The sequence below is a fragment of the Neisseria weixii genome (assembly GCF_002327085.1).
GTDB classification, from domain to species: Bacteria; Pseudomonadota; Gammaproteobacteria; order Burkholderiales; family Neisseriaceae; genus Neisseria; species Neisseria weixii.
This window is the reverse complement of record NZ_CP023429.1, coordinates 865,070-922,740: the sequence shown is the minus strand read 5'-3', so window position 1 is coordinate 922,740 and position 57,671 is coordinate 865,070. Positions and strand designations below refer to the sequence as shown.

The window sequence follows — 57,671 nt, the reverse complement described above, 5'->3', positions numbered from 1 at the left end:
TTCGTCTTCATTTTCATTCACGGCTTCAACGTGCGACAAGAATAAATCGCCTTTGTCTTCCACGGTCAGGGCACGGGTACGGCGCACGCCCTCTACCAATACTTTGACCGTGCCATCCGGCAGTTTCAATACCTGCAACACTTGGGCAACCGTACCCATGCGGTGCAAATCTTTGGCAGAGGGCTCTTCGATATTCGGATCCAATTGCGCCAGCAAAAACACCGGATCATCGTTGCTCATCGCCATTTCCAGCGCAGCAATCGATTTGGGGCGGCCGACAAACAGCGGCAGCACCATATGCGGATAAACCACGACATCACGCAGCGGCAAAGTGGCCAGCGTGCTGTATTCCTCAAAATATTTGTTGTCTTCTGACATATGTGTATCTCTTGCGGTTTTGAATCAAGTTGTCTCATAAGTTGGGCTGAAAGATTGGATTTCAAGACTTGAAAATCGGCTTAATGCGCATATTTGCCCGATAACTATTTTAAATGCAAGGACAAGTCAGGTTAACAAGGCTTGGCGTTTGCATTAAAATATGCCTGAACACAAAATCAGGCCGTCTGAACAGCATTGATCGGCTTTCAGACGGCCTTAACTAAGGAATACCTCATGTCTGATCAAACCCATACCCCCGAGCAAGCCGAAACCCTGCTTGAGTTTCCGTGTATCTTCCCGTTAAAAGTGATGGGCATTACCCATCCTGAATTTGTCAGCTCTATTTGACTGCGATTCAGGAACATGCTCCAAATACCACCGAAGCGCATGTAACCACCCGCCCAAGCAGCAAAGGCAACTACACCGGCGCCACTATAAAAATTGAAGCCACCAGCAAAGCGCAGCTTGACAATATCTACCGCATCCTGACTTCGCACGAAATGGTGAAAGTGGTTTACTAAGATGAAAATCGTGCAGAAAGGCTTGGTAGAATATCAGCCGACATTCGAAGCGATGAAAGCCTTCAATGCCAATCGCGACGAACATACTGAAGACGAATTATGGGTGGTGGAGCATCCTCCGGTGTTTACCCAAGGTTTGGCCGGCAAGCCCGAGCATTTGCTGATTCGCGACAATATTCCCGTAGTTCAAATCGACCGCGGCGGCCAAATCACTTATCACGGCCCCGGCCAATTGGTGATTTACACCATGATTGACTTCAAGCGCCGCAAAACCAGCGTGCGCCGCATCATTTCTGCACTCGAAAACAGCATCATCGCCACATTGGCCGAATACAGCATTGAAGCCGCTGCCGACCCGAAACGCCCCGGCGTATATGTTGGCACACGTAAAATCGCCTCGCTCGGCCTGCGCATCAAAAACGGATCGGTGTATCACGGCTTGGCTTTGAATGTAAATATGGACTTAAGCCCGTTTAGCCACATCAATCCTTGCGGCTATGCCGGTATGGAAATGACCCAAATCGCGGATTTCATCAATCCGTGTCCAACGCTTGCGCAAGTGGCCGATAAGCTGACCGGCCATCTGAATACGCAACTGAACTCGAAAGAATCATGATGAGCGAAATTAAAATTGACCACCCCAAACGCGGCGTAAAATTGCGCGGTGCCGACAAAACCGCCCGCATTCCGATTAAAGTGGTACCGCTACAGGAAAAATTGAAAAAGCCGGAATGGATTCGTGCCAAATTACCTTCTAAAAAATTCTTTGAAATCAAAGATATTTTGCGTGAACAAAAAATGCACACGGTGTGTGAGGAAGCATCTTGCCCGAACATCGGCGAATGCTTCAGCAAAGGCACGGCCACCTTCATGATTATGGGGGATATTTGTACCCGCCGCTGCCCGTTTTGCGACGTGGGTCACGGCCGTCCCAACATGTTAGATCCAGATGAACCGCAAAATCTCGCCGAATCTGTTGCCGCGATGAACTTACGTTATGTGGTGATTACTTCCGTTGACCGCGATGATCTGCGTGACGGCGGTGCGCAACACTTTGCCGATTGTATTAAAGCCATCCGCGAGCGCAGCCCGAACACCAAAATCGAAATCCTTGTGCCTGACTTCCGCGGCCGCTTGGACATTGCCCTAAAAATTTTGGCTGAAACCCCTCCGGATGTGATGAACCACAATTTGGAAACCCATCCGAGCCTGTATAAAAAAGCCCGCCCGGGCGCCAACTACCAACACTCATTGGATTTATTGCGCCGTTATAAAGAAATGATGCCGCACATTCCGACCAAATCCGGCATCATGGTCGGCTTAGGCGAAACCGATGAAGACGTGCGCGAAATCATGCGCGATATGCGTGCCCACAACATCGAGATGATTACCATCGGCCAATATCTGCAACCTTCAGACGGCCATTTGCCGGTATTACGCTATGTCACGCCTGAACAATTCAAAATCTTTGAAAAAGAAGCGTATGAATTGGGCTTTAGCAACGCTGCTATCGGCGCGATGGTTCGCTCCAGCTACCATGCCGACGAACAAGCTGCCGAAGCGCTACGCGAAAGCCACGGAAGTGGTTGCAGCCACTAAGTCAAACACTTTTGTCATGCCGTCTGAACTTTTCAGACGGCATGATTTTTCATTTTCTATTATTGGTCGATAAAGCTTTAAAAAGCTTTTATGCTATACTTCAAGCAAAATATGCATAAAAGTGCCATATACTTTATTTTCCTAACAACCTGTTTTAATAGGAAGTAATGGCACATTTCAAACATCATTCAGACCTTTTGAAAATTAAAACAAAATAAAACTATACTTTTTCTTAATTTATGCGATAATAGCTAAATAAATTCTTAGAAAATCCGTGACAACACTTACAGAAAGCACCATTATGTCAGATGAAAAAAGCAAAGCCCTTGCCGCTGCCTTAGCCCAAATCGAAAAAAACTTCGGTAAGGGCTCCATCATGAAGATGGACGGCAGTCATCAGGAAGAAAACTTAGAAGTAATCTCAACCGGCTCGCTCGGCTTGGACTTGGCTTTGGGGGTAGGCGGTTTGCCGCGCGGGCGCGTGGTCGAAATCTTCGGCCCGGAATCATCAGGTAAAACCACTTTATGTTTGGAAGCAATTGCGCAATGCCAAAAATCAGGTGGTGTGTGCGCGTTCATCGATGCCGAGCATGCATTCGACCCGATTTATGCGCGCAAATTGGGAGTGAAAGTAGAAGAGTTGTACCTTTCCCAACCGGATACCGGCGAACAGGCCTTGGAAATCTGTGACACCTTGGTACGCTCCGGCGGTGTGGACATGGTAGTGGTTGACTCGGTAGCCGCATTGGTGCCGAAAGCCGAAATCGAAGGCGAAATGGGCGACAGCCATGTTGGTTTACAAGCGCGCTTAATGAGCCAAGCTTTGCGTAAACTGACCGGCCACATCAAACGCACCAACACTTTAGTGGTATTCATTAACCAAATCCGCATGAAAATCGGCGTGATGTTCGGCAGCCCGGAAACCACCACCGGCGGTAACGCACTGAAATTCTATGCTTCCGTCCGCTTGGATATCCGCCGTACCGGCCAAATCAAAAAAGGCGACGATGTGATTGGTAACGAAACCAAAGTCAAAGTGATTAAAAACAAAGTGGCCCCCCATTCCGTCAAGCCGAATTTGATATTCTGTATGGCGAAGGCGTGAGCTGGGAAGGTGAATTGATCGATATCGGCGTGAAATACGACATCGTTGAAAAATCCGGCGCATGGTACAGCTACAACGGTGCGAAAATCGGCCAAGGCAAAGACAACGTACGCCTGTGGCTGAAAGAAAATCTGGAGGTCGCCAACGAAATCGATGCCAAAATCCGCGCAGCAGTCGGCATCAACATCGACATCACCGAAGGTAAAATCGACGATACCGATGGCGAACGCCCTGAAGAGTAAAACCGTAACAACAACGTAGGCTTAATGCCTCATTAAAAAAAGAGCAGGTTTGACACCTGCTCTTTTTATTTTGGTTGGCTTTTGGATACCAATGCCATCTCAAAATAAATATCCTCCAGCTTAAAGCTTGGGCATTTTCTCCTCACGAATTGGTAAATTCAACAGAGCAGCCACAGCGGCAAACGCCACATCAGCGTACCACATCCAGCTGTAATCACCCAAAGCCGTAAACGCAACCCCACCCAAATACACGCCCAGAAAACCACCAATTTGATGGGACAACAAAGTTAAACCGAATAAAGTAGCCAAATAACGCAAACCGAACAATTTACCGGTAATCGCGGCAGTCGGCGGCACAGTGGCTAACCGCGTCAAACCCAGTCCGAAGGCGAATAGGTAAAACGTCCAGTCGGTGCGCGGCAGCATCAAGTAAACCAAAATCAGCAATGCACGCGAACCATACATCCAAAATAAAATATATTTACTGCGGAATTTGCCCACACACCAGCCTGCTGCCAAGCAAATTGGCGAGGCCGATAATCGCCAGCGACCACGAAGCCACCGTCGGCGGCAAACCACAAAGCCACTTCAGTCGGCAAATGCATCACAAAAAAAGCAATGTGAAAGCCGCAGGTAAAAAAGCCCAGATGCAACAAAATATAGCTGCGGTCTTTAAATGCCTGGGAAACGGCTTGTTTTAAAGTCTGTTCAGATGGCACATTCGAGGCCGTCTGAACAGCCACCACTCCCGATTCCCTGCGTGTCAGCCAACGTGCAATCGGAATAATTAGCAAACTCACCAGCGCCGAAACATACATGGCACCGCGCCAACCGATGGCAGGTAAAAAAATCAGTCCTTGCAACACCGGCGAAAACAAAAATTAGCCGAACGAACCGCCTGCATTGACCACGCCCGAAGCCGTACCGCGCATTGATGGCGGCAGCTTATTGGAAACTTGGCTCATCAAAATCGAATGGCTGCCCGCACCGGCACCCATCGCCAACATTATGCCCATGTTTAAAGGTCAAACCCCAAGTGGTGGTAAGCGACGGTATTAGCACACAGCCAATAGCCAGAATAACCGTCCCCCGCAACAACACCGGCCACGCACCGAAACGATCCGCCAATACGCCCGACAGCGGCTGCATCACGCCCCACATCAATTGGCACATCGCCATCGCAAAACTGATACCGGCAATACTCAACGTCGTGGAATTTACCATCGGCTGCACAAACAAACCGAGCGACATCCTGATGCCCATGGTAATCATCAGCACCGCCGCCGCTGCAAACGCAATCAGCCACAATAATTTCGTTTGATGAGTCTCTGTCTGCATATTTTCTTTTAATGGGTAGTAATACATAAACAAAGCCGTCTGAAACCAATATTCAGACGGTATTCATGACTTCATTAAACCTTAATCCGTCTGCCTGTCTGAGCGCTTTCATAAGCTTTTTCAATCAAGCCCAACACCTGCGCCACTTGCCGTACATTGACTGCCAAAGGCCCGCCTTCAGTGAAGGCAGCATAAAGATTCCGATAAAACGCACCATAATCGCCGCGTTCGCCCGGTATGGTTTGGCGCATGACTTGGCCGTCAATTTCCGTGTGCAACACGCCCCATTCTTGCGGTGTTTCCACATTCCAATCACCCTCAGGCAACATACCGCTGACCAGCAAGGCTTCCTGATTGTCCGCATCCTGTTTGATGTACGAACCTTTTTTACCGTGCAGCGTCATAAACGGCAACGGCTCGCGGGCATATTTGGTGCCGATAAGCGAAACTTTCAGGCCGTCTGAATAATACAGCGCGATGTCGAAATTATCGTCGCTCAACGCGCCCTCGTGCTGATGGCGGATATCTGCATAAATTTCAGACGGCATACCCAATAAATCCACCGCCATATCCAATAAATGCGAGCCCAAATCATACACCAAGCCCACGCCTGCGCCGCCCGTTTCCTTCCAGCGTTTTTTATTTAAACCTACCGCATAACGTTCAAAACGAAATTCCGCATCGACAATCTCGCCCAACAGGCCGTCTGAAAGCAGCTTTTTCGCCGTAAGCGGCGCACTGTCCCAACGCCGGTTTTGATAAACCGTCAACAACACGCCCTGCTTATCAGCCAAATCGGCCAAGATTAACGCTTCTTCCGCCGTGGCACACAGCGGCTTTTCCACCACCACATGCTTACCCGCCGATAAGGCTGCTTTGCCCAACTCAAAATGCGTTTGGTTTGGCGTGGTAATCACGATTAAATCCACGTCGTCAGTAAGCAAACTATCAAAACTGCGCACAATTTCCGCTTCCGGCAACACACTTTTCGCCTTGTCGCTGCTGCGTTCAAATACCTTCACCACCTCAAAACGACCGTCCGCACGCCAAAACGGCAGATGAAACACTTGTGCCGACATACCGAATCCGGCCAAGCCGATGTTGATTTTTTTCATTCGATTTCCTTTTCAGACGGCCTAATCACAGAATATCCGCTATAATAGCGCATTAATGAAACAGGCTATATGCTTGATTGACAAGATCCATGCCCAAGCCAGCTCAGACGGCCATCAGAAAGGACACATTATGCGAAAACCACAACGCGGCTATGCCCGCCAAGACCGGGTTCGTGAACAAATCATGCGCGAACTGGCCGAACTCGTCCGCACCGATTTGAAAGACCCGCGCGCCGGTTTCATCACCATCAACGAAGTCGAAGTCACCCGCGATTACAGCCACGCTACCGTGTTTTACACCGTATTGGACGACAGCACCCGCGAAATCACCGAAGAAGCGCTCGAGCATGCCAAAGGCCATTTGCGCAGCGAATTGGCCAAGCGCATCAAGCTCTTCAAAATTCCCGAGCTGCATTTCAAATACGACGAATCTTTAGAACGCGGCATGAGCATTTCCAGCCTGATTGACCAAGTGGCGGCGGAAAAGCCGGTAGAAGATTAAACCATCCATAATAAAGGCCGTCTGAAAAGCATTTAACCGGCTTTCAGACGGTCTTTTACAGTTAAAATCCCATGAATACCAAACCCAGCAAACGCCCTGTTAACGGCGTTTTATTACTCGACAAACCCGAAGGCTTGAGCAGCAACACCGCCCTGCAAAAAGCGCGCCGTCTATACCGCGCCGAAAAAGCCGGCCACACCGGTGTGCTCGACCCCTTAGCCACCGGCCTTTTGCCCGTGTGCTTCGGCGAAGCGGCCAAGTTCGCGCAATATCTGCTTGATGCCGATAAAGCCTACACCGCCACCCTGAAACTGGGCGAAGCCAGCACCACCGGCGATGCCGAAGGCGAAATCATCGACACCGCCCGCGCTGATATTTCCCTACAAGAATTTCAGACGGCCTGTACCGCGCTGACCGGCCCTATCCGCCAAGTACCGCCGATGTTTTCCGCTTTGAAACACGAAGGCAAACCGCTTTACGAATACGCGCGCAAAGGCATTGTGATTGAGCGCAAACCGCGCGACATCACCATTTACTCGATTGACATTCAAGAATTTGCCGCACCCAAAGCCGTGATTGACGTACGTTGCAGCAAAGGCACTTACATCCGTACCCTCAGCGAAGACATCGCCAAACACATCGGCACTTTCGCCCACCTGACCGCCCTGCGCCGCACCGAAACCGCCGGTTTCACCATCGCACAAAGCCACACGCTGGAACAATTGGCAGACTTAAGCGAAGCCGAACGCGACGCGCTCTTACTGCCTTGCGATGTGCTGGTGCAGCATTTGCCGAAGATCACACTCAATGACCACGCCGTAGAAATGTTGAAATTCGGCCAACGCCCGCAGTTCACCGAAAACATTGCGCATGAACAACCGATTCGTGTGTACAGCCAACAAGGCGAATTTATCGGTTTGGTTGAGTATCAACAAGACATAGGCCGTCTGAAAGCCTTGCGTTTGATGAATACGGCGAATACAAGCGAATAAAAACACAAAAGGCCGTCTGAAAAAATTTTTTCAGACGGCCTTTTTTCTATTCAATCAAATTTTCTATTCAATCAAAATCAACGCAATAATTGTTGCGATTCCCCACGCTCGGCGGCGTGAACCTTGTCTTGCGCGGCTTTGACATTGTTTTCCAAGCCCTGCACGCGCTCTAAATATTTGGCGTAATTGCGTTCATTGCCCAAGCGCACTTTCTTGCCTTCTTCCAAAGCGTGCTGCGCCTGCTGCAATTCGCGTTGCGCCGCTTCCAAATCGGCAGATGTGTTTGCTTGCGGCGTGCTTTCGCTGATGGCGACCGGCGCCGCAGTTTGATAAACGGGTGCCGAAGTATACACCGATGGGCGGCCGATATTGCTGGCTTTGCAGTTTTTGCCGCCGTCTTGGCTATAGACCTTGCGGCCTGAGCGGTCGGAGCATTCGTAAATGGTTGCGGCTTGGGCGGTCGAAACGAGCAAGGCCAAGGCGAGTAAAACGGTTTTTTTCATGTGATTCATCCGGTTTCAATCAATTCAAGCTATTGTAATGGATTCGCGTCAGGGTAAAACGCCGGTTTGCGTAAAAATAACTTGGCTAAAACCACTTCCACCAAATAAACACCAGCGCGGCAATCATGATCAGATTGGCGATGATAATCGGCGTCCAGCGTTGCGGCTGCTGGCGCACTTCGGTGGCATTGCGCGTGCGGCGGATATAGAAAAACGGGCTGAGCAGCATCGATGCCGCGCAAATCAGAATAATCACGGCGTAATAGATTTTTTCGGTTTCCAACGCGCTTCCTTTTCAGACGGCCTCTATAAAATATGCTACAATTTCGCCCGATTATAACACTCTATTTATAAAGGTTTTACAAAGAATGATTTCTACCAACGGCATTACCATGCAGTTTGGCGCAAAGCCGCTGTTTGAAAACGTGTCTGTCAAATTCGGCGAAGGCAACCGCTACGGTTTGATCGGCGCCAACGGCTCGGGCAAATCCACGTTTATGAAAATTCTGGGCGGCGATTTGGAGCAGACTGCCGGTGAAGTGGCGATTGAAAACGGCGTGCGCTTGGGTAAGCTGAAACAAGACCAGTTTGCTTACGAAGATATGCGCGTGTTGGATGTGGTGTTGATGGGACACACCGAAATGTGGGCGGCCATGACCGAACGCGACTTGATTTACGCCAACATGGATGCCACCGAAGACGATTACATGCGCGCGGCCGATTTGGAAGCCAAGTTTGCCGAATACGACGGCTACACCGCCGAAGCACGCGCCGCCGAATTGTTGAGCGGCGTGGGCATTTCTGAAGATTTGCACAATGCGCAAATGAGCGAAGTTGCTCCGGGCTTCAAATTGCGCGTGTTGCTGGCGCAGGCATTGTTTTCCAAGCCCGACGTGTTGCTGCTTGACGAGCCGACCAACAACTTGGACATCAACACCATCCGCTGGTTGGAAGGCGTATTGAACGAATACGATTCGACCATGATCATCATCTCGCATGACCGTCACTTTTTGAACGAAGTGTGCACCCACATGGCCGACTTGGACTACAACACCATCACCATCTATCCGGGCAACTACGACGATTACATGCTCGCTTCGGCACAATCCGCGAGCGCGCGCTGAAAGACAACGCCAAAGCCAAAGAAAAACTGCAGGAACTGCAAGAATTCGTGGCGCGTTTCTCGGCCAACAAATCCAAAGCCCGCCAAGCCACCAGCCGCTTGAAACAGGCCGACAAAATCAAATCGGAAATGGTCGAAGTCAAACCTTCTACCCGCCAAAACCCGTATATCCGTTTTGAAGCCGACGAAAAAGCCAAGCTGCACCGTCAGGCCGTGGAAGTGGAAAAACTGGCCAAGCGCTTTGAAACCCAGTTGTTCAAAAACCTCAACTTCATCTTGGAGGCCGGCCAGCGCCTGGCGATTATCGGCCCGAACGGTGCCGGTAAATCCACTTTGCTGAAATTATTGGCCGGTGCCTACAATGCTGAATATTCAGACGGCCTCACACCGGATGAAGGCACCATCAAATGGGCGGAAAAAGCCCACGTCGGCTACTATCCGCAAGACCATGAAAACGACTTCGGCGTCGATATGGACTTGAGCGAATGGATGCGGCAATGGGGTCAGGAAGGCGACGACGAGCAAGTCATCCGCGGCACCCTCGGCCGCCTGCTCTTCGGCAGCAACGATGTGGTGAAAAAAGTCAAAGTATTGTCCGGCGGAGAGAAAGGCCGCATGTTCTACGGCAAATTATTGCTGTTGAAACCGAACGTGCTGGTGATGGACGAACCGACCAACCACATGGACATGGAAAGCATTGAATCGCTCAACATGGCGCTGGAAAAATACAACGGCACGCTGATTTTCGTTTCGCACGACCGTCAGTTTGTTTCGTCGCTCGCCACCCAAATCATCGAGCTCGACGGCAAAGGCGGCTACGAACATTACTTGGGCGACTACGAAAGCTATTTGGAGAAAAAAGGCTTGGTTTGATTTTCCATTAAATGAAGCTGAAACTGAAACAGGCCGTCTGAAAAGTGAATCTGCTTTTCAGACGGCCTTACCCTTTGCCGAATGTTATAATCCTGTTCCAACACATTTCCCCTATCGCCTTATGAAACTCAATCCCCAACAACAAGCCGCTGTAAATTATTTGGGCGGGCCGCTTTTGGTTCTGGCCGGTGCAGGCAGCGGCAAAACCGGTGTGATTACGCAAAAAATCAAGCACTTGCTGGTTAACATCGGTTATGCCGGCCACCAGGTGGCAGCGATTACCTTTACCAACAAGGCGGCGAAGGAAATGCAGGAACGCGTGGCGAAAATGCTGCCCAAATCGAAAACGCGCGGGCTGACGATTTGTACCTTTCACTCTTTAGGCATGCGGATTTTGCGTGAAGAAGCGGCGCAAATCGGTTACAAGAAAACTTTTCCATCTTGGACGGTACCGACAGTGCCAAAATCATCGGGAGCTTTTGGGCGGAACGGGCAAAGAAGCCGTATTCAAAGCGCAACACCAAATCTCGCTGTGGAAAAACAACCTGCAAACGCCTGAAATCGCTTTTCAGACGGCCTCAAACGAATGGGAAAAGCAGACCGCGCAAATTTATGCCGGTTATCAAGCCACTTTTGAAAGCTATCAGGCCGTGGATTTTGACGACCTGATCCGCCTGCCCGCGCTTTTATTGCAGCAAAACAGCGAAGTGCGCCAAAAATGGCAGCTGCGTTTGCGTTATTTGTTGGTCGATGAATGCCAAGACACCAACACCTGCCAATTCACGCTGATGAAGCTGCTCACCGGCGCGGAAGGCATGTTCACCGCCGTGGGCGACGACGACCAGTCGATTTACGCCTGGCGCGGCGCCAACATGGAAAACCTGCGCCAAATGCAGCAGGATTATCCGCAAATGAAGGTGATCAAGCTTGAGCAAAATTACCGCTCCACCGCACGGATTTTGAAAATCGCCAACAAAGTGATTGAAAACAATCCGAAATTGTTCCAAAAAACCTTATGGTCGCAATTCGGCATGGGCGAAGTGGTGAAAGTGGTGGCGTGTCAAAACGAGCAGCATGAAGCCGAATGGGTGGTCAGCCAAATCGTGAAGCAAAAAGTGGTGGCGGGCGACAAAGCCAAATATGCCGATTTTGCCGTGCTTTATCGCGGCAACCATCAGGCACGTGTGTTTGAAGAAGCCCTACGCAGCGCGCGCGTGCCCTACCAGCTTTCCGGCGGACAAAGCTTTTTCGACAAAGCCGAGATTAAAGACGTATTGGCCTACATCCGCCTGATTGCCAATCCGGCCGACGACCCTGCATTTTTACGCGCCGTAACCACGCCCAAACGCGGCATCGGTGACGTGACGCTGGGCAAACTCAATACCTACGCTCACGAACACGAGTGCAGCCTATACGAAGCCGCCCAAACCGAAGCAGCCTTAGCCCTGCTCAACACCGCCAACCGCGAGCATTTGCAAGCATTTATGCACATGATGGAAGCCTACCGCAACCGTGCCGAAGTAGCCGAAGCCGGCGAACTCATCACCAGCCTGCTGGAAGAAATCGGCTATGAAAACCATCTGCTGCTTAGCGAAGAAGGCAAAGCCGGTGAAATCAAATGGCGCAACGTTAACGATTTGACTTCATGGCTGCAGCGCAAAGGCGATGAAGACGGCAAAAACATCATCGAAATCGCGCAAACCATCACGCTGATGACGCTTTTGGAAGGTAAAGGCGAAGAAGAAAACGACACAGTCAAACTCTCTACCCTGCACGCTTCCAAAGGCTTGGAATATCCTTATGTATTTTTGGTCGGATGCGAAGAGGGTATTTTGCCACACGCCGACAGCATCGAAGAAAGCAATGTCGAAGAAGAACGCCGCCTGATGTATGTCGGCATCACCCGCGCCAAACGCCAACTGACCCTAACCCACTGCATCAAGCGTAAACGGCAAGGCACATGGCAATTTCCCGAGCCGAGCCGGTTTATCGGCGAAATGCCGCAGGAAGATTTGAAAATTTTAGGCCGTCAAGGCGGCGAACCGATTGTCAGTAAAGAAGAAGGCAAAAGCCATTTGGCCAATTTGCGTGCGATGATTGCCGCAAAAAATAAGGGCGAACTTTGAGGCCGTCTGAAAATCTATTTTCAGAAGGCCTGAGACCTTTGCAAAACTCCCTGAAAAGCCACTGTACAAAGAACCGACGTCATTCCTGCGCAGGCGGGAATCCATCTTAAAATTTTAGAAACTTATTTTATTCAATAGCTTACCATGATCGAAAATGGACTCCCGCTTATGCGGAAATGACGGTTGTTTTGGTTTTTATGGGTGATTTATGAGGTTTTGCAAAGGTCTCGGCCTTTAAATATAAGGGTGTGTGGCGATAGCCGCGCACGCGGTAGCAAAAATTCAAATAACGCGTGCGTGCCCAAGGGCACACACATCTTTAAAATCCTTCTGAATATTATTAACCAATTGGATATATTGCCACCTATTGATTTTTAGTCGAATTAGGTCTTTTCTCTCTTCAACTTCTCCTATAGATAAAATTTTTACATTTAAGAAAGAAGTTTCATGCCAAAGAGAAGGGCGAGAAATAAGCCTATGTCTATAATCTCCCCAACCAATACTCAAATAAGAGTCTAAACTATAGTTTTGGCAATAGCTTTTATATTCTAAAAATCCATTCCAATCATATACATAATTTTTTATTGGAACCAATATATCTGAATGCCAACCATCACTTGAAATAATAATTTCATTATTTTGATTATTATGCTGTTCAGCTTCAATTTTTTATTATCAAATATAGTAATAAGATTTTCATAACTACCGGAAAATGGCCTGAACATAAACCAAGACAAAATTACCAACATTATCAATACTATTTTTTGTTTACGTTTTCTTAAACTCACTCCGCCCCAAACAACAACCCTTCCTTAATCCCCGAATCTTATCCCTTAACACCGCCGCTTCTTCAAACTGCAAATCCCTCGCCGCCTGCTGCATTTGTTTCTCCAACCGCGCGATTTCTTTAATTGCGTCTTCTTCGGTGTGGATTTCGCCCACTTTCACTTTGCCCTTGCCTTTCAGACGGCCTTTGCCGCTGCCTGCGTCGTCGTGGTACACGCCGTCGATAATGTCTTTTACTTTTTTATTGATCTGCTGCGGCACGATGCCGTGTTCTTGGTTGAATTTCATCTGTTTTTCGCGGCGGCGTTCGGTTTCGTCGATGGCGGCTTTCATCGAATCGGTGATTTTGTCGGCGTAGAGTATGGCGACGCCGTTTACGTTGCGGGCGGCGCGGCCTATGGTTTGGATCAGGCTTCGGTGGCTGCGCAGAAAGCCTTCTTTGTCGGCATCGAGTATGGCCACCAGCGATACTTCGGGGATATCCAAACCTTCGCGCAGAAGGTTGATGCCGACGAGTACGTCAAAGAGGCCGAGGCGCAAATCGCGGATGATTTCGACGCGCTCGACGGTGTCGATGTCGCTGTGCAGATAGCGTACTTTTACGCCCAGTTCGCTGTAATAATCGGTGAGCTGTTCAGCCATGTGTTTGGTGAGCGTGGTAACGAGCACGCGCTCGCCTTTGCCGATGCGCTCGTTGATTTCGCTTAATAAATCGTCCACTTGGGTGGCGACGGGCGGATGATGATTTGCGGGTCGACCAAGCCGGTGGGGCGGACGACTTGCTCGACCACTTGGCCGGCGTGCTCTTCTTCGTATTTGGCGGGGTGGCGGAAACGAAGATGGTTTGCGGCATGATTTTTTCAAATTCGTGGAATTTGAGCGGGCGGTTGTCGCGCGCGGAAGGCAGGCGGAAGCCGTAGTCGACCAGGTTTTGTTTGCGGCTGGCGTCGCCTTTATACATACCGCCGATTTGGGTAACGGTAACGTGGCTTTCGTCGATAAACATGATGGCGTTATCGGGCAGGTAATCCATCAGGGTAGGCGGCGGTTCGCCTTCTTTTTTGCCGGAAAAGTGGCGCGAGTAGTTTTCGATGCCTTTGCAGAAGCCCATTTCATAAAGCATTTCGAGGTCGAAGCGGGTGCGCTGCTCGATGCGTTGGGTTTCTACGGGGCGGTTTTCTTGGGTGAAAAAAGCGATACGTTCGCGCAGTTCTTCTTTAATCGATTCGCAGGCGCGCAAAACGGTGTCGCGCGGGGTAACGTAGTGGCTGCTGGGGAACACGGTGTAGCGGCCGACGCGTTGCAGGCTGCCGCCGGTGAGCGGGTCGAAGAGGTCGAGGCGGTCGATTTCGTCGTCAAACAGGCTGATGCGCAGGGCGTTGTCGGAGCTTTCAGCGGGGTAAACGTCGATTACGTCGCCGCGCACGCGGAACGAGCCGCGCTTGAAATCCATTTCGCCGCGCTCGTATTGCATGGAAACGAGGGTGGAAATGATGTCGCGCTGGCTAAGCGTGTCGCCTTCTTTTACCGACAGCACCATTTGTTGGTATTCGGTGGGGTCGCCGATGCCGTAAATGGCGGAAACGGTGGCAACGATAATCACGTCGTTGCGCGTCATCAGGTTTTTGGTGGCGGAAAGCCGCATCTGCTCGATGTGTTCGTTAATCGCCGAATCTTTTTCGATAAACAGATCGCGGCTGGGCACATAGGCCTCGGGCTGGTAGTAGTCGTAGTAAGACACGAAATATTCCACCGCGTTTTCGGGGAAAAACTCGCGCATCTCGGCATAAAGCTGCGCCGCCAGCGTTTTGTTGTGCGCCATGATGATGGCGGGTCGGCCGCTCTGCGCAATCACGTTGGCCATGGTATAGGTTTTGCCGGAGCCGGTTACGCCAAGCAGGGTTTGGTAAGATAAGCCGTCTTCCAAACCTTCGAGCAGGGCGGCGATGGCGGTGGGCTGGTCGCCGGCGGGCGGGAAGGGCTGGTGCAGTTTGAAAGGGGAATTTTCGTATTGGATGACTTGCATTTCAGACGGCCTCGGCATATTTTGAGAACGCATCATTATAGCAAAAAGGCCGTCTGAATAATGCTCGAAATTAAGGACAAAAGGCAACGGATATTAATCAATTAACCATAAAATTCCCTTATTGTTTGCCAAGTGATTGGCGCGGTTGCAGCAGCCGGCGTATTGTATTGCATCGCTTCAGGCAAAGCAGGTTTTGACGCGGCGGCTTCAGGCTTCGTATTATCGAACGACGAAGAATAATTTTAACGGGGCGATGCCCGTGGTTATCACCCATACAGCCGCATGAAAGTGCGGCTGTATTTTTTTCAGACGGCCTATTACAATAGCGGCTGATATTCTCCGATAAACAGAAAGCAGATATGCAAACCTTATCCTTCCAAGCAAACATCGCCGAGCGCATGCTCATCGGCACTGAAAACGAAACCATCCACCCTGATGCGCAATTTATCGAAACGGCCAACGGCTATTGGATTGCTTGGCACGAAGGCCTCGCCGCCCTCTTAGCGCCCGATACCCCGCCCGATATTCCGTGTTTCTGGGTAGAAGGTGCCGACAGCTTGGACGAACTGGTGGCTTTGGTCGAAAACGGTGAATTTAACGAAGTGGAAGAATTTGACGGCGACGACGATGCTTGGCACGAGGCAGTGGTCGGTTACGGCAGCCATGACCACGATGACCATTGCGGGTGCCCAAAGTGATGAAACTCAATACCCTGATTTTGCCGCTCATCGTATCGTTTGCCTTGAGCGGTTGCGTAGTAGGTGCGGCTGCCGATTTAGCAGCCACTACTGTTCTGACAGCTGGAAAATTGGCAGTCAAAGGCACTGGCGCATTGATTGACGCGGCCATCCCCGATGGTGATGACGACGATAAAAAAGAACAGAAAAAATCGCGCAAAGAAAAGCGGAAAGAAAAAGTTGCCGAGCAGCCGGCTTATCGCCAGCCGCAAAGCAGCCCTTATCCTTATCAGTCGAATACACCGACTGTTTACCAAACAAACCATCCGGCACAAACCGCACCACAGCCACGCTACATCACCATTGATGAATACGGCAATACCCGCGAAACAACGGCACCTTATGCTATTCAGCAGCCAAGCTATACGGTTGAGCAGGAATATTAATTCGCGATAATTGAGATAGGCAAGCTTTCGAGCAGCGCACAGCAAAGAAATGTGCCCCAAATAGGGATTTTGCAAAGGCCTCAGCCTTTTGATTTTATAGATAAACGCGTTCCATCTTATAACATAATATTCTGATTATCATATAAAAAAGCCGCCTGAAATCAGTTTCAGACAGCCTTGGTTGATCATCTATCAATCAGCATTAAGCGGCAAAGCGTTTCGCCACTTCATCCCAATTTACGATTTCCCAGAAACCTTTCAGGTAGTTAGGACGGCTGTTGCGGTAGTCGATGTAGTAAGCATGTTCCCAAACGTCGCAAGTCAGTAATGGGGTGTTTTCAGTGGTCAGCGGCGTAGCTGCGTTAGAAGTCGATACCAAATCCAACTCACCCGCAGGGGTTTTCACCAACCAAGCCCAGCCCGAACCAAACGTACCGGCTGCGCAAGCGTTGAATGCCTCTTGGAATGCTTCAAAGCTGCCCCACTTGGCATCAATGGCCGCAGCCAATTCGCCTACAGGCTTTTGTCGGCCTTTAGGTGTGAAGCCCAGCCAGTAGAAAGTGTGGTTCCAAGTTTGGGCTGCGTTGTTAAACACGCCGCCTGAAGATTTTTTCACGATTTCTTCCAAAGGCATTTCTTCAAATTCAGTGCCTTTGATTTGGTTGTTCAGATTGGTGATGTAGGTTTGATGGTGTTTGCCGTAGTGGTATTCCAGCGTTTCTTTAGACAAATGTGGCTCCAGAGCGTCCAAAGCGTATGGCAATTCAGGCAGTTTGTGTTCCATATTGATACTCCTATTTATTGATATATGAATTATCTTTTGGTCGTGTGTATTACCCTTTACAAGGTAACGTCCCTTATTCTACCCGTCTCGGCTTTAAAAAACCAATTAAACTTATACTACGATATAATAGCAGTCTCTTATTCAAAGCACTTTTTGGGGATAAAACGCCATGAACGATTATCTTGACATGCCGTCTGAAGACCGCGAAGTCACGGCTTTGGCCTTGCCGCCGCATTCGATGGAAGCCGAGCAATCGGTTTTGGGCGGCCTGCTGTTGGAAAACGCAGCATGGGACAGAATCGCAGATGTTGTCACCGGCGAAGACTTCTATCGTCACGAGCACCGCCTGATTTTCCGCGCCATCGCCATGCTGGTGAACGAAAGCCGCCCGGCCGACGTCATTACCGTGCAGGAAGCCTTAGAACGCAATGACGAACTGGAAGCAGCAGGCGGCTTCAATTACCTGATTACTTTGGCGCAAAACACCCCTTCTGCCGCCAATATCCGCCGCTACGCCGAAATCGTGCGCGAACGCTCCATCATGCGCCAATTGGCCGAAGTAGGTACCGAAATCGCCCGCAGCGCTTATAATCCCCAAGGCCGTACCGCCGACCAGCTTTTAGACGAAGCTGAAAACAAAGTGTTCCAAATCGCTGAAAGCACCGCCAAATCCAAGCAAGGCTTTTTAAGTATGCCTGATGTGTTGGACGAAGTGGTTGCCAAAATCGACATGCTCTATTCGCGTGAGAATCCCGAAGAAGTTACCGGCATTTCCACCGGTTTTATCGATTTGGACAAAAAAACTTCCGGCCTGCAACCGGGCGATCTGATTATCGTCGCCGGCCGCCCGTCTATGGGTAAAACCGCATTTTCCATCAATATTGCCGAACACGTTGCCGTGGAAGCACAATTACCCGTTGCCGTCTTTTCGATGGAAATGGGCGCCGCGCAATTGGTGATGCGCGTATTAAGCTCCGTCGGCCGCGTCGATCAACAGGTTTTAAAAACCGGCAACCTGCAAGACCAGCATTGGCTTAATTTCAACGAAGCTGTGATTAAGCTTACCAACGCGCCGATGTATATCGACGAAACGCCTGGTTTGACCGCACTTGAGCTGCGCGCCCGCGCCCGCCGCTTAGCGCGCCAGTTTAACGGCAAACTGGGCTTGATTGTGATCGACTACCTGCAATTGATGTCCGGCTCCGGCCGATCCGACAACCGCGCATCCGAATTGGGCGAAATCTCCCGCTCGCTCAAAGCCTTGGCCAAAGAATTGCAAGTGCCTGTGATTGCACTGTCGCAGCTGAGCCGTACCGTCGAGCAACGCACCGACAAACGCCCGATGATGTCCGACTTGCGTGAATCCGGTGCCATCGAGCAGGATGCCGACTTGATTATGTTTATGTATCGCGACGAATACTACAACCCTGAATCGCCACTTAAAGGCTTGGCAGAATGTATTATCGGCAAACACCGTAATGGTCCGACAGGCAAAGTCCACCTGACTTGGATGGGGCAATTCACCAAATTTGACAACGCTGCCTATGTTCCCGAATCCGCATTGATGGAAGATTGAGACAGATTCTCCCGCCAAACTAAGCGTTTTTCATATTTTATTAGGCAATGCTTGGCAATATCGTTTAGAATGAAATACGCGTAACACGCATATAAACAAATATAAAATATAAAACCAAGCATTACCAACATTACCGATAAACTTCCGCCAAACTTACCGATACTCATGCACGCCAAACAAAAAGGTTTTACCCTTATCGAACTGCTGGTCGTGATTGCCATCATCGCAATCATGGCCGTCATCGCCCTTCCCAATATGAGCCAATGGATCGCATCGCGCCGCGTAGCCAGCAATGCGGAACAAATCGCCAATCTACTGCGCTTCGCCCGCAGCGAAGCCGTTCGCCTGAATCTTCCGGTTTATGTTTGTCCGGTTCAAATTAAAAAAGACGGCAAATCTAATGGTAGCTGTAACACAAGTTTCGGCAATCAAGGTTTGATGGCTTTTGCCGATTCGGATAAAAACAACCAATATGAACGCGCCAACGATATTCAATTGCGTGCCATCATCTTAAACAGCAAAGACAACGATCGCGTAAACCATAACTATTATGTCTACCCTTTTAGCGGCAGCAAAACGACCGATAGCACCGCGCGCTGGACTTTCCTACCTAACGGTAACTTTGTGCGTTGGAATAATTCACCTTCTGCGACAGATACTTTTCCTACACCTAGTGGTTACACTCAAATTATCTTAACCGATGCCCGCGCAAAGAGTGACGATGATAAAAAAAACCGCTCCAAAGTAGTGTTTATCGACGGCAGCGGGCGTGTAGAAATCTGCGCCAAATCCGACTCGCGTGATATTTGCCAATATTCCGAAAAATAACAATGATGAAAACAACGACATTACTCTTTTCTTCTCAGCAGCAAGGCCGTCTGAAAGTCAATCAACAAGGTATGACTTTGATTGAAGTCTTGATTTCCATGTTTGTTTTGGCCATCGGCATTCTTGCCTTACTCTCTGTACAGTTGCGTGCCGTTTCCAGCGTTCGTGAGGGCGAAACGCAAACCATCGTTTCTCAAATTACACAGAATTTAATTGAAGGCATGTTAATTAATCCGGTTTTATCGGCAGAAACAGATAGTTCAGGCGCAGAAACTGGACGAACGCTGAAATCTTATGACCATTACCTTACCAGCCCTAGTAAAAAAGTAAATGGAACATACAAAAGTAATGAGAAAATGACTAAGCAAGAGCTTGCAAATGCACAAATTGCATCATTTTCAACTGCTATATCGAATGCGCTTCCAGATGCACAACTTCACTTTGCCATTTGTCGAGATAATTCCGGTAATGAACCTACTTATGAAAGCTCATTCGATGCGAAATGTAGCGGTAATGGTGATACCGTCGTTAAAGTACTATGGCTAATCGATGCTGAAGAAGAACAAAACAACAGTGAGCTAAAAAGCTCAGGAAACTTTATTGTTTATACTCATCAGTCACGCGTTACGGAATAACAATGAAAAATAAACGCCCTACTTTTACTCACCCACCTAAAATGCAAGGCTTCAGCCTGATTGAATTTTTAGTCGCCAGCGCATTAAGCATGATTGTTCTAATGGCAGTTACTTCAACTTATTTTACTGCTCGCAATCTGAATAATGCAGCGACTTCACGTTTAAGCATTCAGCAAGACTTACGTAGCGCCGCTACTTTACTGAGCCGTGATGCGCGCATGGCGGGCAGCTTTGGTTGTTTCAATATGGCTAACTATGCAGATAGCACAGTCGTAGCTGATGATTCCAATGCATCTTTTTCCTTAAGCAACAATATCGTCAACGATAAAATGGTTCCGATTTCACAAGCTGAGGTGAATTATTCAGGTTTTTCTCCTGCCACTGCTAATAATGCATTAATCTTCCAATACGGAATAGATGCAACTGGCAGCAATGCCAATATCGCCAGTAGCTGTAACAGCATAGCTAAAAATAGCAGTATTACCGACTTAACGACTGCAAAATCAGCTTTAAAAATTACCAATAATGAAACGAATGGCGCTATTTCAACATTGCAACATGTCGTTTCTGCTTATGCTGTGGGTTCTTTTAATAATCAAACAGGCCTCTATCGTTTCCAACTGAATCATGAAACTGGCAACTGGGGTGATCCACAGCTTTTAATGAAAGATGTTCAATCAATGAATATCAATTATTTTTATATAGATAATACCGACAATTGCCGTAATCTGGCTGCTTCTACCACCAGCCAAGAAACCTTTACACGTGAAGATACCTTACGGACAAATACAACTTCCTCTACGGATGGAACTACCCCCGCATTGATTCAAATACAATTGGGTACCGACAATGCCACTGCCTATAATATTGAAGCTTCAGTAAGAGGAGGCAACGTATGCGAAAATCACGCCATTTAAATAATTTTGCACCCCAGCCTTCCCAGCATGGTTATGCTCTTTTCATCGTATTGATGATTATGATCGTTATTGCTCTTCTGGTAGTAACGGCTGTGCAATCATACAATACTGAACAACGAATCAGCACAAATGAGGCCGATAGAAAGTTAGCGCTTAGTTTAGCTGAAGCAGCTTTACAAAAAGGCGAAAATAAAATTTTAGAGTTTGATGATAAAAAAGTTACTTTTAAAGCTAATTGTCTCGGTATGATTGGTGACGAAGAAACACAAGGGCTCTGTGCAACACCCGATGCTGTGGTTCCAACAGAAAGCAGCAATGCGATAGAAGTAGAAAGCTCGACAGGCAATGCATGGGAACGCATGGCCGACAAAAAACTGTATATTGACGAAAACGGCCAACCCGTCGATGATATTCAAGCTGAAAATGTCAGCAAAACACCTGTGTATATCATAGAATACATCAGCACTAATCCTTCTCAAGGCAGCACCATTTACCGTGTTACTGCCAAAGCATGGGGTAAAAACAATAATACTGTCGTTATGCTTCAGTCTTACGTAGCGAATGAATAATATGAGAAATAATCAAGGCTTTACCTTAATTGAATTGATGATTGCCGTTGCCATTATCGGTATTTTGGCAACCATTGCCCTGCCTTCTTACAATCGTTATATTGAAAGAGGGTATTTAACTCAAGCCCATACAGATTTGATCGGTGTAAATAACCAAATTAAAACCAAACTGGTTAAAAACCCGTCATTGGATCTCTCAGCAGAACTAGCGGCTTTTAAAGACGACCCCAAAAGTTATGGCGTTGATGATGAATTAGTTAAGCGATATGAATTTGATGGAAGCTTGGAAGATAAAGGTAAAAGCCGCCGTTACAATCTTTCAGCCAGCCCTACATATAGTGGCTATACATTATCAGTTCGAATGGATAGCTTAGGTAATGCTGAAAAATGTAAGCAGCCTGACTTTTCTGATTGCGAGGCTATTTCAAATAAAAAATAATAAATAAACACTAAAGGCCGTCTGAAATAATTTCAGACGGCCTAATTTCACAATTTTCACTTCTCAAACTCCCTATTTAGCTAACTTATCCATTGAATTACCTTTGTTTGAAAAGCTCAATAAATCCTATCAAAATCAAAGAATAAAACCAGTAAACAATAAAAAGCCCGCAAATCAATGCGGGCTTTTTTTATTTTAAAATCTTAGCGTTTTTTACCGGTCACGGCAGCAACAGCCAAGTTTTCATCACGTTTCAGAGAAACGCTTTCAACGCCTTCTGGGAATTTGATGTCTGACAAGTGCAAAATGTCACCAGCCACAACAGAAGCGCAATCCAACTCCAAGAATGCAGGAATATCTTTAGGCAAAGCGTAAACTTCTACTGAAGTGTTCAACAAAGAAACACGGCCACCTTGCAATTTGATTGCTTGAGAGTTTTCAGCGTTAACCACGTGCAATGGTACACGGATGCGGATTTTTTGATCAGCTTTAACAGCTTGGAAGTCGATGTGTTGAACTTGTTGACGGAATGGGTGCATTTGGAAATCACGAACGATAACGTCTTGGGTTTTACCGTCCAAGGTCAATTTAATCAAAGCGGTGTGGAAAGATTCTTTTTCCAACGCGTAGTACATGGTTTTGTGGTCTACTGCAATTGCCACAGCATCTTGGCCTTCACCGTACAAGATAGCAGGAATCTGACCTTCGCGACGCAGGCGGCGGCTCGCACCAGTGCCTTGATCTTCACGAACAGTAGCTTGAATTTCGTATGACATAATAAAATACTCCAATTAGATTAAAAATATCGTCATCGGCCGCGACCAGCTTAAGACGATTGAGCTTATGGCAGCAAAATGCCGCCAAAGGTTGTGGTCACTTCTTCATTGAAAAGATAGGACACAGATTCTTCATTGCTGATACGGCGAACCGTTTCAGCCAACAAGCCGGCAATAGTTACTTGACGGATGCGATCGCAATTTTTCGCTGCTTCCGACAAAGGAATAGTATCGGTTACCACCACCTGATCAATATCAGATGATGAAATACGCTCTACGGCAGCGCCGGAGAATACTGGATGCGTTGCATAAGCCAACACACGCTCAGCACCGCGCTCTTTCAACGCAGAGGCTGCTTTACATAAGGTATTGGCGGTATCAATCATATCGTCAATAATCAAACAAGTACGGCCTTGGATATCACCAATAATGTTCATTACTTCGGCAACATTGGCTTTGGGGCGGCGTTTATCGATAATCGCCAAGTCCACATTCAACGCTTTGGCTACTGCACGGGCACGCACCACACCACCGATATCAGGGCTGACAACAGTCAGGTTTTCGATGCGTTGCTGAGCAATATCATTCAGCAAAACCGGCGTAGCATAAATATTGTCAACTGGAATATCAAAAAAGCCCTGAATTTGGTCGGCATGTAAATCGACGGTCAACACACGGTCGATCCCGGCTGAATACAGCATATTGGCAACCAATTTAGCCGAAATCGGCACACGGACCGAACGCGGACGGCGGTCTTGGCGTGCATAGCCGAAATAAGGAATGGCGGCAGTAATACGACCGGCAGATGCACGTTTCAAAGCATCAGCCATGGTTAGAATTTCCATCAGATTGTCATTGGTTGGCGCACAAGTAGGCTGCAAAATGAAGACATCGCGACCGCGTACATTTTCCAATAATTCAATGGCAACTTCACCATCAGAGAATTTGCTTACATTCGCCTCGCCCAAGGAAATATCCAGGTGATTCACAACACGTTGGGCTAAATCGGGATTGGCATTACCGGTAAATACCATCAAACTATCATATGCGGCCATATCATTTTCACCTGATTTTGTATTCAAACATTGCTCAGAAAACATCTTGCTTTCCTCTGCGTCTGCACCTTGACGTTAAGGTTAATATTATACGCACAATAGCGCGTAAACCCAAGAATTCAGCAGATAAATTCGTCAATTTACAACATAAAAAAAGCGTGTAAGAAAACTTACACGCTTTTATTTGGCTGGGGAGGAAGGATTCGAACCTTCGCATGCTGGAATCAAAATCCAGTGTCTTAACCGCTTGACGACTCCCCAACAAAGTGTGGGTGGCTGGGGAGGAAGGATTCGAACCTTCGCATGCTGGAATCAAAATCCAGTGTCTTAACCGCTTGACGACTCCCCAACAAAGTGTGGGTGGCTGGGGAGGAAGGATTCGAACCTTCGCATGCTGGAATCAAAATCCAGTGTCTTAACCGCTTGACGACTCCCCAACTGGCTCACTTAATACATGAAATAAAGGATGAACAGCTAAGCCTTCAACACAATATGCTTCATATATTTTAGAAACTTGTCGGTATATGTTTTCTGCTTCTTGCTGATGCCGACAGGGTACAAACACACACGCACCGGAACCGGTCATTAATGCCTTACCATGCTTCGACATCACAAGATAAGCTTCCCAAACTTCAGGATATTCCTGAAACACCACCGCCTGCATATCATTGCGAAACGGCTCTAATGCTTGGAAAGCAGGGATTATGCTTGGTTTGGAATCGCGTGTCAAGTGCGGATGGGAAAAAATTTTGCCGGTCGCCACATGCACATCAGGCTTCACAATAACATACCATTGTTTTGGCACATCTATTTCGATTAATTTCTCACCGACACCGTGCGCAAATGCACTGCGCCCGAAGATAAAAAACGGCACATCCGCACCCAATGTGACGCCCAAATCAATCAGCTCTTGTTCGCTTAGCCCGCATTGCCATAATCGGTTCAAAGCCAGCAGAACTGTTGCCGCATCTGAGCTGCCGCCGCCCAATCCACCACCCATCGGAATCTTTTTTTCCAACCAAATATCCACACCACCGACAGATTGGGTATATTTTTTTAAGGCAGCAGCAGCACGATAGGCCAAATCCTGCTCTTGCGTCACCCTTCGACAGGCGTATGCAGCACAATCCGGCCATCATCGCGCAAGGCCAGATAAACGGTATCATACAAACTAATGAGACAAAAAATACTTTCCAATTCGTGATAACCGTCTGCTCGGCGACCAGTAATGCGCAAATCCAAGTTTAATTTAGCCGGCGCCAAAAATGCTTGCGCATGCTGCGGAATATTCATACGGCCTCCTTAGCCACGGGCGGAGCATTGTTGCTGCTCAGTCGGCTCCGGCTGGGTATTCATTTCATCAAACACCAGCCGCACGCTTAATTTTGTGCTTTCCAATAACAATACGCGCGCTTGGCCGGCCTGATTGAGCGTTCGGCTGATGGTCCAATCGAATTGCTGCAAACGGCCGTCTGAAAGCAATTGATATGGCGCATCGGCGACACGTTTACCATTCGCCCAAATGTGCAGATATTGCACCGGCAGTTCATAACCCAACAGCTGCCGGCTTAATTGTGCGGCAGTTTGCGCGTGATAGATCTGCCCTTTATTGTCAACTGCCAATACCCCTTGCTTATCTTGACACAATTGGCCGACCGTATTGCCCAACGGCGTATTCACGTTGATGGTTTGCACTTGATTCTGATACGCCCAATCAAAATTGGCATATGAGCCTTTGCCGTCCATTTTTACCGCCAAACGGCCTTCTGCGGTAAAGTCGCTTGTATTATCCGCTTGCAGCCAACCGTTTTGCTGCGGCATATTGGGTTGGGCACACGCTGCCAATACTAAGGCTGCCAAAGTAGAAACATATAATTTGAACTTCATTATTACTCCGAATTGCTTCAGTCAGGCCGTCTGAAAACGAATTACATTTTTCAGACGGCCTCGTATTATTTTGCTTTAGGTTTTGCTTTGTGCACAGGCTGCGCATTCGGTACCGCCACACCAAAGCGTTTCATGGTTGCTTTTAACAAGGCTTGGTCACCCTCTTGTTGCAAACCGTCCTGCCAAATTTGTTTGGCTTGCTCTTGCTGCCCCAGTTGCCACAACACTTCGCCCAAGTGCGATGCCACTTCCGCATCAGGATGCTCGCGATAAGCGTATTCCAAATACGGCAATGCCGCTGGCGCATCACCCTTCAGGTAATAAGCCCAGCCCAAGCTATCGTTAATCGCAGCAGATTCCGGCTCTAAATGATAGGCCGTCTGAATCAGTTTAAACGCCTCATCGAAATATTGTTTACCGTTAGGCATAATCAATAAAGTGTAACCCAATGCATTCATGCCGCTGGCGCTATTGGGATTCAAATCGTTATAGCGGCGCAAATCGGTAATGGCTTTTTCATGCTGGCCTAATTTTTCGTAAACCATCGCCCGCTGATACAGAACATCCGACAAACGCTCGGCGGCTTCCGGCTGTCTGGCGGCTTTGGCCATCATCTGATTTAGTTCTACCAACGCGGTTTGCGGTTTATCGCTTTGCACTAAGGCAAACAGATAAACACGCTGCAATTCCGCCGCACCAAAAAATCTGCCTTGCTGCTCAGGCAGCTTTTCTGCGCGGCGGGCTTCGGTTAAAGCCGCGGCCATATTGCCTTCTTCTGCTGCAATCGAAGCTTTCAACACCGCCTTATCAAACGCATATTCCGGCGCGCTGATTTTATTCACCCATTTTTTGGCATCGGCGTAATTTTTTACATCAGCATAACGCATGGCACCGATAATCCCCGCACGCCCTTGTTGCTCGCGCGTGCCGGTGTTGTAGGCTTTTTCCAAATAATTTTCGGTAACCGAAATGTCTTCTTTACGACTGGCCGACAATAAGGCCGCCTGAATATACAAATCCGCGTTCGGATTGACTGCCAATAATTGCTGCAGACGCGCATAGGCTTTATCCGGCTGCTGCGACGCAATCAAGCTGCTGATTTCCAGCTCCTGCCACACCGGCGACAATTCGGCGGTATTGGTTTCTTCAAAAAATCGGTTGAGCATTTTCGGCTGACGTTGTGCCACCAGACGCATGGTCAATAAAGTCGGTGGCAGAATTTCTGCGTCCAAATTAGCCAAACGCTGCATGGCTTCTACCGCATGGCGTTCATCACCTTCTTGCGCACTGAAAATCACATCCGCAATCGCCGCCTCCGGCATATCGGGATATTTTTTCGCCGCTTTATGCACTTCGCTGCCCACTTTTTCCGCCAAGCCTTGCTGCTGCACCGCCGCTTGCGCCAAGAGTAGGAAAATGCGCTGTGTTTGTTCTTCAGATGCATTTTGCAGCACATCACCCAAGCCGCTTAATTTTTGGTCGGCATTACCCATAAGCAAGTTACGTACCCAAGCCATTCGTTTTTGCGCGGCACTTGGCACCGGCTCAATTTCACGCCACTTCTGATAAATCATTTCAGCTTGCTCAAACGCATTGAGCGACACCGCCATTTCCAAGGCGCGCTCGGCGACTTCCGGAGATTTGGTACGGTTGAGCGACGCCATATACGTCGCCAGCGCTACACCGGCCTCACCTTTTTGCAGCGCCATCTCACCGCTTAATAAGGTAAACACGGTATTGGTCCGATCAATTACGGCCATGTGGCGCTGGCGCTCCAACTCACGCCCTTCAGGCGTGTAGCGGCTTTTTTTCTGAATCAGTTCTTTTATTTCTTTGGCCGCTTTCGGCTGGATTTTGATTTCGTTGGCGGCATAACTTTCGGCCGCAAACAACATCATTACCGCAGCAGCAACGGCGCGGAGACTGGAAGGGGCAAAAAACATAATCATTCCTTTACATCGCCGACTGTGTTCAGACGGCCTTCAGTTCAGGCATAACTTTATCACAAGCCGTCTGATTTGTAGATTTAAGCAACGGTAAACCTAATGTAATATAATCGTGTAAACACTTTACGGACACCTCCCATGACCCAACTGCTTTCCGATTTCCTGCTGCACGCACACGAATTCGACAGCCGCGCGCAAAACCTGCGCAACTGTTTTCTCAATCCGGTCGAATGCAAAGTGGCGGCGGTTTTGTTGGCAGTGGTCAAAAAAGACCACCAATGGCAGATATTGTTTACCCGTCGCTCCGGCTCTCTGAGTCACCATACCGGACAAATTGCTCTGGCCGGCGGCCGCTACGAGCCGCAAGATCTCAACTTAACCCAAACCGCCTTGCGCGAAACACACGAAGAAGTTGGCATTCTGCCGCAAGCTTGGCAAACTTTCCCGGCTCTGCCGCCTTATTACACGCCATCGGGTTATGAAGTACATCCCATTCCGGCTCTTTCCACCGGCGATCTGTGCATTCAAACCAATCCGGACGAAGTGGCTGAAGTGTTTTATGTGCCTTTTGATTTTGTGATGAATCTTCAATATTACGAAATGCGGCCGCTGCAATATCAAGGCCAAACCATTGCCACGCCCACCCTGCCTTTTCAGCATTACGACATCTGGGGCTTAACCGCCATGATTCTTTACGGCTTAGCCGAACGCTATCAGCAATATTGCGAAGCCGTCTGAAAACATACTTTCAGACGGCCTGAGATTTCATTATCAAAACAACGAATCAAATAAAGAATCCGAGCGTTTAGACAGCTTGGCATTTTGTCCGGCCAAATTATTGGCATAGACCCAGCCTTCGACAATATTGTTCTGCGCCCATGAACGGCAGCCTTGGCCACGCTCGTAATGCTCCGGATAACACACATCGCCTTGAAATTCGGCATATACCCAATTTTTCGCCGTGCGCGTGTTCGGCTTAATTTGGATATTTTGATTGGCTGGCAAGGCGGAAATCACGCCGCATTCGGTTGATGAACAAGCACGCATATTAATGTCTTCGTTGCCGATTTTACCGGCGACATAACCCATTACTTGTTGCGCTTCGCTTAACTCGACGGCTTCTTCTGCGCGACGAAAGCCCAACCAGGCAAGCCAAACAATAACCAAGAATAAGCCACCGCCAATCAAATAATGCCGAATCCGCCAATGAGGCGAGGCCGTCTGAATACTTGTTTGTTCAGACAGCTTATTAACCGTTTTATTTTGCCAAACTTCACCTGTGCGCAAATCTTGTGCCGAAATCAGATTTTTCCCGACGCATTGGCGGATAACTTGCGCCGCTTCTTCAACCGAGCAGGCGAAAAATTCACGGCCGCCGTTGACCCTCATACCACTTAATTGCGCATGCACTTCGTGCTCGACTTGCGGATAGTGATGGCAGCATACCTGATACGCCACTTCAAACGGATAAGCCACTCCGGTACCATACAACTCACGCGCCCGCTCTTGCGGCAGGTTTTTGGTAAAGCCGATTTTAATCAGCCCGGGCATACCCTGATTGGTTAACACATACACCCAACCTTGTTTCAAAACTGTGTCCTTCTTATTCTTATTGCGATAATGTTTATTAAAAGGCGCTAAGACCTTTGCAAAACCGCTATCTGCGGCGCATTTCTGCGTTGTGCGCTGCTCGCTCGCTTGCCTATTTATTTGATATGTCCGCACCCGCTGCGCTGCTACGCCTTGAACTGCATCCACATCCGACGGTTTTGCAAAGGTCTGAGGCCGTCTGAAAAGAATACAAACCTTTTCAGACGGCCTCGAAAAGACATTATTGCGTCTTCTATCATTCTTCACTTGAAGCGTTTTCGCCTTCAATTGGTGCAGCAACGTTATCCAGCGCTTCACCTTCTTCAGCCGCTTCCACTTCCGGCTCTTCCGCCACACGTTCCAAGCTGACCAAAGTTTCGCCTTCGTCCAGATTAATCAGGCGTACACCGGCAGCCGCGCGGCCGGTTTCACGGATTTGCTCAACTTTGGTGCGGATGAGCACGCCACCGCTGGTAATCAGCATCAAATCATCGCACTCTTCCACCAAGGTTGCGGCCACCAAATCGCCGTTGCGCTCACCGGTATTGATGGCGATATTGCCTTGGCCGCCTTTGTTTTTACGGCTGTAATCGGCGATCGGCGTGCGTTTGCCGTAGCCATTGGCGGTGGCGGTCAATACTTGCAGCGCGCTTTGTTCGCATTCCGGCGAGAAGGTAATCAGACTGACAATTTTACCGTCCGCCGGCAAACGCATACCACGCAAACCGCCACTGCCGCGCCCGGAAGGGCGCACACCGTGTTTGCCGCTTGGTAAGGCGTTTTCATTGTCACTTTCTGCGGCTTCGTCATCGAGGCCGTCTGAAACGTCGTTTTCATTATCAATATCGGCATCTTCGCCTTCATCACCGCCGATACGTTCCCAATATTCGTTAAAGCGGATAGCTTTACCCAAATTAGAAAACAGCATGATGTCGTCCGCACCGCTGGTTTGCGCTGCGCCGACCAAGTAATCGCCTTCTTTCAAAGCAATTGCTTTAATACCTTGGCTGCGCACGTTTTTAAACGCCGACAACTGCACTTTTTTCACCATGCCTTGCGCAGTGGCGAAGAATACATATTGGTCTTCAGGGAATTCGCGTACTGCCAAAATCGCGCTGACTTTTTCGCCTTCTTCCAACTGAATCACATTGTTAATCGGGCGGCCACGGCTGTTGCGTCCACCTTCCGGTAGTTTGTACACTTTAATCCAGTGGCATTTACCGAGGTTGGTGAAACACATCAAATAATCGTGGGTATTGGCAACAAATAAAGATTCGATAAAATCTTCTTCTTTGGTGGCTGCTGCCTGTTTGCCGCGCCCGCCGCGGCGTTGCGCCTGATAATCGGTGGTGGGCTGGGTTTTGATGTAGCCGCCGTGGGTGAGCGTCACCACCATTTCACGCTGCGGAATCAAATCTTCATCGGCAATGTCGCCACCAAACGGATTGATTTCACTGCGTCGCTCATCACCGAAATTGGCACGGGTATCTTCCAATTCTTCGCGGATAATTTGTGTGATACGCTCAGGCTTGGCCAAAATATCCAAGAAATCAATAATTTTTGCCATAATCGCTTTATAGTCGGCCACGATTTCTTCTTGATCCAGACCGGTCAGGTTACGCAAACTCATACGCAAAATGGCATCGGCCTGCAACTCGCTCAAATAATAGCCTTGACCTTGCAAACCTAAATTTTCCGGCAAACCTTCGGGACGCGCAATGCGCAAATCCAAATCGGTGCGGCCGAGCATGTCTTCTACCAAACCACTGCGCCAAGCGCGTGCCAACAATTTTTCTTTGGCTTCCGGCGCATCAGCCGATTCTTTAATCAACTGAATCATCTCGTCGATATTTGACAAAGCCACCGCTTTACCTTCGGCGATGTGGCCTTCGTGACGCGCTTTTTTCAGGCGGAACAGGGTGCGGCGCGTAACCACTTCGCGGCGATGGCGGATAAACTCGCTCAAAATTTGCTTAAGGTTCAGCAAACGTGGCTGGCCATCCACCAAAGCTACCATATTGATACCGAAGCTGTCTTGCAACTGGGTGAGCTTATACAGCTGATTTAAAACGACTTCTGAATTTTCATTGCGTTTTAACTCAATCACCACGCGCATACCGGATTTATCCGATTCGTCACGCAGGTCGGAAATGCCTTCCAAGGTTTTTTCGCGCACCAAATCACCGATTTTCTCAACCAATTTGGCTTTGTTGACTTGATACGGAATCTCGTCAATCACAATCGCTTCGCGTTCGCCGTTTTTACCGATCGGCTCGATGTGCGTTTTACCGCGCATCACCACACGGCCGCGGCCGGTTTTATAGCCTTCACGCACACCGCTGATACCGTAAATAGTCGCACCGGTAGGGAAATCGGGGGCTTTAATGATGTCGATTAAAGTATCGATGTCGGTGTCAGGTTCATCCAATAAGTGCAGACAGGCGTTAATCGTATCCGTCAGGTTATGCGGCGGAATATTGGTCGCCATACCCACGGCAATACCCGAAGAGCCGTTCACCAGCAAAGCCGGGAAACGGGTCGGCAACACCAGCGGCTCATGCTCGCTGCCATCATAGTTGGGACCGAAATCAACCGTTTCTTCTTCAATATCGGCCAGCATTTCATGGGCAATTTTCGCCATACGGATTTCAGTATAACGCATGGCCGCCGCACCGTCGCCGTCTACCGAGCCAAAGTTACCCTGGCCGTCAACCAACATATAGCGCATAGAGAAATCCTGCGCCATACGCACGATGGTGTCGTAAACCGCACTGTCGCCGTGTGGATGGTATTTACCGATGACGTCGCCAACGATACGGGCGGATTTCTTATAGGAAGCATTCCAATTGTTTTTTAATTCGTGCATAGCATAAAGCACACGGCGGTGAACCGGCTTCAGGCCGTCGCGTACATCTGGCAGCGCGCGCCCTACAATCACGCTCATGGCATAATCGAGGTAGCTTTTGCGCATTTCGTCTTCAAGGCTTACCGGGATGGTTTCGAGTGCAAACTTATGGTCGTTGCGGACTGTTGCGTCTGTCATGATTCCTAGCATTTCTTATAGCAATAATTACGCCTGATTTTACCACAAAACTGCGTCACCGCCCAAAAACAAGTAATCATTTTGACAACAGGTCTCCTGAACCTGAAAATGCATTCAAACGGCTGTTGATTCAAGACAAAAGCAAGAGCATACAATACAGTAAAAGGCTGCGTCCAAGAATAAAGTTATACAAATTGTCTAAAAATTTACGAAAAATCCGAAAACTGTTAATTCAAACACAAAAATTAGACAAAATTGGTTGCTTTTCCAAGTTAATAAGTCTAAGATTCCCCACATTCCACTCACTACCACCCATTCATATCATATATCATTAAAGAACACACCATGAGCGCACAAACTCTCTACGACAAACTTTGGAACAGTCACATCGTACGCGAAGAAGAAGACGGCACTGTTCTGCTTTACATCGACCGCCATTTGGTACACGAAGTTACCAGCCCGCAAGCTTTTGAAGGCTTAAAAATGGCCGGCCGCAAATTGTGGCGCATCGACAGCGTGGTTTCCACCGCCGACCACAACACCCCGACAGGCGATTGGGACAAAGGCATTCAAGATCCGATTTCCAAATTGCAAGTCGATACCTTAGACAAAAACATCAAAGAATTTGGTGCATTGGCTTACTTTCCGTTTATGGATAAAGGCCAAGGCATTGTCCATGTGATGGGACCCGAACAAGGCGCTACCCTGCCTGGTATGACTGTGGTGTGTGGCGATTCGCACACTTCTACCCACGGTGCATTCGGCGCATTAGCACACGGTATCGGTACGTCTGAAGTCGAACACACCATGGCAACCCAGTGCATTACCGCCAAAAAATCCAAATCGATGCTGATTGAAGTATCAGGCCGTCTGAAACCGGGCGTGACCGCCAAAGATGTGGCTTTATATATCATCGGCCAAATTGGCACTGCCGGTGGCACAGGCTATGCAATTGAATTCAACGGTGAAGCCATTCACAGCCTTTCAATGGAAGGCCGCATGACATTGTGCAACATGGCCATTGAAGCCGGTGCTCGCTCAGGCATGGTATCGGTTGACCAAACCACCATCGATTACGTCAAAGACAAACCATTCGCACCAAAAGGCGAAGCATGGGATAAAGCCGTCGAATACTGGCGCACATTGGTTTCCGATGAAGGCGCAGAATTCGATAAAGTATTCCGTTTTAAAGCCGAAGACATCGAACCGCAAGTCACCTGGGGTACCTCACCGGAAATGGTATCGGACATCAACGGCAAAGTACCGAATCCTGCCAACGAGGCCGACCCGGTGAAACGCAGCGGCATGGAACGCGCTTTGGAATACATGGGTTTGGAAGCCGATACGCCATTAAATGAAATTCCGGTTGACATCGTATTCATCGGTTCTTGCACCAACAGCCGCATCGAAGACTTGCGCGAAGCCGCTGCCGTGGCCAAAGGCCGCAAAAAAGCCGATAACGTTCAGCGCGTGTTGATTGTGCCGGGTTCAGGCTTGGTAAAAGCGCAAGCCGAAGAAGAAGGTTTGGACAAAATTTTTATTGATGCCGGTTTTGAATGGCGCGAACCGGGTTGCTCGATGTGCTTGGCCATGAATGCCGACCGTTTAGAGCCGCAACAGCGCTGCGCTTCCACTTCCAACCGTAACTTTGAAGGCCGACAAGGCAACGGCGGTCGTACACATTTGGTCAGCCCGGCTATGGCCGCCGCAGCTGCGGTGAACGGCCGATTTGTGGATGTGCGCAGCTTATAAAATGCTTTTGTAATAGTACCTTAATATTTAAAGATATTTAAATATTCATATGTTCGCATTAGCTATTGCCATTTATAAAGATGGTGGATATTATAGAAGTACAGCAAAACAGGCTGTACTTTTCAAACCATAAGGAGCTTCATATGAAAAAATTTGCCCTGATCGCTTTGACCGCCATGACACTTTTGTCTGCTTGTAACACTATTTCAGGTGCAGGCAAAGATGTAAAAGCAGCCGGTAATGCAGTCAGCAATTCTGCTGAATCTGTAAAAAGCTACTAATCATTAGCTCAACTTCTACAACAGGAAATTCAATATGAAAAAATTTGCATTGATCGCTTTAACTGCCATGACTTTGCTGTCTGCTTGTAACACTATTTCAGGCGCGGGCAAAGATGTGAAAGCTGCCGGTAACGCAGTCAGCAATACCGCAGAAGAAGTAAAAAGCTACTAATCACCAGCTTCATGAATAAGCGTAAATGCCCCGTGAGTCGGGGCATTTTATAATCTTAAATAAAAAGTACAGACCATGAAAGCATTTACCAAAATTACTGCCCTCGTTGCCCCGCTTGACCGCAGCAACGTCGATACCGATGCCATTATCCCGAAACAATTTTTAAAATCCATCAAACGCAGCGGCTTCGGCCCTAATGCCTTTGACGAATGGCGCTATCTTGACCACGGTGAACCGGGCATGGATAACAGCAAACGCCCGCTTAATCCTGATTTTTCACTCAACCAACCACGCTATCAAGGCGCACAAATTTTGCTTACCCGCAAAAACTTCGGTTGCGGTTCATCACGCGAACACGCGCCGTGGGCATTAGACGACTACGGTTTCCGCGCCGTCATCTCCCCCTCGTTTGCCGACATTTTCTTCAACAATTGTTACAAAAACGGCTTATTGCCGATCGTCTTGACTGAAGAGCAAGTCGACCAATTGTTTAAAGAAGTCGAAGCACAAGAAGGCTATTCGCTCGATATCGACTTGGAAGCGCAAACCGTTACCACGCCAAGCGGCGACGTGTTCACTTTCGACATCACCGAACACCGCAAACACTGCCTGCTCAACGGCTTAGACGAAATTGGCTTAACGCTGCAACACGCCGATGAAATCAAAGCCTTTGAAGAAAAACGCAAAGCCGCGCAACCTTGGTTATATCACTAAACACAAATAAATCGGGTAAACATGCATAAACTAGTGTTTACCCGACTTGCGGATTAGTGCGTATATACTATACCGTCTGAAATTCGTCTGCTTTCCTTATTCCATCAATATAGGCCGTCTGAAACGGGTTTGCCTTATGCAGAAAAGTGTTTTTCATATCAGTAAAATGGACTGCCCTTCAGAAGAGCAAATGATACGGATGAAGCTCAGCGCTATCGAAGGCATTCATGCACTAGAGTTTGACGTTCCCAACCGCCGCATGACCGCCTATCATCATGGCAGCGCTGATGAAATTCTGCAGGCGCTTGTGCCACTGAATTTCATCAGCTGCTTGGAAAGTAGCGAATTAAGCATCGGTCAATTGGCCGACAACGCTCAAGACCATAAAGAACGCAACCTGCTATGGCAAGTCTTAGCGATTAACCTGTTCTTTTTTGTGTTTGAATCCGTCAGCGGTTGGCTGGCCGGTTCGATGGGTTTATTGGCCGATAGTTTGGACATGCTAGCCGACAGTTTGGTATACGGCATGGCCTTACTTGCCGTCGGTACCACTGTCGCGCGTAAAAAACTTACCGCACGCGCTGCCGGCTATTTGCAGCTTGTCTTGGCCATTTGGGGATTCAGCGAAGTGGTTCTCCGCTTTTTCGGCTGGGAAGACATGCCGGATGCCGGCTTGATGATTGGCGTTTCGCTGCTGGCCTTAGCCGGAAACGCCCTATGCCTTTATCTGCTGCAAAAAAGCAAAAGCCGCGAAGCGCATATGCAGGCCAGCATGATTTTTACGTCTAACGATGTGATTGTGAATCTGGGCGTGATTGCGGCCGGTATCCTGACATTACTGACACATTCGGCCTATCCCAACCTGATTATCGGCCTGATTGTGTTTGGCTTAGTGGCACGCGGCGCAGTTAAAATTTTGCAGCTTGCCAAACAATAAGCAAAAGGCCGTCTGAAACCATCCATTCACCTTCAACATTCATGACATCATGATTACCGACACCATTGCCAACGCTCAACGCTATGCCGCACTGCACCCCGACTTTGCCGATGCCATTGCATTGCTGCAAACTCTGGATTTCAGCCGGCTACCGGACGGCCAATATCCCTGCGACAATCCCAATATCCGCCTGTTTGTCGGCAATGAAGCCGTGCGCACACGCGAAGCTGCGCGGCCGGAAGCCTACATCAAACACATCGACATTCAAGTACCCATCAGCGGCGTGGAAACTTACGGTTGGATAGACCGAGGCCGTCTGAAAAACGGTTGGGGTTATCAAGAAGAAAAAGACATTGAATTTTTTGATTGCACACCCGAAACATGGCTGGATATCGGGCCGGGTGAATTTGTGCTGTTTTTCCCGAGCGACGGCCATGCACCGCTGGTAGGGGATGCCCCCACCATTCGTAAAGCCGTGTTTAAAATCCGCACATTGGAAACACGCGTGCCTTGATCAACAGGCCGTCTGAAACTCACTTCTTATTAAAACCATGAAAACCAAAGAATATCTGTTTGAAGGTTTGGAAAACTTAATTGACGGCTTCGATGCCGAAAATATTATTTATGTTTCCGGGCAAGATTTTGAAACCGTGCTCAACCGCGCCGAAGCCAAAAACATCGCCATTTACGGCATTGAGCCTTGGTATGAACGCGATTTTTTTGATGTGCGCGTATATGATTTCACCGGTTACCAAGCCAATGACCCACGCTGGTATCGCCCGGTATTTGAAGAATTCAAAAGCAAACAATCCGGCTTGATGTATGCCATGACTTACGACAATTTCACCATCGAGTAAATCACGACAGCACACAGCAAGTCCCTTATTCCCCACTCTTTTCATCCACAAAGGAAATCAACAATGACCAAACAAATCGCCATTCTTCGCGGCGACGGCATCGGCCCTGAAATCATCGGCCAAGCCGTACGCGTATTGGACAAACTGATCGAGCAAGGTCTGAACGTGGCTTACGAATACGCACCTTTGGGCGGCGAAGCCTACGACCAATACGGCCAGCCTTACCCTGAATTCACGCAGAATCTGTGCCGCAAAGCCGATGCGGTGTTGCTGGGCTCGGTAGGCGGCCCGCAATACGACAATCTCGACCGTCCGCTGCGCCCGGAACGCGGCTTGTTGGCCATTCGTAAAGACCTGAATTTATTCGCCAACTTACGTCCTGCTATTTTGTATCCTGAATTGGCCAATGCCTCTACCTTGAAACCTGAAGTCGTAGCTGGCTTGGACATTCTGATTGTACGCGAACTCACCGGCGACATTTATTTCGGTGAACCGCGCGGCATCCGCACCTTAGAAAACGGCGAGCGCGAAGGTTTCAACACCATGCGCTATAGCGAAAGCGAAATCCGCCGCATCGCCCATGTCGCCTTCCAATCAGCGCAAAAGCGCAATAAAAAAGTCTGCTCTGTAGGCAAAGCCAACGTGTTGGAAACCACTGAATTATGGCGCGAAATTTTTGAAGAAATCGGCAAAGAATATCCCGATGTGGAATTGAGCCACATGTATGTCGACAACGCCGCCATGCAATTGGTACGCGCACCGAAACAATTCGACGTGATTGCCACCGGCAATATTTTCGGCGATATTTTGAGCGATGAAGCGTCTATGCTGACCGGTTCTATCGGTATGCTGCCATCAGCTTCCCTGAATGAAAACAACAAAGGTTTATATGAACCCTCTCACGGCTCCGCGCCGGACATCGCCGGCCAAAACAAAGCCAATCCGCTGGCTACCATTTTGTCGTTGGCCATGTTGGTGCGCTACAGCTTAAACGACGAAGCGCGGGCGCAACAAATCGAGCAAGCCGTGCAAACCGTGTTAAAACAAGGCCTCCGCACCGGCGATATTTTTGAAGAAGGCACCAAACTGGTTTCTTGTTCGGAAATGGGTGATGCCGTATTGGCTGCCTTGTAAGGCCGTCTGAAAAATGCGTGGGCAAATACCACGCATTTTTTTATGATTCCAATAATGTCAACGTGAGACCTTTGCAAAACCTTCAGATTTGAGTGCGGTTCAAAGTTGTAGCAGCACAGAAAGCGCAGACATATCATGAAGACAGGCAAGATTTCGAGCAGCGCAAACGAAGAAATGTGCCAAAGTTGAAGATTTTGCAAAGATCTCCGTTTCATATTCTCTACCATTATCAACGGCAATCAAATAGAGAATTAACCATCAGGAAATATTTATCTGCACTAACTGTGTCAAGATGTTTTTGTAATATTTGATGTATTCATTCCCATTCGCTCTCACAAAGGATATCGATATGAAGAAAATGATTTTTACCGTTCTGGCTGCTGCCGTAGCCGCTTCTGCTTCTGCTGCGACTTACAAAGTTGACGAAGCCCACACTAATGCCCGCTTTGCCATCGACCATTTCAATACCAGCACCAACGTAGGCGGCTTCTACGGTTTGAGTGGCACTGTTGATTTTGACAAAACCAAACGCCAAGGTAAAATCGATATCACCATTCCGGTGAGCACCTTACAAACCGGTTCGCAACATTTCACCGATCACCTGAAAGCGCCTGATCTGTTCAATGCCGAAAAATTCCCGGAAATGCGCTTTGTTTCGACTAAATTCAACTACGTCGGCAAAAAGCTGACTTCTGTTGACGGCAACCTGACTCTGTTGGGTCAAACCCATCCCGTGAAACTGAAAGCCGAAAAATTTAACTGTTACAACAGCCCGATGGCTAAAGCCGAAGTGTGCGGCGGCGACTTCTCCACCACCATCGACCGCACCCAGTGGGGTATGAATTATCTGGTTGACAGCGGCGTAACCAAAAAAGTGAAATTGGATATCCAAATTGAAGCCGTAAAACAATAATCCGCTTCAACTCTATAAAAGGCCGTCTGAAAGATAAACTTTCAGACGGCCTTTTACGTTTTCTTGTGCGTTTTTCACAAAGAAAGAGACGATAATGGCGAATTCAAATTTTACCCTGAACGCATGCTGATTAAAATAGGAAACGCACATGAACACCACAACAAAAATCATATTAGGCGCACTGATGCTGAGCTCTGCTTTTGCCGCCCAAGCCGAAACCCGCGCCGTCATTGAAACCAATATGGGCAAAATCGAATTGTCATTAGACGAAACCAAAGCACCGAAAACGGTTGCCAACTTCGTCAGCTATGCCGAAAAAGGCTTTTACAACAATACCATTTTCCACCGTGTGATCGATAATTTCATGATTCAAGGAGGTGGTTTTACTGAAAACATGGCACAAAAAAATACCGGTAAAGCCATTACCAACGAAGCCAACAACGGCCTGAAAAACACCGTAGGCACCATTGCCATGGCGCGTACCGCCAACCCGAATTCGGCCACCAGCCAATTTTTCATCAACACCGCCAACAATGATTTTCTCAACTTTAAAAGCGCAACGCCTCAAGGTTACGGCTATGCGGTTTTCGGCAAAGTCACTTCGGGAATGGATGTTGTGAACAAAATCAGCAAAGTGCAAACCGCTACCCACGGTTTCTATCAAAATGTGCCGGTAAAACCGGTGGTGATTCAAAAAGTGAGCATTATCAAATAAATCACAAAAAGGCCGTCTGAATTCAGACGGCCTTTTTTTTATCATTACCCTCAATGCAGCAACAAATAAACACTGACACAATCGCCCTCGCTCACCGTTTGTCCGGGCGGCACTTCACACAAAGCATCGGCGGCGGTGCAGGTACCCAACATCGCGCTGCCTTGGTTGGGCAGTAATTTAACTACAGTTTCGCCCGTTTCGCCATTTTCTAACGCCACGCGTAAAAACTCACGGCGCTTGATGGCTTTTTTGGTTTGAAACGCGGCTTTAGCCGTTATTTTCGGCAAGTGCCAATGTTTGGCCTGCTTGCCGCCAGTTTGTTCAATACCGGCAGTAACAACATATTGGATGTGGCAAAGGTTGCCACGGGATTGCCCGGCAAGATAAAAATTTTGCATTTGCCGATGTGCCCCAAGCAAACGGTTTGCCCGGTTTAACGGCCAAAGTGTGCATGGCCAGTGAACCGATATGCTCAATCGCTTGTTTTAAGTAATCCGCTTCGCCCACTGAGGCGCCGCCGCTGGTAATCACCACATCGAATTGCTCGGCAGCAGCAGCCAAGGCAGCTTCGGTTTGTGCCAAATCATCAGGTAAAATGCCGCCGTCGCTCACCTGCAAGCCCAATTGCTGCAACCATGCCAGTAATTGATAGCGGTTGGCATCGTAGATTTGGCCGTCTGAAAGCGTTTGGCCGGGTTCGACCAACTCGTTGCCGGTGGAAAACACCTGCACTTTCAAAGGTTGATACACGCTCAATTCGACATAGCCTTGCGAAGCGGCCAAGCCTAAAGCAGCCATATTTAATAATGAGCCTTGAGCCAGCAATTCTTGGCCGATTTCGATTTCTTCTGCTTTCAGGCGCATATTTTGTCCAGCATGAATGTCGGCATTTACCCTCAAATGATCGCCATCGCTTTCAGTTTGTTCCTGCATCACCACGGCGGTCGTATTCGGCGGCAATGGGGCGCCGGTAAAAATGCGCACGGCTTCGCCTTGAGCCAACGGATTTTCTGCCGTTTCACCGGCTTGAATGCGGTCGGTAATGCGAAATTCGCGCAAGCTGCCTTCTGCATCGCATACCGCATAGCCATCCATCGCGCTGTTGTCAAACATCGGGCTTGGGTATTTGGCGTGCAGGCTTTGTGCTAAAACCCGGTTGGCCGCTTGCGCCAAGGGCAGCGTCACGGTTTTCAGACGGCATGAGTGCTGTTCCAACAAAGCCGCGCGGGCCACTTCAAAATCAATCATTATGCTTCTTTCAAATCTTCAAGCGTGTTGTAATTCACGAAACATTTATCCGAATCAAAGCTCACTGCACGGGCGCGTTGCTGTTGCAGCCAGCCGCGTATCGTGCGCATACCTGCATAAAGATAGGGCACGGTGCTTTGCAGAATCTGCGGGCGGATAAACATAATGCTGTATTGCTGGCGCTCGGGCGTTTCCACATAAAACGCATTGCACAGGGGCGTGCGCTTGGCCACCGATAAAAAACGCATCACCAAATCTTCGGGCAGCTTGGGCATATCGCACGACACGATCAGCAACCAATCGGCTTTGGCCAGCTGCAAATCATTGGCCGCCGTACACAAAGCCGCCAACGGGCCCAAATGATGCCATTGGCGCGCATCGGCAAACACATGCGGGCTGCGGCGGGCGTATTCTTCTAAATTGCGGTTGGCGCTGATAGCGATGTGATCAACCTGCGGCCCAATCCGCCCGATGACATGGTCAATCAGAGGCTTGCCCTGCCATTCGACCAAGCCTTTATCCACACCGCCCATGCGGCTGCCCTGCCCGCCTGCAAGAATAAGTGCGTAAGTTTTCATGGAGTGTTCCATTGCTGTGCGGCCGCTTGGTCGCTTTGTTTGGCTTCTACCCAATGCTCAAAGCCGTCTGAAAAGGTTTCTTTTTTCCAAAACGGCGCTTCGGTTTTCAAATAATCCATGATGAATTCGGCGGCGGCAAAGGCCGCTTTTCGATGTTCGGAAGCCACCAACACCAGCACGATTTGTTCATCGGCACGCAGTTCGCCCACGCGGTGTATGATGGTGCAGGCGGTCAGCAGCCAGCGTTCGGAGGCCGTCTGAACAATACGGGCGATTTCATTTTCCGTTACTTCGGGGAAATGCTCGAGAAACAGACTGGCCAAAGGGGTGTCGGTATCACGGTCGCGCACCAAACCGGCAAAACCGACCACCGCACCGATGTTACGGCCTTGTGTGAGCAATAAGTCGTATTCCTGCTGCAACTGAAAATCCTGCGTTTGAATACGGATATCGGCCTGCATATCAGCCCCCTGTAACCGGCGGCAGCAAACCGACTTCGGCACCATCAGGAATATCGGTTTCCCATGTGCTGACTTTTTTATCCACCACCAAACGGAAAATGTTGCCGACAGCCAAAGCTTGCGCCCAATCACCGCCACGCGCGTGCAGCAAGGCCAGCAAATCACGGCCATTGCCGCCCCGCCATTCGATCTGCTCTTGGGAGGTTTGCAATTTTTGTTTTAAAACACCGAAATATAAAATGGTAATCATGCGAGGTTTTCAAGAGTGGTTTTGCAAAGGTCTTTAGGCCGTCTGAAAACCCTACACCTTCAGACCTGCAAAATGTTCATATAAATTGAATTTTATCATAACTGGATTTTACACGAATCCAAATGAAATTCTAGCCGATAAATACATTTCTTTGCATTATTGTGATTTAGACCAAACAATGCTATTTTTAGGACATCATTCGATTGCCATCATCATGAACAGATTAGCCCAATTTTCAGACGGCCCCAGCCTTTCGGCGCGGCTCAAATTTCTGACCGTATTATGGGGCAGCTCAGCCTTGTTTTCAGTCGTATTCACCTTGATTTTGTCATGGCGGCTGGAAGGTGCCGGCACCGCCATCAACCATGCCGGCAGCCTGCGCATGCAGACCTACCGTCTGACGCATTTGGTGCACGAAAAAGAATCTGCAGAGCATGTTCGCCAACAAGTTCAGGCGTTCGAACTCACTTTGATAAAGGTCAGTAAAAACGATGTTATCAAGCCGCTGCTGCCTTCGCGCTCCGGCAATGCCATGAATTCCACCCTCATTCAAACCAGCCTGATGGACGATTGGCGGCATAAAATCCGCCCGTCTTTAGAAACCAACCAATTACCCGATAATAAGGATTTATACCGCTTTGCCGGCAATCTGGACTCGTTCGTACAGGCTTTGGAAAATGCCAACGAAGAAAATACCCAATGGCTGCGCCGTTTTCAGATGGCCTTGATTCTGATGATTTTTGTTGCGGCCGGTTTCATGATTAGTTTGCACTATGCGTGGATTATCCGTCCTCTGGAAGCCTTGAGCGCGGGCGTGCGCGCCATCGGGCGCGGCGAATTCGGCACGGAAATCAACACTGACTATATCCGCGAGTTTGCCCAAGTAAATAAAGGCTTCAATCAGATGAGCACCAGCCTGAAGACGCTTTATACCGACTTGGAAGGCCAAGTGGCGCGTCAAACGGAAGATCTCGAACGGCAAAACCGCGATTTGGCACTGCTCTACCAAACCACGCGCGATTTACACCAAATCCACCAACCCAAAACCGCCGCCACCGAATTTTTAGGCCGCACCCTGCCTGCTGTGGCCGCCATTGCCGGTAGTGTGCATTTATTTGATGCCGAACACAAACGTTCTGATTTGGTTGCCAGTTTAGGTTTGCCGGAAGATTCGCAAGCGGAGCCTTACACCGATTTGGACAGTGGTTTTTCCGATTCAATCGAAAACCTGCCGCTTCATTATCTTAACAACGAATACAAAGACCGCCTGATTGCCATTGAGCATCCGCGTTTCGAGCAGATGGCTGTGTTCCCAATTACCTATAAAGGAGAAGAGTTGGGCTTGTTTACGCTGTATTTTTCAGACGGCCATACCTTAAGCCAAAACGACCAAGAATTGCTGCAGACCTTAAGCAGCCAATTGGGGGTGTCGATTGCCAACAGCCGCTTTGCGCAAGAACGCCGCCTGCTGGCAGTTTTGCAAGAACGCAACTTAATTGCCCAAGGCTTGCACGATAGTATTGCGCAAACGCTGACCTTTTTAAATTTACAGGTACAAATGCTCGAAAGCGCGTACAATGCCGAACAGAAAGAACAGGTCGATGAAAACATCCGCTTCATTAAAGACGGTGTGCAGGAATGTTACGATGACGTGCGCGAATTGCTGCTGAATTTCCGCACCAAACTCAGTAACAAAGATTTCCCCGAAGCCGTATCGACGCTGTTGGCACGATTCCGACAGCAAACACAAATTGAAGTGAACACTGCCTGGATTGAAGAAGGCGGCTGGCTCAATCATGACGAGCAGCTGCAAATCATCTTTATTTTGCAGGAAAGCCTGTCGAATATCCGCAAACACGCGCAAGCCAATAAAGTGGATGTCAGCCTGATTAACCGCCAAGATTTCACTTTAAAAATCAGCGATGACGGCATAGGCTTCGATACCGACACCATTGACAGCTTGTCGGGCGAACACGTTGGACTCGGCATTATGCAGGAGCGCGCCCGCCGCATCGATGCCGTACTGGATGTCATCTCTCAACCCAACAAAGGAACCACCGTAACTTTAGTGTTACCGCAACATAAGAGAACTGCATCATGAGTATTCAAATTATCTTGATTGACGACCACACCCTGTTTCGCAGCGGCATCAAAGCACTGCTGTCCCGCCAAAACGATTTTGAAGTCATCGGCGAAGCTTCAGACGGCCTGTCGGGCGTGAAATTGACCGAGCAGCAAAAGCCAGACATTGTCCTGCTTGACTTGGATATGCCGGTCATGAACGGTCGCGAAGCCTTAGCGCAGATTTTGAGTGCCAACCCCGACCAAACCGTGATCATGCTGACCGTTTCCGAAGACAGCGACGATTTAACCGAATGCATGCGCATCGGAGCACGCGGTTTCTTGCTGAAAAACATCAATGCCGATTTCCTGCTCGACAGCATTCGCAAAGCAGTCGATGGAGACAATGTATTCTCACCGGAAATGACCTCGCGCTTGGTTCAGTCATTAATTTCCCCTGCCACACCGCGCACCGATGTGGCTTTGTCCGCACTCACCCCGCGTGAATTGGAAATCTTGGGCTATCTCGCTGCCGGCCACAGCAACAAAGTCATCGCCCGCCATTTGGATTTGGCCGAATCGACGATTAAGGTTCATGTGCAAAATATTTTACGCAAGCTTAATTTGAGCAGCCGCGTACAGGCTGCGGTTTATGCGGTGCAACATAAAGTACCGCAACCTGAAGGGATTTAAAATTGATGACTAAAGGCCGTCTGAAACGTTTCAGACGGCCTTTTATAAATAAGAAAACAAGCATCAGTAAATAATATTTTTACCGTAGCCTTCCAATATCTCCTTGATTTTCAATACGGTTTCCTTTGGTGGCGGATGCACGCCGGTTAACTTGTATTCATCCCCGCACAACACCCACTTATGCGCACCCAATTCGTGATAAGGCAAAAGCTCAACCGTTTCAATATTATCCATATCACCGATAAATTCACCCAACAGATTGGCCGAGCATTCGTCATCAGTATAGCCCGGCACAATCACATAACGCACACGCGTCGGCTGTTTTCGTTCGGTCAGATAACGGGCGAAGTTTAAGGTTTTGGTATTGGGAATACCGACCAATACTTTATGAATAGCGGGATCAATCTGTTTCAAATCCAGCATCACCAAATTGGTGTGATCCAACAAACCGTCCAAAATCGAATCGTAGTGCAAAGCATAGCCGTTGGTATCCAGGCAGGTATGGATTTCATGTTCGCGACAAGCGGTAAACCAATCGCGTACGAATTCATATTGCAGCAGCGGCTCGCCGCCGGTTGCCGTTACGCCGCCGCCGGTAGCGCGCAGATAATGACGGTAAGACATCACCTGTTTCATCACCTCTTCCACTGTTAATTCTTGCGCTTTGTCGGTATGCAAATCCCATGTATCACGGTTGTGGCAATACAGGCAGCGCATCAGGCAGCCTTGCAGGAACAACACATAACGCAAACCGGGACCGTCGACCGTGCCGCACGATTCGATAGAATGCACAATGCCTTTGCCCTGATAATGGCGATGGCCTGAGGCGCTACCGGCTTTGGCGCGGATGCGCGGTTTGATGCCTTTGGCTTGCTGTTCGGGGTAATGGTGAATGTCTGCATAATGTTATCCGAATCAATGAAGACGGTGGCCGTCTGAAAATATACGGTTTAACGAATAAACACAATGCCGGATTTATCACCCGGCATTGTGTTCACAACCATTTTCAGATTACATGGTTTCCGTAAAGGTACGGGTAATCACGTCTTGCTGTTGCTCGCGGGTCAATGAATTGAAACGCACGGCATAGCCGGATACGCGGATGGTCAATTGCGGATATTTATCCGGATTCTCCATGGCATCTTGTAAGGTTTCACGATTCAGCACATTGACGTTCAAGTGTTGCCCGCCTTCCAATTCACCGGCTTCGTGGTGGAAATAACCATCCATCAAACCGGCCAAATTGCGTTCGCGTGAGCGTTCGTCTTTACCCAAAGCACCCGGCACAATCGAGAAGGTGTAGGAAATACCGTCTTTGGCGAATTCAAACGGCAGTTTCGCTACCGAAGTCAACGAGGCAACCGCACCGTTCACATCGCGTCCGTGCATAGGGTTGGCGCCCGGACCGAAAGGCGCACCTGCACGACGGCCGTCCGGGGTATTACCGGTTTTCTTACCGTAAACCACGTTGGAAGTAATGGTCAACACGGATTGGGTCGGAACCGCATCACGGTAGGTTTTGTGGGCAGCCACTTTACGCATAAAGCGTTCTACCAGATCGCAAGCGATTTCGTCGACACGGTCATCATTGTTACCGAATTGAGGATATTCACCTTCGATTTCAAAGTCAACCGCGATACCGTTTTCATCGCGAACCGGTTTCACTTTAGCATATTTGATGGCAGACAGCGAGTCGGCCGCCACAGACAAACCGGCAATACCGCAAGCCATGGTGCGGATGATGTCGCGGTCATGCAAGGCCATCAGTGCGGCTTCGTATGAGTATTTGTCGTGCATGTAGTGGATGATGTTCAGGGCAGTGACATATTGGGTTGCCAACCAATCCATGAATTGATCCATACGGGCAAATACAGTATTGAAATCCAATACTTCATCCAAAATCGGTTCGGATTTAGGACCGACCTGCTCTTTCGATTTTTCGTCTACACCACCGTTGATTGCGTAAAGCAAGGTTTTAGCCAAGTTGGCACGCGCACCGAAGAACTGCATTTGTTTACCGATCACCATCGGGCTCACACAGCAGGCAATCGCGTAGTCATCGCTGTTGAAATCAGGGCGCATCAAATCATCGTTTTCGTATTGCACGGATGAAGTGTCAATCGAAACTTTGGCGCAAAATTCTTTAAAGCCTTGCGGTAATTGCTCAGACCACAAAATGGTAATGTTCGGCTCTGGCGAAGGGCCCATATTGTAAAGGGTATGCAATACGCGGAAGTTGCTGCGGGTCACCAAGGTACGGCCATCCAAGCCCATGCCGCCGATGGATTCGGTTGCCCAAATGGGGTCGCCTGAGAATAATTGATCGTATTCAGGAGTACGCAGGAAGCGCACCATACGCAGTTTCATCACCAAATGGTCAATGAATTCTTGCGCTTGGCTTTCGGTAATCAAACCTTTTTGCAAATCACGCTCAATGTAGATATCCAAGAATGAGGATACGCGGCCAAACGACATGGCGGCACCGTTTTGCGATTTCACAGCAGCCAAGTAAGCGAAGTAAGTCCACTGAATCGCTTCTTGCGCATTGCTCGCCGGTTTAGAAATATCGTAGCCATAAGACGCTGCCATTTCTTTCATTTGCGCCAAGGCATTGTATTGGTCGTTGATTTCTTCGCGGCGGCGGATTACTTCCTCCAAATTCACGCCGTTTTCCAAATCTGCTTGCAACGAGTTGTATTGATTTAGCTTGTCTCTCATCAAGAAATCAATACCGTATAAAGCCACACGGCGGTAGTCGCCAATAATACGGCCGCGACCATAGGCATCAGGCAAACCGGTAATCACGCCTGATTTGCGGCAACGGCGGATATCAGGGGTATATACGTCAAACACACCTTGGTTGTGTGTTTTACGGTATTTGGTGAAGATTTCTTCGACTTCAGGATTCAAATCAACGTTATAGACCTTACACGCATCTTTCACCATTTTCAGACCGCCAAACGGCATGATGGCACGTTTCAAAGGCTCATCAGTTTGCAAGCCAACGATGGTCTCCAAATCTTTATCAATATAACCCGGCGCATGACTGGTGATGCCGGAAACCACTTGCGCATCGATTTTGTAAGGCTCATGGGTGCGGTTTTCGACTTTGATGCCTTCCATTACTTCTGCCCACAATTTAGTAGTGGCTTCAGTAGCTGGCGCTAAGAAGCCGGCATCACCCTCATAAGGCGTGTAGTTTTTTTGAATAAAATCACGGACATTTACATTGGTTTCCCAGTCACCGCTTATAAAGCCCTCCCAGCCTAATGGGCGTTCTTGTACATCAGCAGACATATCAAACTCCTGTTTTAAATAAAGTAAAATCTAAAGCAAACTAGATAATTTATATATGTAAGAATAGCACTTTTTAAGATGAAAAGGTAGGAACAAAAAATGAAATAAAACTACTTATCCAGTTCGATTTGATTTACATCAAGTCCGATTGCAGCTACTTAAAACTACATTTGGATTACCCTGAAATTTTCTAAAAATCAGCGTAGAATAAAACAATCCAGCCCTTAAAATCTTGTCGATTTTAAGGGCTGGATTTCAGACGGCCTGTTATGCAAACGGATGGTGCAACACAATAGTCTCTTCACGATCAGGGCCGGTCGAAACAATCGCTACCGGCGCACCGCAGATTTCCTCAATGCGCTTCAGATAGGCTTTGGCATTCTGCGGCAAAGCATCGTATTCTTTCATACCGAAAGTCGATTCCGTCCAACCCGGCATCGTTTCAAAAATCGGCTTGCACAATTCCACTGCATCCGAACCGCAAGGCAGGATGTCAGTTTTGCTGCCGTCCGGCAATTCATAGCCTACGCAGATATTGATTTCCTCGATACCGTCCATCACATCCAATTTCGTGATACACATACCGGAAATACCGTTTACCTGAATAGAGCGTTTCAAAGCCGCCGCATCAAACCAACCGCAGCGGCGTGCGCGACCGGTAACCGAGCCAAACTCATGACCGCGCTCGGCCAAACCTGCACCTACTTCGCAGAACAACTCTGTCGGGAACGGACCCGAACCCACGCGTGTGGTATACGCTTTCACGATGCCCAACACATAATCCAACATTTGTGGACCTACACCTGCACCGGCAGAAGCTGCACCGGCCAAGCAGTTAGATGAAGTCACAAACGGGTAAGTGCCGTAGTCGATGTCAAGCAAAGTACCTTGCGCACCTTCAAACAGCAATTTTTCACCGGCTTGTGATTTATCGTTCAACACGCGTGATACATCCGTAATCATTGGCACAATGCGCGGTGCTACTTGCTCAATCACCGCCATCACATCTTCCGCTTTTACCGGCTCTGCACCATGCAAATGCTGCAACTGCACATTGTAATAAGCCAAAATCGCTTCTAATTTTTCAGGGATTTTGTCCAGATTCAGCAGATCACCGACGCGAATCGCGCGGCGTGCCACTTTGTCTTCATAAGCAGGACCGATACCGCGACCGGTGGTGCCGATTTTCGCTTTGCCACGAGACGCTTCACGCGCTTGATCCAAAGCGATGTGATAAGGCAGAATCAAAGGTGAAGTCGGCGCAATTTTCAGACGGCCTTCTACATTTTTGACACCGGCGGCGTTCAATTCGTCGATTTCACCCAATAATGCTTCCGGCGAAACCACCACACCTGAGCCGATAAAGCAATCCAGTTGTTCATGCAAAATACCGCTTGGAATCAGGCGCAAAATGGTTTTTTTGCCACCCACCACCAGCGTGTGGCCTGCATTGTGCCCGCCCTGAAAACGCACTACACCAGTGGTTTCTTCCGCCAGCCAGTCAACAATCTTACCTTTACCTTCGTCGCCCCATTGCGCGCCGATTACGACAACATTCTTAGCCATAAATCAAAATCCTGATCTAAAAATTAATTAATTCCAATGATTTTCCACTCACCACCGACTTCTTTCAGACGGCCTGCAATATCTTTTGAGCCATTATGCTCCATGCCGTAGTCGACAATCACACACTGCCCTTGTTCACGCAAATTTTCAATGGCTTGTTTAGCCTTTTGCGCATCTTCCTGCGCCACCACCACTACTGATTGGCGGTCGATTTTGGGCAAGCGGCCGATAAAGCCGCGTAAGTCGAAACTGAATCCGGTTGCGGGACGCGAACGTCCGAAATATTCGCCCAAGCCGTCATAACGGCCGCCGCGCGCTACGGCATCATGGCCTTTCGAGCCATAAGCGGCATACAGCAAACCGGTATGGTAATTGTCAACACGCAACTCCGATAAATCGATGTGTACGTTTTGTTCAGGGAAAGCAGCGAAAATCGCTTGCAACTCATCCAACGCCTGACCGACGGCAAACAGATCCGGCAACTTAGCACGCGCTTCGTCCAACACTTCACGCCCGCCATATAAGGTTGGCAACAAAGTAAAGGCTTTTGCCCACATGCCGTCCAGTTTCCATGCTCTCACTTCACTGGTAACTGCTTGAGCATCTTTATCTTGCATTAAAGCCAGCAATTGCGCCGCTTGTTCTTCACTTAATTTCGCTGATTGCGCCAAAGCACGGAATACGCCGATATGCCCCAAAGACAATAGCAACTCGCCCAAGTCGGCAATTTTCATGCTCTTGAGCATCAAGTCGACCACTTCAATATCGGCAGCAATATCGGTAAAACCGTAAAGCTCCGCTCCTACCTGCAAAGGCTCACGCGTTTTCAAAAAACCGTCAGGGCGCGCATGCAATACCGAACCGGCATAACATAAACGGTTGATACCATTATTAGCAGAAAGCAGGTGCGCATCGATACGTGCCACTTGCGGGGTAATGTCCGCACGAATACCCAATTGACGGCCGCTGATTTGGTCGGCCACACGGATGGTTTTCAACGACAAGCCTGCATCGATGTGTGTGAGCAGCGAATTGCTGTATTCCATCAGCGGAGGCTGCACCAATTCATAACCGTGCACGCGGAATAAAGCCAACAATTGCTCGCGTGCGCTTTCCAATTGGCGGGCATTTGTCGGCAAAACATCAGCAACATGCTCGGGTAATTGCCAAGATTGCATGATTGTGTACCTTTTGTAAACATAAATAAGGCTGCTTAAACTTAAAATCAGACGGCCCATGCGGCCTTCCCGTATATCCTGATTTCAAATTTAAACAGCCCCTGATGATGGCGCAAACCATCAAGTTATTAAAATCAGACTTTAGCATAAAAATTACATTTGTGCAGTTGCTTTTCAATCTTATCATGCCGTCTGAAATGTTCAGACGGCGTGTTTATATTTCCAATATCTATTGCCATTTGAAAGAAATCAACGTCGCGATTAAAACAAACAATCGCCATACCGAGCCACATACTTGACTAAATTACTCAGATATTAGAAAATTAACCCATGATAAAAAGCCACACAAGGCACATACCATGAGACTAACCACCAAAGGGCGCTTTGCCGTGACTGCCATGATTGACTTGGCCATGAACGCACAAACCGGTGCCGTCAAACTCAGCGCCATCAGCGAACGGCAAAGCATTTCTCTCTCTTACCTCGAACAGCTTTTCAGCAAATTGCGTCGTGCGCAATTGGTGGAAAGCTTGCGCGGTCCGGGCGGCGGTTATATTCTGGCTTCCCTGCCTCTGAAATCAATATCGCCCAAATTATCGAAGCGGCTGAAGACAAGCTCGACGCTACCCAGTGCAGCAGCAAAGCCAATTGCCACCACGGCGCTCCTTGCCTGACGCATGATTTATGGGAAAACCTCAATACGACCATCAACAATTACTTGAGCAGCGTTACCCTGCAAAGCATTATTGAGAAAAAGCATACTGAAAACGATGTCAAAACCGTTACCTTTACACACATTCATTAAACTACCTGATATATATATAAACATTAAACTACCTGATATATAAAAACTACCTGATATATAAAAACTACCTGATATATAAAATAGAAAGAACAAACCATGTCTGTTAAAACCCCTGTATATTTAGACTATGCAGCTACCACACCGGTTGACAAACGTGTTGCCGACAAAATAATTCCTTATTTAACCGAATTATTCGGCAATCCTGCGTCCAACAGCCACAGCTTTGGCTGGGTGGCAGAAGAAGCTGTTGAAGAAGCACGTGCCAACATTGCTGCCTTGATTCACGCAGACCCGAAAGAAATCGTGTTCACCAGCGGCGCCACCGAATCCAACAACCTAGCCATCAAAGGCGCCGCCCACTTCTACAAAAGCAAGGGCAAACACTTAATCACCGTAAAAACCGAACACAAAGCCGTGCTTGATACCATGCGTGAGTTGGAACGCCAAGGTTTTGAAGTCACTTATTTGGACGTACAGGAAAACGGCTTGGTGAATTTGGACGTTTTGGAATCTGCTATCCGTGAAGATACCATCTTGGTTTCGGTAATGTGGGTTAACAACGAAATCGGCGTCGTTCAAGACATTCCGGCCATCGGCGAAATCTGTCGCGAACGCAAAATCATTTTCCACGTCGATGCTGCCCAAGCCTGCGGTAAAATTCCGGTAGACGTTGAAGCGGCCAAAGTGGATTTGCTGTCTATGTCCGGCCACAAAGTTTATGGTCCTAAAGGTATTGGTGCTTTGTATGTCCGCCGCAAACCGCGTGTCCGCCTGGAAGCGCAAATGCACGGCGGCGGTCACGAACGCGGTTTCCGCAGCGGTACCTTGGCTACCCACCAAATCGTCGGCATGGGTGAAGCCTTCCGTTTGGCCAAAGAAGAACTGGAACGAGACATTGCTCATTATCTGAAATTGCGCGACGTGTTCTTAAAAGGCATTGAAGGCATCGAAGAAGTATACATCAACGGCGATTTGGAACACCGTGTGCCAAACAATCTGAATATCAGCTTCAACTTTGTCGAAGGCGAAAGCCTGATTATGGCGGTGAAAGAATTGGCCGTATCCAGCGGTTCTGCCTGTACTTCCGCTTCACTGGAGCCTTCTTATGTATTGCGCGCATTGGGGCGCAACGACGAATTGGCGCACTCTTCCCTACGCATCACCTTCGGCCGCATGACCACCGAAGAAGAAGTGGCCTACGCTGCCGAGCTGATTAAATCGAAAATCGGCAAATTACGCGAGCTCTCACCATTGTGGGAAATGCATTTGGACGGTATCGACTTGAATACCATCGAATGGGCCGCACATTAATCGTATTACCCCAATATGCCGTCTGAAACACGTTATGCATTAACCTTGCCCACCCGTTCAGACGGCCTCAAAGAACAATCACAGTAAAAGATAAGGAACCCACATCATGGCATACAGCGATAAAGTAATTGACCACTACGAAAACCCACGCAACGTCGGCACTTTCGATAAAAGCGACGATACCGTCGGCACCGGCATGGTCGGCGCACCGGCTTGCGGCGACGTAATGCGTCTGCAAATCAAGGTCAACGATGAAGGCATTATTGAAGATGCCAAATTCAAAACCTACGGCTGCGGTTCTGCCATCGCCTCTTCCAGCCTGATCACCGAATGGGTAAAAGGCAAGAGCTTAGACGATGCTTTGACAATCAAAAACAGCGACATCGCCGAAGAATTGGAATTGCCGCCGGTAAAAATCCACTGCTCGATTTTGGCCGAAGACGCAGTTAAAGCAGCGGTTGCCGATTATCGCAAGAAAAAAGAAACACAATAATCTTTCAGGCGGTTCATCCATCAAAGGCCGTCTGAAAAGGAGTTGGATATGGCGTTTAGCCAAGAAGAAACCGAATCGCTGTTATCGGTTAAAGGGTCGGCCCTACGGTTATCCGCCGACTGGGGAAAATGCGATTGGACGATACCCAAAACTTGCTGCGGCAGCAGGCCGTCTGAAAATATATGGAAGCAACGGAATAAGGAAGTCAGTATGATTACCATCACAGAAAATGCAGCCAAGCACATCAACAGCTATCTTGAAAAACGCGGCAAAGGTTTAGGCGTCCGTTTAGGCGTTAAAACCAGCGGCTGCTCGGGCATGGCTTACAATCTGGAGTTTGTCGACCAGTCGGAAGAATCGGATGCCGTATTCGAAGCCTTTGGCGCAAAAATATTCGTCGATCCGAAAAGCCTTGTCTACTTAGACGGCACCCAGGTCGATTACACCAAAGAAGGTTTACAGGAAGGTTTCAAATTTGAAAACCCGAATGTCAAAGACTCTTGCGGATGCGGCGAGAGCTTCCATGTGTAAACGACACGCTAACCATCAAAACAATTGTTTAAATTAAAGTATTTATTCGGCATTACTTGCGCTATACTCATTAAATTTTTAAAAACAATATTTATATTACGGGTATAGCGTTATGTTTATCGAATTAAATCAAATACTTTTACAAAGCCGGCATTGTTCGCACGATTACTGGAAGATTGTGGCCTGTTGGAAGCCGAAGATTGCCTGCGTAGCTTTCAAAGCCAAGACTGGCAAACCCTAGTGCAAAGTCTACCGAACCAACCTGAGTTTTGGCGCCTAAATCTGATTGCAGTTTTACAACAAATTCCGTCGCCGGAAAGCGTTTATATTTTGGCTCAATTGCGCCAAGATGCCCAACCATCAATCGCACGAGAAGCCAAGCGCACCATCGTCAAAATGGCACGAAGTTCCCAACAAGAAAGCGACTATACTGCCGATCTGCAACAATTGGCTGCCGACATTGCTGCTGAGAAAAAACCTTTCCGCTTATTCCACTTTTTACACAGAAAGCAGCCGCACAGCCCGGCTGTATAATTTTTTATCATGAGCCAATATTTCAACCTATTCCAACTGCCTGTCCAATTCAATCTTGATGAACAAAAACTCGAACAAGCCTATCGGGATTTAGCGGTACGTTTTCATCCCGATAAATTTGCCGCCGCGTCCACTTTCGAGCAGAAACAGGCCGTGATGATGTCGGCCACCATCAACGAAGCTTACCAAACCTTAAAAAACCCGCTCGACCGCGCTTCCTATTTATTGAAAATGCAAAACATCGAAGCTGATGCTCCGGAACACACGGCTTTTGCACCTGAATTTTTGATGCAGCAAATGGAATGGCGCGAAACCTTAATGGATGCGCAAATGGAACAAAACCAAACGGCAATTGTGGCTTTAGATAACGAAATTCGAGACGAACAGCAATCATTGTTTGACGCAATCAACAGCGCATTTGCCAAAGAAGATTATGACAACGCTGCCCGATTGGTACGCCACGGTCGTTTTCTGAACAAGCTGCGCAGCGAAATTGCCGCCGCTTTATAGCCCACTGATAGGCAAAATGAGGCCGTCTGAAAATTTTTTTTCAATTTGATGTATTTTTATGTTAAATACTGAAAATAATATCAAGACAATATCATTTTTATCATGACACATACTAAATTATTCATTTTGGCCTTAGGCGGTTTATTACTTACCGGTTGTCAAAGCTACCAAGATAACCAAAGCCGTCGCAGCAAAATTGCCCAATTTTTTATCAGCCACCCCGTTGCCGCACAAGCCATCGGGGTTCAAGATAAAAAATCCAGCAACATCACCAGCAATGCCGTCCGCCTGTCGCAACGCACCGGCTTAGACAACCAAGCTAATGGCGATGGACGCGGCACACAAGTTAATGCCGTGCGCCACACGCTTTGGCAAGCGGCGATTGCATCACAGTTTGACAGCAATATTGCCGAGCGTGCAGGTAATGCCTACTTGAGCGATACTGATTTACGTGAAGGCAAAACCGATTATTACAGCCGCTTGGCTGCCGACCAAGCTGTTGATTTGCGCAACAACCGTATTGGCCGCAGTATCGGCAGCGGCAAACCGAATGCCGACATGAAAACCTTAGCCCACGGCGTTTTATTCTACTACCACAAAGTCGGCTTGTGGACGGCCACTCAAGCCGAAGACCAAGGACGCAAGGTTTGGCGCATCAGCCAAAATAAATTGAGTCAAGCCGAATACAAAAAAGCCCTTGCCAATTTGGCGCCCTTAAATTCAGACGGCATGACCGTAGAAGAACAGCACAAATATTCTTCCGGCGCCTTGCGTGACATCACCAAATCGGTGCAAGCCATCAGCAAGGTTCAAGATTAATCCAAGCCTTCACATTTCAGCGGGAGCCTTCAAAGGCTCCCTTAATTTTTCAGCGGCCGCACTTCTGCCGGCCAGCAAATCGGCGTACACTTAATGCCGTATTTGAAATTGAGCTCTTGAAGTATTGCCAAGCATCGCATGAAGCTGAAGCTGCCGCTCCACTCAAGGCCGTCTGAAACCTCATTGGTTTCGGCAACAGCGTTTTCACAGAAAGGTTAAAACATGAATTTTCCATCTCGTTTTGTTTCTGCAACCCGCATGCGCCGTATGCGTAAAGATGATTTTCCCGCCGTCTGATGCGTGAGCATACTTTGACGGCCGATAATTTGATTTATCCGGTTTTCGTGCTGGAAGGAGAAGGCGCAGAAGAAAATGTACCCTCTATGCCGGGCGTAAAACGCCAAAGCTTGGATAAATTGTTGTTCACTGCCGAGGAAGCCCTGAAGTTGGGCATTCCGATGTTGGCTTTGTTTCCGGTGGTAACGCAAAACAAAACCGAATTGGCCGAAGAAGCCTATAATCCGGAAGGCTTGGTGCCGACTGTAGTGCGTACCTTACGTGAAAAATTTCCCGAATTGGGCATCATGACCGATGTTGCGCTCGACCCTCACACCATCCACGGTCAAGACGGCTTGACTGATGCCGACGGTTATGTGATGAATGATGAAACCATCGACGTATTGGTGAAACAAGCTTTGTGCCACGCCGATGCCGGCGCACAAGTGGTGGCACCTTCCGACATGATGGATGGCCGCATTCTGGCGATTCGTGAAGCACTCGAAGAAGCCGGCCACATCCATACCCGCATTATGGCCTATTCTGCCAAATACGCTTCTGCGTTTTATGGCCCATTCCGCGATGCAGTTGGCAGCTCGGGTAATTTAGGTAAAGCGGATAAAAAAACCTACCAAATGGATCCGGCCAACACCAACGAAGCCTTGCAGGAAGTTGCCTTGGATTTGCAGGAAGGTGCGGATATGGTGATGGTGAAACCGGGCATGCCTTATCTCGATGTGGTGCGCCGTGTGAAAGAAGAGTTTGGCGTGCCTACCTATGCTTACCAAGTATCCGGCGAATATGCGATGTTGCAAGCTGCAATTCAAAATGGTTGGCTGGATGGCGAAAAAGTCATCTTGGAAAGTTTGCTCGCCTTCAAACGCGCCGGTGCTGATGGCATTTTGACTTACTACGCCATTGAAGCGGCAAAAATGCTGCGCATGAAATAAGCCAAATCTTTATATTTGAATTATCTAGGCCGTCTGAAACATCATCCAGAAACTCTGTTTGATGTTTCAGACGGCCTTTTTTATATCATTAGCATTGCTAACGATTCAACTACCCCATATAGCTTAACTGATCCAATCTTATTTTTAACATTCAAATCTCATTCATGACTGCTTAATTTCAAAAACGTATCCATAAAATAAGCTAAGTTATTGTTTGTTATTAATAAAAAATGAAGCG

General features: G+C 48.4%; 52 protein-coding genes, 3 tRNA genes and 10 pseudogenes (1 of these 65 cut by a window edge). 38 read left to right on the top strand and 27 right to left on the bottom strand.

Annotated features, from left to right (window positions below; genetic code table 11):
* Positions 1-378, bottom strand: a pseudogene (gene lon, locus CGZ65_RS04655) (endopeptidase La) (it extends 2,075 nt beyond the left edge of the window).
* Positions 379-612: 234 nt separating this feature from the next.
* On the opposite strand from lon, the pseudogene CGZ65_RS04650 reads away from it, so the two are divergent.
* The 4 genes and pseudogenes from CGZ65_RS04650 to recA all read left to right on the top strand — a co-directional run bounded on the left by CGZ65_RS04650 (position 613) and on the right by recA (position 3,845).
* Positions 613-899 (top strand): annotated as a pseudogene (locus CGZ65_RS04650) (YbeD family protein).
* Position 900: 1 nt separating this feature from the next.
* A complete protein-coding gene (gene lipB / locus CGZ65_RS04645; RefSeq protein WP_096294997.1) occupies positions 901-1,515 on the top strand; it encodes a lipoyl(octanoyl) transferase LipB in 615 nt (204 codons plus the stop codon).
* The gene (lipA, locus tag CGZ65_RS04640) at positions 1,515-2,498 is read left to right on the top strand and encodes a lipoyl synthase (RefSeq protein WP_096294996.1); all 984 of its coding nucleotides are present in this window, start codon (positions 1,515-1,517) and stop codon (positions 2,496-2,498) included. The genes lipB and lipA overlap by 1 nt, the downstream gene beginning before the upstream one ends.
* A gap of 301 nt (positions 2,499-2,799) precedes the next feature.
* Positions 2,800-3,845 (top strand): annotated as a pseudogene (recA, locus tag CGZ65_RS04635) (recombinase RecA).
* A 120-nt stretch (positions 3,846-3,965) separates the two neighbouring features.
* Here the strand turns inward: recA and CGZ65_RS04630 are convergent.
* Positions 3,966-5,183: pseudogene (locus CGZ65_RS04630) on the bottom strand (MFS transporter).
* A 74-nt stretch (positions 5,184-5,257) separates the two neighbouring features.
* Positions 5,258-6,298 carry a Gfo/Idh/MocA family oxidoreductase gene (locus CGZ65_RS04625; protein ID WP_096294995.1) on the bottom strand — a complete coding sequence of 347 codons (1,041 nt, stop codon included), beginning with the start codon at positions 6,296-6,298 and terminating at the stop codon, positions 5,258-5,260.
* A 130-nt stretch (positions 6,299-6,428) separates the two neighbouring features.
* On the opposite strand from CGZ65_RS04625, the gene rbfA reads away from it, so the two are divergent.
* Positions 6,429-6,800 carry a 30S ribosome-binding factor RbfA gene (rbfA, locus tag CGZ65_RS04620; protein WP_096296097.1) on the top strand — a complete coding sequence of 124 codons (372 nt, stop codon included), beginning with the start codon at positions 6,429-6,431 and terminating at the stop codon, positions 6,798-6,800.
* A gap of 71 nt (positions 6,801-6,871) precedes the next feature.
* Complete coding sequence (gene truB / locus CGZ65_RS04615; protein ID WP_096294994.1) at positions 6,872-7,792, top strand: tRNA pseudouridine(55) synthase TruB; 921 nt, start codon at positions 6,872-6,874, stop codon at positions 7,790-7,792.
* A 77-nt stretch (positions 7,793-7,869) separates the two neighbouring features.
* On the opposite strand, the gene CGZ65_RS04610 is transcribed toward truB, so the two are convergent.
* Positions 7,870-8,295, bottom strand: coding sequence for a DUF4124 domain-containing protein (locus CGZ65_RS04610; RefSeq protein WP_096294993.1), 426 nt, complete (start codon positions 8,293-8,295; stop codon positions 7,870-7,872).
* A gap of 85 nt (positions 8,296-8,380) precedes the next feature.
* Positions 8,381-8,578, bottom strand: coding sequence for a hypothetical protein (locus CGZ65_RS04605; RefSeq protein ID WP_096294992.1), 198 nt, complete (start codon positions 8,576-8,578; stop codon positions 8,381-8,383).
* 85 nt (positions 8,579-8,663) lie between these two features.
* Between CGZ65_RS04605 and CGZ65_RS04600 the strand changes: the two are divergent.
* Both CGZ65_RS04600 and rep read left to right on the top strand, forming a co-directional pair.
* Positions 8,664-10,291 (top strand): annotated as a pseudogene (locus CGZ65_RS04600) (ABC-F family ATPase).
* A gap of 121 nt (positions 10,292-10,412) precedes the next feature.
* Positions 10,413-12,417, top strand: a pseudogene (rep, locus tag CGZ65_RS04595) (DNA helicase Rep).
* A 282-nt stretch (positions 12,418-12,699) separates the two neighbouring features.
* On the opposite strand, the gene CGZ65_RS15090 reads toward rep, so the two are convergent.
* Entirely contained in the window at positions 12,700-13,041 is a 342-nt protein-coding gene (locus CGZ65_RS15090; RefSeq protein WP_415906976.1) for a DUF2459 domain-containing protein, read from the bottom strand.
* A gap of 160 nt (positions 13,042-13,201) precedes the next feature.
* Positions 13,202-15,229: pseudogene (gene uvrB, locus CGZ65_RS04580) on the bottom strand (excinuclease ABC subunit UvrB).
* A 359-nt stretch (positions 15,230-15,588) separates the two neighbouring features.
* On the opposite strand from uvrB, the gene CGZ65_RS04570 reads away from it, so the two are divergent.
* Positions 15,589-15,927, top strand: a complete 339-nt coding sequence (locus CGZ65_RS04570; protein ID WP_096294989.1) for a general secretion pathway protein GspG — start codon at positions 15,589-15,591, stop codon at positions 15,925-15,927.
* Positions 15,927-16,352 carry an NF038104 family lipoprotein gene (locus tag CGZ65_RS14885; RefSeq protein WP_198345342.1) on the top strand — a complete coding sequence of 142 codons (426 nt, stop codon included), beginning with the start codon at positions 15,927-15,929 and terminating at the stop codon, positions 16,350-16,352. The genes CGZ65_RS04570 and CGZ65_RS14885 overlap by 1 nt, the downstream gene beginning before the upstream one ends.
* A 202-nt stretch (positions 16,353-16,554) precedes the next feature.
* Here the strand turns inward: CGZ65_RS14885 and CGZ65_RS04560 are convergent, their stop codons facing one another.
* Complete coding sequence (locus CGZ65_RS04560; protein ID WP_096294988.1) at positions 16,555-17,136, bottom strand: superoxide dismutase; 582 nt, start codon at positions 17,134-17,136, stop codon at positions 16,555-16,557.
* A gap of 169 nt (positions 17,137-17,305) precedes the next feature.
* Between CGZ65_RS04560 and dnaB the strand changes: the two genes are divergently transcribed.
* From dnaB to CGZ65_RS04530, 6 genes are all read left to right on the top strand, one after another.
* A complete protein-coding gene (dnaB, locus tag CGZ65_RS04555) occupies positions 17,306-18,712 on the top strand; it encodes a replicative DNA helicase (RefSeq protein WP_096294987.1) in 1,407 nt (468 codons plus the stop codon).
* Positions 18,713-18,877: 165 nt separating this feature from the next.
* Positions 18,878-19,540, top strand: a complete 663-nt coding sequence (locus CGZ65_RS04550; protein ID WP_096294986.1) for a GspH/FimT family pseudopilin — start codon at positions 18,878-18,880, stop codon at positions 19,538-19,540.
* Positions 19,541-19,542: 2 nt separating this feature from the next.
* Positions 19,543-20,175 (top strand): type IV pilus modification protein PilV, encoded by a 633-nt coding sequence (gene pilV, locus CGZ65_RS04545; protein WP_378595442.1) that lies wholly within the window; start codon positions 19,543-19,545, stop codon positions 20,173-20,175.
* A 2-nt stretch (positions 20,176-20,177) separates the two neighbouring features.
* Positions 20,178-21,092 carry a PilW family protein gene (locus CGZ65_RS04540; RefSeq protein WP_198345341.1) on the top strand — a complete coding sequence of 305 codons (915 nt, stop codon included), beginning with the start codon at positions 20,178-20,180 and terminating at the stop codon, positions 21,090-21,092.
* The gene (locus CGZ65_RS04535) at positions 21,071-21,661 is read left to right on the top strand and encodes a pilus assembly PilX family protein (RefSeq protein ID WP_096294985.1); all 591 of its coding nucleotides are present in this window, start codon (positions 21,071-21,073) and stop codon (positions 21,659-21,661) included. The genes CGZ65_RS04540 and CGZ65_RS04535 overlap by 22 nt, the downstream gene beginning before the upstream one ends.
* A 1-nt stretch (position 21,662) precedes the next feature.
* Complete coding sequence (locus CGZ65_RS04530) at positions 21,663-22,100, top strand: type IV pilin protein (RefSeq protein ID WP_158608754.1); 438 nt, start codon at positions 21,663-21,665, stop codon at positions 22,098-22,100.
* Positions 22,101-22,303: 203 nt separating this feature from the next.
* Here the strand turns inward: CGZ65_RS04530 and CGZ65_RS04525 are convergent, their stop codons facing one another.
* The 8 genes and pseudogenes from CGZ65_RS04525 to CGZ65_RS04490 form a co-directional block, all read right to left on the bottom strand.
* The gene (locus CGZ65_RS04525; protein WP_096294983.1) at positions 22,304-22,876 is read right to left on the bottom strand and encodes a 50S ribosomal protein L25/general stress protein Ctc; all 573 of its coding nucleotides are present in this window, start codon (positions 22,874-22,876) and stop codon (positions 22,304-22,306) included.
* 65 nt (positions 22,877-22,941) lie between these two features.
* Entirely contained in the window at positions 22,942-23,931 is a 990-nt protein-coding gene (locus tag CGZ65_RS04520; protein WP_096296094.1) for a ribose-phosphate pyrophosphokinase, read from the bottom strand.
* A 185-nt stretch (positions 23,932-24,116) separates the two neighbouring features.
* Positions 24,117-24,192, bottom strand: a tRNA-Gln gene (locus CGZ65_RS04515).
* Positions 24,193-24,204: 12 nt separating this feature from the next.
* A tRNA-Gln gene (locus tag CGZ65_RS04510) sits at positions 24,205-24,280 on the bottom strand.
* Between the two features lie 12 nt (positions 24,281-24,292).
* A tRNA-Gln gene (locus CGZ65_RS04505) sits at positions 24,293-24,368 on the bottom strand.
* A pseudogene (ispE, locus tag CGZ65_RS04500) lies at positions 24,347-25,224 on the bottom strand (4-(cytidine 5'-diphospho)-2-C-methyl-D-erythritol kinase). Before ispE ends, CGZ65_RS04505 begins: the two are co-directional and overlap by 22 nt.
* Before the next feature lie 9 nt (positions 25,225-25,233).
* Positions 25,234-25,818, bottom strand: a complete 585-nt coding sequence (gene lolB / locus CGZ65_RS04495) for a lipoprotein insertase outer membrane protein LolB (protein ID WP_096294982.1) — start codon at positions 25,816-25,818, stop codon at positions 25,234-25,236.
* 65 nt (positions 25,819-25,883) lie between these two features.
* A complete protein-coding gene (locus CGZ65_RS04490; RefSeq protein WP_096294981.1) occupies positions 25,884-27,761 on the bottom strand; it encodes a tetratricopeptide repeat protein in 1,878 nt (625 codons plus the stop codon).
* Between the two features lie 141 nt (positions 27,762-27,902).
* On the opposite strand from CGZ65_RS04490, the gene CGZ65_RS04485 reads away from it, so the two are divergent.
* Positions 27,903-28,502 (top strand): NUDIX hydrolase, encoded by a 600-nt coding sequence (locus tag CGZ65_RS04485; protein ID WP_096294980.1) that lies wholly within the window; start codon positions 27,903-27,905, stop codon positions 28,500-28,502.
* Between the two features lie 33 nt (positions 28,503-28,535).
* Here CGZ65_RS04485 and CGZ65_RS04480 read toward each other — a convergent pair whose 3' ends face one another.
* Positions 28,536-29,354 (bottom strand): GIY-YIG nuclease family protein, encoded by an 819-nt coding sequence (locus tag CGZ65_RS04480; protein WP_096294979.1) that lies wholly within the window; start codon positions 29,352-29,354, stop codon positions 28,536-28,538.
* Between the two features lie 56 nt (positions 29,355-29,410).
* Here CGZ65_RS04480 and CGZ65_RS13855 point away from each other — a divergent pair, with 56 nt between their 5' ends.
* On the top strand, positions 29,411-29,557 hold the full coding sequence (locus CGZ65_RS13855; protein ID WP_096294978.1) for a lipoprotein signal peptidase: 147 nt from the start codon (positions 29,411-29,413) through the stop codon (positions 29,555-29,557).
* Between the two features lie 53 nt (positions 29,558-29,610).
* On the opposite strand, the gene gyrA is transcribed toward CGZ65_RS13855, so the two are convergent.
* Positions 29,611-32,397 (bottom strand): DNA gyrase subunit A, encoded by a 2,787-nt coding sequence (gene gyrA, locus CGZ65_RS04470; RefSeq protein ID WP_096294977.1) that lies wholly within the window; start codon positions 32,395-32,397, stop codon positions 29,611-29,613.
* A gap of 345 nt (positions 32,398-32,742) precedes the next feature.
* Between gyrA and leuC the strand changes: the two genes are divergently transcribed.
* The 10 genes from leuC (at position 32,743) to CGZ65_RS04420 (ending at position 39,872) form a co-directional block, all read left to right on the top strand.
* Complete coding sequence (gene leuC, locus CGZ65_RS04465) at positions 32,743-34,149, top strand: 3-isopropylmalate dehydratase large subunit (protein WP_096294976.1); 1,407 nt, start codon at positions 32,743-32,745, stop codon at positions 34,147-34,149.
* A 143-nt stretch (positions 34,150-34,292) separates the two neighbouring features.
* Positions 34,293-34,430: an entericidin A/B family lipoprotein gene (locus tag CGZ65_RS04460; protein ID WP_095503413.1), complete on the top strand. Its 138-nt coding sequence runs from the start codon at positions 34,293-34,295 to the stop codon at positions 34,428-34,430.
* Positions 34,431-34,464: 34 nt separating this feature from the next.
* Positions 34,465-34,602: an entericidin A/B family lipoprotein gene (locus tag CGZ65_RS04455; protein ID WP_095503412.1), complete on the top strand. Its 138-nt coding sequence runs from the start codon at positions 34,465-34,467 to the stop codon at positions 34,600-34,602.
* 75 nt (positions 34,603-34,677) lie between these two features.
* A complete protein-coding gene (gene leuD, locus CGZ65_RS04450; RefSeq protein ID WP_096294975.1) occupies positions 34,678-35,316 on the top strand; it encodes a 3-isopropylmalate dehydratase small subunit in 639 nt (212 codons plus the stop codon).
* Positions 35,317-35,452: 136 nt separating this feature from the next.
* Entirely contained in the window at positions 35,453-36,253 is an 801-nt protein-coding gene (locus CGZ65_RS04445; RefSeq protein ID WP_096294974.1) for a cation efflux transmembrane domain-containing protein, read from the top strand.
* Between the two features lie 49 nt (positions 36,254-36,302).
* Positions 36,303-36,767 (top strand): NanQ anomerase/TabA/YiaL family protein, encoded by a 465-nt coding sequence (locus tag CGZ65_RS04440; protein WP_096294973.1) that lies wholly within the window; start codon positions 36,303-36,305, stop codon positions 36,765-36,767.
* A 37-nt stretch (positions 36,768-36,804) separates the two neighbouring features.
* Positions 36,805-37,110, top strand: a complete 306-nt coding sequence (locus CGZ65_RS04435) for a hypothetical protein (protein ID WP_096294972.1) — start codon at positions 36,805-36,807, stop codon at positions 37,108-37,110.
* A gap of 63 nt (positions 37,111-37,173) precedes the next feature.
* A complete protein-coding gene (leuB, locus tag CGZ65_RS04430) occupies positions 37,174-38,244 on the top strand; it encodes a 3-isopropylmalate dehydrogenase (protein WP_096294971.1) in 1,071 nt (356 codons plus the stop codon).
* Between the two features lie 349 nt (positions 38,245-38,593).
* Positions 38,594-39,157 (top strand): YceI family protein, encoded by a 564-nt coding sequence (locus tag CGZ65_RS04425; protein ID WP_096294970.1) that lies wholly within the window; start codon positions 38,594-38,596, stop codon positions 39,155-39,157.
* 148 nt (positions 39,158-39,305) lie between these two features.
* Entirely contained in the window at positions 39,306-39,872 is a 567-nt protein-coding gene (locus CGZ65_RS04420) for a peptidylprolyl isomerase (protein ID WP_096294969.1), read from the top strand.
* Between the two features lie 50 nt (positions 39,873-39,922).
* Here CGZ65_RS04420 and CGZ65_RS13850 read toward each other — a convergent pair whose 3' ends face one another.
* Genes CGZ65_RS13850 through CGZ65_RS04400 form a run of 5 tightly spaced genes read right to left on the bottom strand, consistent with a single transcriptional unit; the run spans position 39,923 to position 42,409 of the window.
* Positions 39,923-40,159: a hypothetical protein gene (locus CGZ65_RS13850; RefSeq protein WP_232507533.1), complete on the bottom strand. Its 237-nt coding sequence runs from the start codon at positions 40,157-40,159 to the stop codon at positions 39,923-39,925.
* A 34-nt stretch (positions 40,160-40,193) separates the two neighbouring features.
* Positions 40,194-41,120: a molybdopterin molybdotransferase MoeA gene (locus CGZ65_RS04415; protein ID WP_232507532.1), complete on the bottom strand. Its 927-nt coding sequence runs from the start codon at positions 41,118-41,120 to the stop codon at positions 40,194-40,196.
* Complete coding sequence (gene mobA, locus CGZ65_RS04410; RefSeq protein WP_096294968.1) at positions 41,120-41,698, bottom strand: molybdenum cofactor guanylyltransferase MobA; 579 nt, start codon at positions 41,696-41,698, stop codon at positions 41,120-41,122. The genes CGZ65_RS04415 and mobA overlap by 1 nt, the downstream gene beginning before the upstream one ends.
* Entirely contained in the window at positions 41,695-42,159 is a 465-nt protein-coding gene (locus CGZ65_RS04405; protein WP_096294967.1) for a molybdenum cofactor biosynthesis protein MoaE, read from the bottom strand. Before CGZ65_RS04405 ends, mobA begins: the two co-directional genes overlap by 4 nt.
* 1 nt (position 42,160) lies before the next feature.
* On the bottom strand, positions 42,161-42,409 hold the full coding sequence (locus CGZ65_RS04400; protein WP_096294966.1) for a MoaD/ThiS family protein: 249 nt from the start codon (positions 42,407-42,409) through the stop codon (positions 42,161-42,163).
* Between the two features lie 214 nt (positions 42,410-42,623).
* Between CGZ65_RS04400 and CGZ65_RS04395 the strand changes: the two genes are divergently transcribed.
* Positions 42,624-44,510, top strand: coding sequence for a histidine kinase (locus CGZ65_RS04395; protein WP_096294965.1), 1,887 nt, complete (start codon positions 42,624-42,626; stop codon positions 44,508-44,510).
* A complete protein-coding gene (locus CGZ65_RS04390) occupies positions 44,507-45,163 on the top strand; it encodes a response regulator (protein ID WP_096294964.1) in 657 nt (218 codons plus the stop codon). Before CGZ65_RS04395 ends, CGZ65_RS04390 begins: the two co-directional genes overlap by 4 nt.
* A gap of 63 nt (positions 45,164-45,226) precedes the next feature.
* Here the strand turns inward: CGZ65_RS04390 and pflA are convergent, their stop codons facing one another.
* From pflA to CGZ65_RS04370, 4 genes are all read right to left on the bottom strand, one after another.
* Positions 45,227-46,024, bottom strand: a complete 798-nt coding sequence (gene pflA / locus CGZ65_RS04385) for a pyruvate formate lyase 1-activating protein (protein WP_096294963.1) — start codon at positions 46,022-46,024, stop codon at positions 45,227-45,229.
* Positions 46,025-46,174: 150 nt separating this feature from the next.
* Positions 46,175-48,460 carry a formate C-acetyltransferase gene (gene pflB, locus CGZ65_RS04380; RefSeq protein ID WP_096294962.1) on the bottom strand — a complete coding sequence of 762 codons (2,286 nt, stop codon included), beginning with the start codon at positions 48,458-48,460 and terminating at the stop codon, positions 46,175-46,177.
* A 267-nt stretch (positions 48,461-48,727) separates the two neighbouring features.
* Entirely contained in the window at positions 48,728-50,026 is a 1,299-nt protein-coding gene (locus CGZ65_RS04375; protein ID WP_096294961.1) for an adenylosuccinate synthase, read from the bottom strand.
* 23 nt (positions 50,027-50,049) lie between these two features.
* Positions 50,050-51,204: an ATP phosphoribosyltransferase regulatory subunit gene (locus CGZ65_RS04370; RefSeq protein ID WP_096296093.1), complete on the bottom strand. Its 1,155-nt coding sequence runs from the start codon at positions 51,202-51,204 to the stop codon at positions 50,050-50,052.
* Between the two features lie 359 nt (positions 51,205-51,563).
* On the opposite strand from CGZ65_RS04370, the pseudogene iscR reads away from it, so the two are divergent.
* The 8 genes and pseudogenes from iscR to hemB all read left to right on the top strand — a co-directional run bounded on the left by iscR (position 51,564) and on the right by hemB (position 57,433).
* Positions 51,564-52,009: pseudogene (iscR, locus tag CGZ65_RS04360) on the top strand (Fe-S cluster assembly transcriptional regulator IscR).
* A gap of 96 nt (positions 52,010-52,105) precedes the next feature.
* A complete protein-coding gene (locus CGZ65_RS04355; protein WP_096294959.1) occupies positions 52,106-53,320 on the top strand; it encodes an IscS subfamily cysteine desulfurase in 1,215 nt (404 codons plus the stop codon).
* Between the two features lie 106 nt (positions 53,321-53,426).
* A complete protein-coding gene (iscU, locus tag CGZ65_RS04350) occupies positions 53,427-53,813 on the top strand; it encodes a Fe-S cluster assembly scaffold IscU (protein ID WP_096294958.1) in 387 nt (128 codons plus the stop codon).
* Between the two features lie 210 nt (positions 53,814-54,023).
* A complete protein-coding gene (iscA, locus tag CGZ65_RS04345) occupies positions 54,024-54,344 on the top strand; it encodes an iron-sulfur cluster assembly protein IscA (protein WP_096294957.1) in 321 nt (106 codons plus the stop codon).
* A 153-nt stretch (positions 54,345-54,497) separates the two neighbouring features.
* Complete coding sequence (locus CGZ65_RS04340; RefSeq protein WP_096294956.1) at positions 54,498-54,878, top strand: hypothetical protein; 381 nt, start codon at positions 54,498-54,500, stop codon at positions 54,876-54,878.
* Between the two features lie 9 nt (positions 54,879-54,887).
* Positions 54,888-55,388 (top strand): Fe-S protein assembly co-chaperone HscB, encoded by a 501-nt coding sequence (gene hscB / locus CGZ65_RS04335; protein ID WP_096294955.1) that lies wholly within the window; start codon positions 54,888-54,890, stop codon positions 55,386-55,388.
* Between the two features lie 102 nt (positions 55,389-55,490).
* Positions 55,491-56,207, top strand: coding sequence for a DUF6973 domain-containing protein (locus tag CGZ65_RS04330; protein WP_096294954.1), 717 nt, complete (start codon positions 55,491-55,493; stop codon positions 56,205-56,207).
* A gap of 222 nt (positions 56,208-56,429) precedes the next feature.
* A pseudogene (gene hemB, locus CGZ65_RS04325) lies at positions 56,430-57,433 on the top strand (porphobilinogen synthase).
* The last annotated feature ends 238 nt before the right edge of the window (positions 57,434-57,671 follow it).

Coding starts and splice junctions, on each gene's coding strand:
- CGZ65_RS04525 (WP_096294983.1), bottom strand. CDS start 22,876: ATGTCATACGAAATTCAAGCTACTGTTCGTGAAGATCAAGGCACTGGT.
- pflB (WP_096294962.1), bottom strand. CDS start 48,460: ATGTCTGCTGATGTACAAGAACGCCCATTAGGCTGGGAGGGCTTTATA.
- CGZ65_RS04375 (WP_096294961.1), bottom strand. CDS start 50,026: ATGGCTAAGAATGTTGTCGTAATCGGCGCGCAATGGGGCGACGAAGGT.
- CGZ65_RS04395 (WP_096294965.1), top strand. CDS start 42,624: ATGAACAGATTAGCCCAATTTTCAGACGGCCCCAGCCTTTCGGCGCGG.
- lipB (WP_096294997.1), top strand. CDS start 901: ATGAAAATCGTGCAGAAAGGCTTGGTAGAATATCAGCCGACATTCGAA.
- leuD (WP_096294975.1), top strand. CDS start 34,678: ATGAAAGCATTTACCAAAATTACTGCCCTCGTTGCCCCGCTTGACCGC.
- mobA (WP_096294968.1), bottom strand. CDS start 41,698: ATGAAAACTTACGCACTTATTCTTGCAGGCGGGCAGGGCAGCCGCATG.
- pilV (WP_378595442.1), top strand. CDS start 19,543: ATGATGAAAACAACGACATTACTCTTTTCTTCTCAGCAGCAAGGCCGT.
- iscU (WP_096294958.1), top strand. CDS start 53,427: ATGGCATACAGCGATAAAGTAATTGACCACTACGAAAACCCACGCAAC.
- CGZ65_RS14885 (WP_198345342.1), top strand. CDS start 15,927: ATGAAACTCAATACCCTGATTTTGCCGCTCATCGTATCGTTTGCCTTG.
- CGZ65_RS04610 (WP_096294993.1), bottom strand. CDS start 8,295: ATGAAAAAAACCGTTTTACTCGCCTTGGCCTTGCTCGTTTCGACCGCC.
- CGZ65_RS04420 (WP_096294969.1), top strand. CDS start 39,306: ATGAACACCACAACAAAAATCATATTAGGCGCACTGATGCTGAGCTCT.
- CGZ65_RS04540 (WP_198345341.1), top strand. CDS start 20,178: ATGAAAAATAAACGCCCTACTTTTACTCACCCACCTAAAATGCAAGGC.
- iscA (WP_096294957.1), top strand. CDS start 54,024: ATGATTACCATCACAGAAAATGCAGCCAAGCACATCAACAGCTATCTT.
- lipA (WP_096294996.1), top strand. CDS start 1,515: ATGAGCGAAATTAAAATTGACCACCCCAAACGCGGCGTAAAATTGCGC.
- truB (WP_096294994.1), top strand. CDS start 6,872: ATGAATACCAAACCCAGCAAACGCCCTGTTAACGGCGTTTTATTACTC.
- CGZ65_RS04520 (WP_096296094.1), bottom strand. CDS start 23,931: ATGGCCGCATATGATAGTTTGATGGTATTTACCGGTAATGCCAATCCC.
- CGZ65_RS04355 (WP_096294959.1), top strand. CDS start 52,106: ATGTCTGTTAAAACCCCTGTATATTTAGACTATGCAGCTACCACACCG.
- CGZ65_RS04440 (WP_096294973.1), top strand. CDS start 36,303: ATGATTACCGACACCATTGCCAACGCTCAACGCTATGCCGCACTGCAC.
- CGZ65_RS04485 (WP_096294980.1), top strand. CDS start 27,903: ATGACCCAACTGCTTTCCGATTTCCTGCTGCACGCACACGAATTCGAC.
- CGZ65_RS04550 (WP_096294986.1), top strand. CDS start 18,878: ATGCACGCCAAACAAAAAGGTTTTACCCTTATCGAACTGCTGGTCGTG.
- leuC (WP_096294976.1), top strand. CDS start 32,743: ATGAGCGCACAAACTCTCTACGACAAACTTTGGAACAGTCACATCGTA.
- hscB (WP_096294955.1), top strand. CDS start 54,888: ATGAGCCAATATTTCAACCTATTCCAACTGCCTGTCCAATTCAATCTT.
- CGZ65_RS04530 (WP_158608754.1), top strand. CDS start 21,663: ATGAGAAATAATCAAGGCTTTACCTTAATTGAATTGATGATTGCCGTT.
- CGZ65_RS04330 (WP_096294954.1), top strand. CDS start 55,491: ATGACACATACTAAATTATTCATTTTGGCCTTAGGCGGTTTATTACTT.
- CGZ65_RS04435 (WP_096294972.1), top strand. CDS start 36,805: ATGAAAACCAAAGAATATCTGTTTGAAGGTTTGGAAAACTTAATTGAC.
- CGZ65_RS04425 (WP_096294970.1), top strand. CDS start 38,594: ATGAAGAAAATGATTTTTACCGTTCTGGCTGCTGCCGTAGCCGCTTCT.
- CGZ65_RS04455 (WP_095503412.1), top strand. CDS start 34,465: ATGAAAAAATTTGCATTGATCGCTTTAACTGCCATGACTTTGCTGTCT.
- gyrA (WP_096294977.1), bottom strand. CDS start 32,397: ATGACAGACGCAACAGTCCGCAACGACCATAAGTTTGCACTCGAAACC.
- CGZ65_RS04415 (WP_232507532.1), bottom strand. CDS start 41,120: ATGATTGATTTTGAAGTGGCCCGCGCGGCTTTGTTGGAACAGCACTCA.
- CGZ65_RS04535 (WP_096294985.1), top strand. CDS start 21,071: ATGCGAAAATCACGCCATTTAAATAATTTTGCACCCCAGCCTTCCCAG.
- CGZ65_RS04405 (WP_096294967.1), bottom strand. CDS start 42,159: ATGCAGGCCGATATCCGTATTCAAACGCAGGATTTTCAGTTGCAGCAG.
- dnaB (WP_096294987.1), top strand. CDS start 17,306: ATGAACGATTATCTTGACATGCCGTCTGAAGACCGCGAAGTCACGGCT.
- CGZ65_RS04445 (WP_096294974.1), top strand. CDS start 35,453: ATGCAGAAAAGTGTTTTTCATATCAGTAAAATGGACTGCCCTTCAGAA.
- CGZ65_RS04490 (WP_096294981.1), bottom strand. CDS start 27,761: ATGTTTTTTGCCCCTTCCAGTCTCCGCGCCGTTGCTGCTGCGGTAATG.
- lolB (WP_096294982.1), bottom strand. CDS start 25,818: ATGAAGTTCAAATTATATGTTTCTACTTTGGCAGCCTTAGTATTGGCA.
- CGZ65_RS04625 (WP_096294995.1), bottom strand. CDS start 6,298: ATGAAAAAAATCAACATCGGCTTGGCCGGATTCGGTATGTCGGCACAA.
- CGZ65_RS04560 (WP_096294988.1), bottom strand. CDS start 17,136: ATGGAACACAAACTGCCTGAATTGCCATACGCTTTGGACGCTCTGGAG.
- CGZ65_RS04570 (WP_096294989.1), top strand. CDS start 15,589: ATGCAAACCTTATCCTTCCAAGCAAACATCGCCGAGCGCATGCTCATC.
- CGZ65_RS04370 (WP_096296093.1), bottom strand. CDS start 51,204: ATGCAATCTTGGCAATTACCCGAGCATGTTGCTGATGTTTTGCCGACA.
- CGZ65_RS04460 (WP_095503413.1), top strand. CDS start 34,293: ATGAAAAAATTTGCCCTGATCGCTTTGACCGCCATGACACTTTTGTCT.
- rbfA (WP_096296097.1), top strand. CDS start 6,429: ATGCGAAAACCACAACGCGGCTATGCCCGCCAAGACCGGGTTCGTGAA.
- CGZ65_RS04400 (WP_096294966.1), bottom strand. CDS start 42,409: ATGATTACCATTTTATATTTCGGTGTTTTAAAACAAAAATTGCAAACC.
- CGZ65_RS04390 (WP_096294964.1), top strand. CDS start 44,507: ATGAGTATTCAAATTATCTTGATTGACGACCACACCCTGTTTCGCAGC.
- leuB (WP_096294971.1), top strand. CDS start 37,174: ATGACCAAACAAATCGCCATTCTTCGCGGCGACGGCATCGGCCCTGAA.